At 63.2% G+C, this 55,184-nt stretch carries 50 protein-coding genes, 1 pseudogene and 1 riboswitch; of the genes and pseudogenes, 30 read left to right on the forward strand and 21 right to left on the reverse strand.

The window, feature by feature from the left end:
- Nucleotides 1–216 precede the first annotated feature (216 nt).
- The 5 genes from FJ222_01925 (at nt 217) to FJ222_01945 (ending at nt 5,126) form a co-directional block, all read left to right on the forward strand.
- Nucleotides 217–1,509 carry a V-type ATP synthase subunit B gene (locus FJ222_01925; GenBank protein ID MBM4163191.1) on the forward strand — a complete coding sequence of 431 codons (1,293 nt, stop codon included), beginning with the start codon at nt 217–219 and terminating at the stop codon, nt 1,507–1,509.
- 1 nt (nt 1,510) lies between these two features.
- A complete protein-coding gene (locus FJ222_01930; protein ID MBM4163192.1) occupies nt 1,511–2,146 on the forward strand; it encodes a V-type ATP synthase subunit D in 636 nt (211 codons plus the stop codon).
- Nucleotides 2,147–2,154: 8 nt separating this feature from the next.
- A complete protein-coding gene (locus FJ222_01935; protein MBM4163193.1) occupies nt 2,155–3,933 on the forward strand; it encodes a hypothetical protein in 1,779 nt (592 codons plus the stop codon).
- A 45-nt stretch (nt 3,934–3,978) separates the two neighbouring features.
- Nucleotides 3,979–4,434 (forward strand): V-type ATP synthase subunit K, encoded by a 456-nt coding sequence (locus tag FJ222_01940; GenBank protein ID MBM4163194.1) that lies wholly within the window; start codon nt 3,979–3,981, stop codon nt 4,432–4,434.
- Between the two features lie 89 nt (nt 4,435–4,523).
- The gene (locus FJ222_01945; protein ID MBM4163195.1) at nt 4,524–5,126 is read left to right on the forward strand and encodes a hypothetical protein; all 603 of its coding nucleotides are present in this window, start codon (nt 4,524–4,526) and stop codon (nt 5,124–5,126) included.
- A gap of 154 nt (nt 5,127–5,280) precedes the next feature.
- On the opposite strand, the gene FJ222_01950 is transcribed toward FJ222_01945, so the two are convergent.
- Genes FJ222_01950 through FJ222_01965 form a run of 4 tightly spaced genes read right to left on the reverse strand, consistent with a single transcriptional unit; the run spans nt 5,281 to nt 11,181 of the window.
- On the reverse strand, nt 5,281–6,753 hold the full coding sequence (locus FJ222_01950) for a hypothetical protein (protein MBM4163196.1): 1,473 nt from the start codon (nt 6,751–6,753) through the stop codon (nt 5,281–5,283).
- Nucleotides 6,738–8,192, reverse strand: a complete 1,455-nt coding sequence (locus FJ222_01955; protein ID MBM4163197.1) for a DUF4976 domain-containing protein — start codon at nt 8,190–8,192, stop codon at nt 6,738–6,740. Before FJ222_01955 ends, FJ222_01950 begins: the two co-directional genes overlap by 16 nt.
- A 33-nt stretch (nt 8,193–8,225) precedes the next feature.
- On the reverse strand, nt 8,226–9,656 hold the full coding sequence (locus tag FJ222_01960) for a hypothetical protein (GenBank protein ID MBM4163198.1): 1,431 nt from the start codon (nt 9,654–9,656) through the stop codon (nt 8,226–8,228).
- 13 nt (nt 9,657–9,669) lie between these two features.
- On the reverse strand, nt 9,670–11,181 hold the full coding sequence (locus FJ222_01965) for a DUF4976 domain-containing protein (protein MBM4163199.1): 1,512 nt from the start codon (nt 11,179–11,181) through the stop codon (nt 9,670–9,672).
- A 92-nt stretch (nt 11,182–11,273) separates the two neighbouring features.
- On the opposite strand from FJ222_01965, the gene FJ222_01970 reads away from it, so the two are divergent.
- Nucleotides 11,274–12,761 (forward strand): hypothetical protein, encoded by a 1,488-nt coding sequence (locus tag FJ222_01970; protein MBM4163200.1) that lies wholly within the window; start codon nt 11,274–11,276, stop codon nt 12,759–12,761.
- A 91-nt stretch (nt 12,762–12,852) separates the two neighbouring features.
- Here FJ222_01970 and FJ222_01975 read toward each other — a convergent pair whose 3' ends face one another.
- The 8 genes from FJ222_01975 to thiD all read right to left on the reverse strand — a co-directional run bounded on the left by FJ222_01975 (nt 12,853) and on the right by thiD (nt 23,193).
- Nucleotides 12,853–14,625, reverse strand: coding sequence for a 2Fe-2S iron-sulfur cluster binding domain-containing protein (locus FJ222_01975; GenBank protein ID MBM4163201.1), 1,773 nt, complete (start codon nt 14,623–14,625; stop codon nt 12,853–12,855).
- Nucleotides 14,622–17,765, reverse strand: a complete 3,144-nt coding sequence (gene nuoF, locus FJ222_01980; GenBank protein ID MBM4163202.1) for an NADH-quinone oxidoreductase subunit NuoF — start codon at nt 17,763–17,765, stop codon at nt 14,622–14,624. Before nuoF ends, FJ222_01975 begins: the two co-directional genes overlap by 4 nt.
- Nucleotides 17,762–18,310, reverse strand: coding sequence for an NAD(P)H-dependent oxidoreductase subunit E (locus FJ222_01985; protein MBM4163203.1), 549 nt, complete (start codon nt 18,308–18,310; stop codon nt 17,762–17,764). The genes nuoF and FJ222_01985 overlap by 4 nt, the downstream gene beginning before the upstream one ends.
- A 62-nt stretch (nt 18,311–18,372) precedes the next feature.
- Nucleotides 18,373–18,813 carry a CBS domain-containing protein gene (locus FJ222_01990; protein ID MBM4163204.1) on the reverse strand — a complete coding sequence of 147 codons (441 nt, stop codon included), beginning with the start codon at nt 18,811–18,813 and terminating at the stop codon, nt 18,373–18,375.
- 212 nt (nt 18,814–19,025) lie between these two features.
- A complete protein-coding gene (mnmA, locus tag FJ222_01995) occupies nt 19,026–20,150 on the reverse strand; it encodes a tRNA 2-thiouridine(34) synthase MnmA (protein MBM4163205.1) in 1,125 nt (374 codons plus the stop codon).
- A gap of 14 nt (nt 20,151–20,164) precedes the next feature.
- Entirely contained in the window at nt 20,165–21,043 is an 879-nt protein-coding gene (rfbA, locus tag FJ222_02000) for a glucose-1-phosphate thymidylyltransferase RfbA (GenBank protein ID MBM4163206.1), read from the reverse strand.
- 15 nt (nt 21,044–21,058) lie between these two features.
- Nucleotides 21,059–22,348, reverse strand: a complete 1,290-nt coding sequence (thiC, locus tag FJ222_02005) for a phosphomethylpyrimidine synthase ThiC (GenBank protein ID MBM4163207.1) — start codon at nt 22,346–22,348, stop codon at nt 21,059–21,061.
- Nucleotides 22,345–23,193 carry a bifunctional hydroxymethylpyrimidine kinase/phosphomethylpyrimidine kinase gene (gene thiD / locus FJ222_02010; GenBank protein MBM4163208.1) on the reverse strand — a complete coding sequence of 283 codons (849 nt, stop codon included), beginning with the start codon at nt 23,191–23,193 and terminating at the stop codon, nt 22,345–22,347. Before thiD ends, thiC begins: the two co-directional genes overlap by 4 nt.
- Nucleotides 23,194–23,265: 72 nt before the next feature.
- Nucleotides 23,266–23,372, reverse strand: a riboswitch (TPP riboswitch).
- 501 nt (nt 23,373–23,873) lie between these two features.
- On the opposite strand from thiD, the gene FJ222_02015 reads away from it, so the two are divergent.
- The 9 genes from FJ222_02015 (at nt 23,874) to FJ222_02055 (ending at nt 32,316) form a co-directional block, all read left to right on the forward strand.
- A complete protein-coding gene (locus tag FJ222_02015; GenBank protein ID MBM4163209.1) occupies nt 23,874–24,656 on the forward strand; it encodes a CatB-related O-acetyltransferase in 783 nt (260 codons plus the stop codon).
- A 16-nt stretch (nt 24,657–24,672) separates the two neighbouring features.
- Nucleotides 24,673–25,248 carry an electron transport complex subunit RsxA gene (gene rsxA, locus FJ222_02020; protein MBM4163210.1) on the forward strand — a complete coding sequence of 192 codons (576 nt, stop codon included), beginning with the start codon at nt 24,673–24,675 and terminating at the stop codon, nt 25,246–25,248.
- Nucleotides 25,249–25,276: 28 nt separating this feature from the next.
- Nucleotides 25,277–26,065 carry an RnfABCDGE type electron transport complex subunit B gene (locus tag FJ222_02025; GenBank protein ID MBM4163211.1) on the forward strand — a complete coding sequence of 263 codons (789 nt, stop codon included), beginning with the start codon at nt 25,277–25,279 and terminating at the stop codon, nt 26,063–26,065.
- Nucleotides 26,016–27,410, forward strand: a complete 1,395-nt coding sequence (gene rsxC, locus FJ222_02030) for an electron transport complex subunit RsxC (GenBank protein ID MBM4163212.1) — start codon at nt 26,016–26,018, stop codon at nt 27,408–27,410. Before FJ222_02025 ends, rsxC begins: the two co-directional genes overlap by 50 nt.
- Before the next feature lie 54 nt (nt 27,411–27,464).
- Nucleotides 27,465–28,463: an RnfABCDGE type electron transport complex subunit D gene (locus tag FJ222_02035; GenBank protein ID MBM4163213.1), complete on the forward strand. Its 999-nt coding sequence runs from the start codon at nt 27,465–27,467 to the stop codon at nt 28,461–28,463.
- Nucleotides 28,460–29,050 carry an RnfABCDGE type electron transport complex subunit G gene (locus tag FJ222_02040; GenBank protein ID MBM4163214.1) on the forward strand — a complete coding sequence of 197 codons (591 nt, stop codon included), beginning with the start codon at nt 28,460–28,462 and terminating at the stop codon, nt 29,048–29,050. Before FJ222_02035 ends, FJ222_02040 begins: the two co-directional genes overlap by 4 nt.
- Nucleotides 29,051–29,198: 148 nt before the next feature.
- Nucleotides 29,199–29,639, forward strand: a complete 441-nt coding sequence (locus tag FJ222_02045) for a hypothetical protein (protein MBM4163215.1) — start codon at nt 29,199–29,201, stop codon at nt 29,637–29,639.
- A 12-nt stretch (nt 29,640–29,651) separates the two neighbouring features.
- A complete protein-coding gene (locus FJ222_02050) occupies nt 29,652–31,523 on the forward strand; it encodes a hypothetical protein (GenBank protein ID MBM4163216.1) in 1,872 nt (623 codons plus the stop codon).
- 25 nt (nt 31,524–31,548) lie between these two features.
- Entirely contained in the window at nt 31,549–32,316 is a 768-nt protein-coding gene (locus FJ222_02055; protein MBM4163217.1) for a hypothetical protein, read from the forward strand.
- Nucleotides 32,317–32,353: 37 nt separating this feature from the next.
- Here the strand turns inward: FJ222_02055 and FJ222_02060 are convergent, their stop codons facing one another.
- Nucleotides 32,354–33,385 carry a methyltransferase domain-containing protein gene (locus FJ222_02060; GenBank protein MBM4163218.1) on the reverse strand — a complete coding sequence of 344 codons (1,032 nt, stop codon included), beginning with the start codon at nt 33,383–33,385 and terminating at the stop codon, nt 32,354–32,356.
- A 164-nt stretch (nt 33,386–33,549) separates the two neighbouring features.
- On the opposite strand from FJ222_02060, the gene FJ222_02065 reads away from it, so the two are divergent.
- The 5 genes from FJ222_02065 to FJ222_02085 all read left to right on the forward strand — a co-directional run bounded on the left by FJ222_02065 (nt 33,550) and on the right by FJ222_02085 (nt 38,947).
- Nucleotides 33,550–34,386 carry a glucose-1-phosphate cytidylyltransferase gene (locus tag FJ222_02065; GenBank protein MBM4163219.1) on the forward strand — a complete coding sequence of 279 codons (837 nt, stop codon included), beginning with the start codon at nt 33,550–33,552 and terminating at the stop codon, nt 34,384–34,386.
- A gap of 3 nt (nt 34,387–34,389) precedes the next feature.
- A complete protein-coding gene (rfbG, locus tag FJ222_02070) occupies nt 34,390–35,472 on the forward strand; it encodes a CDP-glucose 4,6-dehydratase (protein MBM4163220.1) in 1,083 nt (360 codons plus the stop codon).
- Nucleotides 35,469–36,791 carry a lipopolysaccharide biosynthesis protein RfbH gene (gene rfbH, locus FJ222_02075; GenBank protein ID MBM4163221.1) on the forward strand — a complete coding sequence of 441 codons (1,323 nt, stop codon included), beginning with the start codon at nt 35,469–35,471 and terminating at the stop codon, nt 36,789–36,791. The genes rfbG and rfbH overlap by 4 nt, the downstream gene beginning before the upstream one ends.
- 101 nt (nt 36,792–36,892) lie before the next feature.
- Nucleotides 36,893–37,600: an FAD-dependent oxidoreductase gene (locus FJ222_02080; GenBank protein MBM4163222.1), complete on the forward strand. Its 708-nt coding sequence runs from the start codon at nt 36,893–36,895 to the stop codon at nt 37,598–37,600.
- A 72-nt stretch (nt 37,601–37,672) separates the two neighbouring features.
- Nucleotides 37,673–38,947 (forward strand): IMP cyclohydrolase, encoded by a 1,275-nt coding sequence (locus tag FJ222_02085; protein ID MBM4163223.1) that lies wholly within the window; start codon nt 37,673–37,675, stop codon nt 38,945–38,947.
- Nucleotides 38,948–38,960: 13 nt separating this feature from the next.
- On the opposite strand, the gene FJ222_02090 is transcribed toward FJ222_02085, so the two are convergent.
- Together FJ222_02090 and FJ222_02095 are read right to left on the reverse strand one after the other, a co-directional pair.
- Nucleotides 38,961–39,692, reverse strand: a complete 732-nt coding sequence (locus tag FJ222_02090) for a hypothetical protein (protein MBM4163224.1) — start codon at nt 39,690–39,692, stop codon at nt 38,961–38,963.
- A complete protein-coding gene (locus FJ222_02095; GenBank protein MBM4163225.1) occupies nt 39,248–40,765 on the reverse strand; it encodes a DUF1846 domain-containing protein in 1,518 nt (505 codons plus the stop codon). The genes FJ222_02090 and FJ222_02095 overlap by 445 nt, the downstream gene beginning before the upstream one ends.
- Before the next feature lie 322 nt (nt 40,766–41,087).
- On the opposite strand from FJ222_02095, the gene FJ222_02100 reads away from it, so the two are divergent.
- The 3 genes from FJ222_02100 (at nt 41,088) to FJ222_02110 (ending at nt 45,169) form a co-directional block, all read left to right on the forward strand.
- The gene (locus FJ222_02100) at nt 41,088–42,251 is read left to right on the forward strand and encodes a hypothetical protein (GenBank protein MBM4163226.1); all 1,164 of its coding nucleotides are present in this window, start codon (nt 41,088–41,090) and stop codon (nt 42,249–42,251) included.
- 380 nt (nt 42,252–42,631) lie between these two features.
- Nucleotides 42,632–44,329 (forward strand): flotillin family protein, encoded by a 1,698-nt coding sequence (locus tag FJ222_02105; protein MBM4163227.1) that lies wholly within the window; start codon nt 42,632–42,634, stop codon nt 44,327–44,329.
- A gap of 18 nt (nt 44,330–44,347) precedes the next feature.
- A complete protein-coding gene (locus tag FJ222_02110; protein MBM4163228.1) occupies nt 44,348–45,169 on the forward strand; it encodes a uracil-DNA glycosylase in 822 nt (273 codons plus the stop codon).
- A gap of 13 nt (nt 45,170–45,182) precedes the next feature.
- On the opposite strand, the pseudogene FJ222_02115 reads toward FJ222_02110, so the two are convergent.
- A pseudogene (locus FJ222_02115) lies at nt 45,183–45,287 on the reverse strand (MarR family transcriptional regulator).
- A 101-nt stretch (nt 45,288–45,388) separates the two neighbouring features.
- On the opposite strand from FJ222_02115, the gene FJ222_02120 reads away from it, so the two are divergent.
- From FJ222_02120 to FJ222_02150, 7 genes are all read left to right on the forward strand, one after another.
- Nucleotides 45,389–45,898, forward strand: a complete 510-nt coding sequence (locus FJ222_02120) for a hypothetical protein (protein MBM4163229.1) — start codon at nt 45,389–45,391, stop codon at nt 45,896–45,898.
- 41 nt (nt 45,899–45,939) lie between these two features.
- On the forward strand, nt 45,940–46,743 hold the full coding sequence (gene proC / locus FJ222_02125; GenBank protein ID MBM4163230.1) for a pyrroline-5-carboxylate reductase: 804 nt from the start codon (nt 45,940–45,942) through the stop codon (nt 46,741–46,743).
- A 146-nt stretch (nt 46,744–46,889) separates the two neighbouring features.
- The gene (locus FJ222_02130; GenBank protein ID MBM4163231.1) at nt 46,890–47,135 is read left to right on the forward strand and encodes a CopG family transcriptional regulator; all 246 of its coding nucleotides are present in this window, start codon (nt 46,890–46,892) and stop codon (nt 47,133–47,135) included.
- Nucleotides 47,132–48,076 (forward strand): hypothetical protein, encoded by a 945-nt coding sequence (locus FJ222_02135; GenBank protein MBM4163232.1) that lies wholly within the window; start codon nt 47,132–47,134, stop codon nt 48,074–48,076. The genes FJ222_02130 and FJ222_02135 overlap by 4 nt, the downstream gene beginning before the upstream one ends.
- The gene (locus tag FJ222_02140; GenBank protein ID MBM4163233.1) at nt 47,971–48,918 is read left to right on the forward strand and encodes an ABC transporter ATP-binding protein; all 948 of its coding nucleotides are present in this window, start codon (nt 47,971–47,973) and stop codon (nt 48,916–48,918) included. Before FJ222_02135 ends, FJ222_02140 begins: the two co-directional genes overlap by 106 nt.
- Nucleotides 48,894–49,766: a metal ABC transporter permease gene (locus FJ222_02145; GenBank protein ID MBM4163234.1), complete on the forward strand. Its 873-nt coding sequence runs from the start codon at nt 48,894–48,896 to the stop codon at nt 49,764–49,766. The genes FJ222_02140 and FJ222_02145 overlap by 25 nt, the downstream gene beginning before the upstream one ends.
- Nucleotides 49,763–50,725, forward strand: a complete 963-nt coding sequence (locus FJ222_02150; protein ID MBM4163235.1) for an ABC transporter ATP-binding protein — start codon at nt 49,763–49,765, stop codon at nt 50,723–50,725. The genes FJ222_02145 and FJ222_02150 overlap by 4 nt, the downstream gene beginning before the upstream one ends.
- A 113-nt stretch (nt 50,726–50,838) precedes the next feature.
- Here FJ222_02150 and sppA read toward each other — a convergent pair whose 3' ends face one another.
- The 5 genes from sppA to FJ222_02175 form a co-directional block, all read right to left on the reverse strand.
- Nucleotides 50,839–51,930, reverse strand: coding sequence for a signal peptide peptidase SppA (gene sppA, locus FJ222_02155; protein MBM4163236.1), 1,092 nt, complete (start codon nt 51,928–51,930; stop codon nt 50,839–50,841).
- Nucleotides 51,875–52,219 carry a hypothetical protein gene (locus FJ222_02160; GenBank protein ID MBM4163237.1) on the reverse strand — a complete coding sequence of 115 codons (345 nt, stop codon included), beginning with the start codon at nt 52,217–52,219 and terminating at the stop codon, nt 51,875–51,877. The genes sppA and FJ222_02160 overlap by 56 nt, the downstream gene beginning before the upstream one ends.
- 5 nt (nt 52,220–52,224) lie before the next feature.
- Nucleotides 52,225–53,118, reverse strand: coding sequence for a hypothetical protein (locus FJ222_02165; GenBank protein ID MBM4163238.1), 894 nt, complete (start codon nt 53,116–53,118; stop codon nt 52,225–52,227).
- Nucleotides 53,119–53,134: 16 nt separating this feature from the next.
- The gene (gene speB, locus FJ222_02170; protein ID MBM4163239.1) at nt 53,135–54,031 is read right to left on the reverse strand and encodes an agmatinase; all 897 of its coding nucleotides are present in this window, start codon (nt 54,029–54,031) and stop codon (nt 53,135–53,137) included.
- A 33-nt stretch (nt 54,032–54,064) separates the two neighbouring features.
- On the reverse strand, nt 54,065–55,184 hold a 1,120-nt coding region (locus tag FJ222_02175), incomplete at its 5' end, for an ABC-F family ATP-binding cassette domain-containing protein (GenBank protein MBM4163240.1).

The following is a 55,184-nucleotide window of genomic DNA, read 5'->3' on the forward strand; positions in this document are numbered from 1 at the left end:
CGCGGCCACGCCGAAGGAGCGTCAGCAGGCCATTTTCCATATGCTCGAACGCGTGGTCGGTGTTCCGTTCGCGTTTGACGACAAAAACGAGGCCCGCCACTGCTTCAACCGCCTGACCCAATCCTTTATCGATTGGCATACCACCCACATGGAGTCTCCGGACTTCGTGACGGCACGCGACGCTATCGAATCACTCGCCACGGAGGCCCCCCGCCAATGAACACGGTTTACCACCAGATTGACCAGATTTCGGGATCGGTGATCACCTTGCGCGCCTCGGGCGTCAGGTATCGCGAACTCGCCGAGGTGACCTCCCGGACAGGCACCTCCCTCGCCCAGGTGATCAAGCTCGACGGCGACACCGTCTCGCTTCAGGTCTTCTCCGGCGCCCGCGGCGTCGCGACCGACGCGCAGGTCCGCTTCCTCTCCACCACGATGCGCGTCCCTTTTTCCGACGCGCTCCTCGGCCGCGCCTTCACCGGTTCGGCCAAGCCCCGCGACAAGGGGCCTGAACTGACGGATAACCTCATCGACATCGGCACGCCATCGGTCAACCCCGCCAAGCGGATCATTCCGCGCAACATGGTCCGTACCGGCATCCCCATGATCGATGTTTTCAACACCCTGGTCGAATCGCAGAAGTTGCCGATCTTCGCCCGAGCGGGCGAGCCTTACAATCCCCTGCTCGCCCGTATCGCCCTTCAGGCCGAGGTCGACGTGATCATCCTCGGCGGAATGGGCTTGAAATATGACGACTACCTGTTCTTCCGGGACACGCTCGACGAGTCGGGAGCCCTTTCGCGCACCGTCATGTTTGTGCATACCGCAGCCGACCCCGTCGTCGAATGCCTGCTGGTTCCCGATGTCTCCCTCGCCGTGGCCGAGCAGTTCGCACTGCAGGGAAAGAAGGTCCTCGTCCTCCTGACCGATATGACCGCCTTTGCCGACGCCTTGAAGGAAATCGCCATCACCATGGAGCAGATCCCCGCCAATCGCGGCTATCCAGGCGACCTCTACTCACAGCTCGCCGCCCGCTACGAGAAGGCCGTCGACTTCGAGGGCGCCGGATCCATCACCATTCTCGCCGCCACCACCATGCCCGGCGATGACGTCACCCATCCCGTCCCCGACAACACCGGGTACATCACCGAGGGGCAGTTTTATCTGCGCCAGGGCCGCATCGAGCCTTTCGGCTCGCTCTCGCGCCTGAAACAACTGGTCAACAAGAATACCCGCGCCGATCACCGCACCATCATGGAAACGATGATCAAACTCTACGCCTCCTACCGCGAAACCCTCGAAAAACAGGCGATGGGCTTCCGCATGACCGACTGGGATGGCAAGCTCCTGAAGTACGGCGCGCGCTTCGAAGCGGAGATGATGGATCTGAACAACGACACGCCCCTCGAACAAGCCCTCGACCGTGGTTGGACCATCCTCGCCAATTGCTTTGACGCGGATGAAGTCGGCATTCCTTCGAAAATGACCGCTCAGTTCTGGCCGAAGTGACATGGCAACGATCAAACATACCAAGACCGAGTTGAAGGCGCAAAAGGACGCGCTCAGGCGCTTTCAGCGGTTTTTGCCCATGCTGCAGCTCAAGAAGCAGCAGCTTCAGATGGAGATTGCCGCGATCACCCTTCGGCGCGACTCGGTGAGTGATCGCGAAACGCAGGCCCGCGCCGCCGTCGATGCGTGGTCGCGCCTTTTTGCGGACTCCTCAGCAACCCCCGATCTGGGCGAACTCGCCGTCTTACAAAGCGTCACGACCGCACCGGGCAACATCGCCGGCGTCCCGATTCCGATCTATTCAGGGGTGATTATCACCCGTAAGCCGCTCGACCTTTTCGACTCCCCGCCCTGGCTTGACGACGCCCAAGACGCCGTCGAGCAGATTCTGGCCCTCCGCGCCGAGGCGACCGTCCTCGAATGCCAGCGCCAACGGATCGCCACCGAACTGCTCACCACCTCGCAGCGTGTCAACCTCTTTGAAAAGGTCAAAATCCCCGAGTGCCAGGACAACATCCGCGTGATCCGGATATTCCTTGGCGATGAGCAGACCGCCTCCGTCTCCCGCGGCAAGATCGCCAAGCGCCGTTCGACCAATCCCAACACCGCGCAATCGCATGAGGAGGACGCCGCGTGATCGTCCCCATGAAACATCTGACCGTGCTCACTCGCACCGCCGATCGCTCGGATGCGGTTGCCCGGCTCCGCGACTTGGGCGTGCTGCATCTGGCCGACGCCGCGCCCGACACCCCTGCCGTGCGCGAAGCGCTGACACGTCTTCACGAGGCCGAGCGGGCTGAAGCCCTCGTCGCCCAGGCAGCGAAGGTGAAACACGCCGCCCGCGCCACGGGCACGGTGGCTGGCGGGCACCGCAACACCCCGGCCGCTGATCCCGCCGCCATCCTCGCCATCGCCCGCGAGCAGGAAGCCGCCGAGGCCGAAATGCAAGCCCTCAACCGCGAGTGTGCGCGCTACAGCCCCTTCGGTGATTTCGACCCCGCCAGCGCCGTCTCGCTGGCAGACTCACGCATTCCGGTCGTTCTCTTCAAAACCGCTCCCGGCACCGCCGATAGTGGTGACAGCTCCGCATTCCGGACGATTCTCAGCCACACCCGGGACGCCTGTTACGGCGTGCAGATTGGCGCCACCGCGCTCCCTGATGGATTCGAAGCCGTCGAGCTGCCGACTCGGCGGCTGTCCGACACGGTCAAAGCCCATGCCGCTGCCGCCGCGCGTTTCTCACAAGCCGGCGAGCATCTCGCCGCTTTCGCTCCGGTTCTCGCCGCATTGCGGCGGCACCGCGATGACCAGGCCGATGCCTCCGATTTCGCCGCCGCCTGCGAAGGGATGTCGGCCAGCGGCGGCGTGGCCTGGCTGACGGGCTTCGCTCCCGCCGAAAGTGTCCCCGCTGTCCTGGATGCCGCTGCTTCACACGGATGGGGCGTTCTCGCGCGCGATCCCGAGTCGGATGACAAGGTCCCCACCCTGCTTCGTCCGCCGCGTGTGTTCCGCCCGATCCTCAGCCTCTTCGGCTTTCTCGGCATCAGCCCCGCCTATACCGAGGCCGACATCAGCAGCGCCTTCTTCATTTTCTTCACGATCTTCTTCGCCATGCTGATAGGCGACGCCGGTTACGGCGCGCTGATGCTCGCGGGCACCCTCTGGGCACGCCGCAAGGCCACCGCCATGCCGAGCGAGATCTTCTCCCTGCTCACCGTCTTCTCCGTGGCAACGATCGCGTGGGGCATTCTCTCCGGTTGCTACTTCGGCATCGCGCCCGGCGCGCTCCCCGCAGCCCTCAACCATCCTGTGGCGCGCTGGCTCACCGAGCAGAACAATATCATGCTGGTATGCTTCGGGCTCGGCGCGGCGCACATGTCGCTGGGGCACGCCTGGAACGCGATGGCCCTGTTCCCCGACAGCCGTTTCCTGGCCCAGGCCGGCTGGTGCGGAGTCGTCTGGACGATGTTCTGCGCCTCCTGCGCCGTGGTCGGCATCTTCGCCTTTCCCCAGTTCATGTATCCGGTCGCCATCGTGTCCGTGGTGCTCATCGCTGGCTTCATGCTCAAACGGAGTGAACTGAAGACCAACGGCGTCGACCTCGGCATGCTGCCGTTGAACATCATCAGCACCTTGGGCGATGTGATTTCCTACGTCCGTCTCTTCGCTGTGGCGACCGCCTCGGTCAAGCTGGCGGAGACCTTTAACGGCATGGCCGTGGGACTGGATCTCCCTCTGGTCGCCAAGATCCCGGCGATGCTTCTCATCCTCGTGATCGGACACGGTCTGAATGTGATCATGGGCGCGCTCAGCATCCTCGTCCACGCCGTCCGCCTCAACACCCTTGAATTTTCCAACCACAAGGGCATCACCTGGGCCGGCTTCGCCTACAAGCCGCTCCGCCGGAGGCTGCCCGCGTCTTAACACCAACCCCGCATCACGACTCAACACAACTAAGGAGACTCACACATGACAGCAGACACCGCACTTGGTATTTCCGGAGCCGTCGCCGCACTCGCTTTCAGCGGCGTGGGCTCGGCACTCGGCACCGGCATCGCCGCCTCAGCCGCCGTCGGCGCGTGGAAAAAGTGCTACGCGCAGAAGAAGCAGGCACCCTTTCTCCTCCTCGCCCTGGTCGGCGCGCCCATCACCCAGACCCTCTACGGCATGATCCTCATGTTCATCATGATCGGCAAGGCGAAAGCGGGCGCGCCCGGCCTCGGGCTCCTCCTCCTCGGCATCTTCGCCGGCCTCGCCATCGGCACCTCGGCCTGGTTCCAAGGCCGCGCGGGCGCCGCCGCCGCTGACGCCCAGGCTGAGACCGGGCAGGGCTTCACCAACTACCTCGCCGCCCTCGGCATCATCGAGACCGTCGCCATCTTCGTGATGGTCTTCGGCCTCATCGCCGTCACCGGGATCTCCTAAAAATTACTAATACTGGAGGCGCGTGCAAAGCCTTTTTCGTCGGTTCTGCACGCGCAGGTTTCAGGGCTCAGGGTTAAAGGAGACCTTTCATGCGAATCAACTACGTGCTGATCGACTTCGAGAACGTCCAACCCGAGAGCCTCACCGGCCTTCAGCAGGATCACTTCAAGGTCATGGTCTTCGTCGGGGCAAGCCAGACCAAAGTCCCTTTTGAAGTTGCCCAGGCGATGCAAGCCATGGGCAACAAGGCCGAATACGTCAAGATAGCGGGGAACGGGTCGAACGCGCTAGATTTCCACATCGCCTTCACCATTGGCCAGTTGGCATCCGCCGATCCCACGGCCTTCTTCCACATCATCTCTAAGGACACAGGCTTCGATCCTCTTATCGCCTACTTGAAAGCGAAGAAGATCTTCGCAGCGCGGGAAACCTCCATCCGAGATATCCCGCTCATCAAGACGTCGACATCCAAAACGCCAGAAGATCGGCTCCAGATCATCGTCAATAAACTGAGGCTGTCCAAGGCCAATAAACCAGGGACCGTCAAGACTCTTTCCAGCCATATCAACAGTCATTTTCAGAAGCAACTCTCCGAGACCGAAATCGCTGCTCTCATCTCCGCCTTGTTTACGGCCGGTTACATCTCCATCGCCAACAATAAAATCACGTATAACGTACCGCCGTTGCCGTAGCGGACCATGGCCATTAGATCTGAAAAATTTTGTTGCTCTTTGCCTGTCCCCTGCGGCCCGAATACGACTCCCTTGTCCCCCGTGTTCCTTCACATTTCTCTCTCCCTGTTGCTCCCCCGCCCTCCTCGCCCTCCGTTGCCCCCTGATGGCAGGCCTATTCGTAATTGCGGCAAGATCCGAATTGCGGCAGAGGCATCCGGCCGTCGCCCGCGTCAGGATACAACTTGTTCTTGTGGTCCACACCCTGCACACCCCAGCCGGTGCGGATGCGCGTGGTCCGGATCAGCCACTCGAGCAGCATGCGGCGACATTGTTCAACCGTCTCGCGGCACTCGGGCGCGTGGTAGAGATTCCGCGTCTCATCCAGATCGGCTTCGCCATCGTACAACTCGCCGACATCTTCGCCGAACGTCTCGGGTTGATAGTGAACGAACCGCCACTTGCCCCAGCGGATGGCCTTGGAATGGGGACACTCAGTCACCGCGAGTTCGCGCACGGACTGATTCCCTCCGGCCAGCAAGCTCGTGACATCAATGCCGTCCGCCCATGGCATGGCGGGCAGGCCGCAGAGAGCGGCGAAGGTAGGCGCCATATCCACGTTCTCCGTCAACTGTCCGCACACCTGTCCGGCTGGCGTCAGCCCGGGCACACGCCAGAGCGAAGGCACGCGGCACACGGCTTCGCTGCAAATGCCGGGCGCTTTTTCATAGATGCCATACTGGCTCATGTACGCACCATGGTCGGCGTTGTAGATGACGATCGTGTTTTCTGCCAGACCGCTCTTATCCAGATGATCGAGCAGCCGTCCAACGGCATGATCCGTGTGAGTGATGCTGGCCAGATAGCCTTTCCAGCGCCGCTTGGCGGCAGCCACATAATCGGCGCCGGTCTCTTTCCGCCAGGCATCGTGCATCTCGCGGAAATGGGGCGGACGATGATCGCACGGGTAGGTGAAGGTCTTCGGTAATTCGATGTCATCCGGGTACATATCCCAGAATTCGCGGGAGGGGGCGCACGGATCGTGCGGACGCTCGAGCGATACCTGCATACAGAATGGGGCGTCGCCGCAGCCGTCCATGAACCGGATGGCCTCTCGCACAGACCACCCCTCCTGCGACATGTCGAAGGGGATTTCCGACGCGCGTTGCTTGGGTTCGCCCCAAAGATTAGACTGGTAGAATTCATGCTTGTCCTGTAAACCTTTGGCTTTAATTTCCATGCACCAAGGGGCGGTATCCTGGTTGCCATCCATGCCGAAATAGGAGTCGGCGCACGTGTCGAACTGCGTCTCAAGCCAGATTCGCGGTGTGGTCGGTAGGTGCAGTTTGCCGATCCCGGCCGTACGGTAGCCGTGCTGCTTGAAGTGCGAGAACGAGCCCGGCAGCCAGTCCGGGCGCGGTCCGCCCAGTCCGTAGAATCCGTGGTTGTGACAGTACTGACCGGAAATCAGGCTCACGCGACTCGGGGTGCAGATGGTGTTCTGCGTGTAGCAACGCGTAAAGCGCAGGCCGGAAGCCGCCAGCCTGTCCAGGTTCGGCGAGATGACCTGCGGGTGCCCCTCGTGCCCCATGCAGCCCGCATGGTGTTGATCCGCGATAATGTGCAGTACATTCATACGCTTGGACATGTCATGCTCCTTTGTTTCGCTGTCCGTTTTCCGGCCTTTTCGGTGGACGAGAGCGGTGGACGATTGGGACAATCGCCACTCGTTATCTGTTCTCGTCGCCCGCTATCGTCAACCGCCCCCTCCCGTGTTGTCGGAAGTTGGGTGTCAAATGGATCACCGTTGTCGTCCATCCAATGCGTCAGGATGGATGCCAGTTCCTGTTTGACGTGGTTGCAGTCGGGATCGTGTGCACGGTTTTGCAGCTCCAAGGGGTCTGTTGCCAGGTCGTAGAGTTCTTCACCGTGCTTCTGGTAGCGATTGTACTTGTAGTGCGCTGTTCTGACCATCCGAATCGGGTTCACCCACTTCTGTTTTGAGTAGTATTGGCCAATAACGAACTGTCGTGCACAGAATGGCGCTTGATGCTCGATAAACGGCTTCAATGATACGCCGTCCGTATCGGGAAGCTCGATTCCGGCGAACTCTGCCAAAGTGGGGACAAGGTCAACATTGACCGTGTGAAAGTCAACGGTCAGAGCACGCTTCCGTCGGCTTGCGGCAGGCGGACGAATAATGAGCGGCACGCGCATCATGTGTTCGTACATGAATGGCCCCTTGTAGATAAGGCGATGCTGTCCATCCATGTCGCCATGGTCCGACGTTGCGATGACAAGGGTGGAATCGTCTAGGTCGCGATCCTTAAGAGCTGCCAACACACGTCCGAGTTCTTCGTCGTATAGCTTCACCTTCTCCCGGTAAAGTTCGCGATAGCGTTCCCATGCAGGATACCCTGTGCCGGTCATGATACGACCTTGATCCTCTGTCATGAACTGCTGCTGTACGAATGGCACCGTTGCAAGGTCCTTGTCATGCCAAGTCGGTGGCAGGGCAACGGCGCGTTTTGGCGTGGGATCGGACTCGCCGTCGAAATGGTAGATGTCATGAGGGTTGTTATAAGAGAGAAAGAGGGCAAAGGGTCGGTCGGTCTTGCCGGTGGCCTGCAGAAAACGGATGGCCCGGCGCGTCACTTCGCGGTCATCGGTTGTCTCCGGACCTGTCACCCCGAAATCCTCGTCCCACCCATCCGTGCCGACGGGGTCTTTGCCCAGGTGCCATTTGCCGAAGTATGCCGTACGGTAACCGGATTCCCGCAGCCTGGCACCGATTGTTCGCATCTGGAGCGGATTGCCTCCCGCAGACCCGATATTACCCCATACGCCGGTCCTGGATGGATAGAGCCCGGTCATAATCGATGATCGACTGGGGGAGCATTGGGGTGTTGTACAGAAAGCATTTCGGAACACGATTCCCTCGGAGGCTAGTCGCGTTTGATTCGGCGTTTCAAAAGACGCATCGGCAAACCCGACAGCTTCCCAATGCTGCTGATCGGAGAAGACGAACAGGATGCTGGGCGGTTGGTTCCCGTTCGCGCTTCCCAACCGTATTCTACGCTTACACATACATACGCCTCATTTTTTTTGTTTCGCTGCGCATCACGTTCCACTCCACGGGCGAGGTGTCCGCGGTGGCGGCACTTCGTCTGCGATGCCGCGCCGGTCGCGCTCCACGTCTTCAAACCAATTGTCCAACTCACGACCGAGCCGGGCAACGCGATCCGGATCGGCTGAGGCCATGTCGTTTCGTTCGTAAGGATCGTTCCGGATGTTGAACAAGAGCGGAGGTTGGGTTGGGCCAAGCTGGACCGTCGGGTAGGGCGGCTGAAAAATGCCGTTATGGATGAAGTGTTCCGGACCGAACATGGAGATGTGGTTCCACTGGTTGTCCGGCACGTCGCCACACCTGTCGCGCCAAGGGCGGACGAGCTTCCAGTCGCCGTCGCGGATGGCCGCATTGCAGTCGCACACCGGCGCGTAACGGTTCCACTGCCAGCACCGTTTTGTGATGGTCTGGCCGGATTCGCCACGCAATACCGGCAGCACATTGATTCCGTCCAGCGGCAGGTTGTCGGCCGGGAGCGGAACGCCAGCCATGGCCAGGATCGTGGGCACCCAGTCGGCTCCGTGCACCATCTCATGCACTTCACGCTTGCCGGGCAATCCGGCTGGCCAGCGGATCAGCATGGGCACGCGGATGCCACCCTCGTAGGTGTTGCCCTTGCTGCCGTTCCAGTTGCAGTTGAAGCGCGTGGTACAGTTGTCGCCCTGACCGCCGAATTGCGGGCCGTTGTCGCTGCAGAAGAGCACGATGGTGTTCTCCTCCAGGCCGAGGCGCTTGAGCGTGTCCAGCACACGCGCCACGCCGCTGTCCATGCGGTGGATCATGCCATAGAGGGTGGCCACGCCCGAGGTGGGAACGCCCGCTTTCCCGAGGAACGGTTTGACCTCATCCTCCGGCACTTGCAGCGGGGTGTGCGGCGCGTTGAAGTTCATTTGCAGGTAGAACGGTTCGCGTTGATGCCGCTCGATGAAGCCGACCGATTCCTCAACCCAGACGTCGGTCAGATAGCGCCCGTCGCCGCGCCGCGCCGTTTTGCCCCACTCGACCCGCCACTGCCAGTAGTCCTGCATCGCGGCGCAGAAGCAAACGGACTCGTCGAATCCCCGCTGCATCGGATGGTAGCGCGGGTCGAACGAGCCGAGATGCCACTTGCCGATGAGACCGGTGGCATAACCGCCGGCCTTGAGCATGTCCGCCAGCGTCCGCTCACGGAGCGCCAGACGGTCGAGCCCCCACCACTCGAGCGTGTCAATCGAGCCGGTGCGATGCGGATAGCGGCCGGTCAGCAGGCAGGCGCGCGACGGGTTGCACACCGGTGACGCCGAGTAGTGCTGCGTCAGACAGGTTCCCTCACGGATCAGTCCGTCCAGGGTCGGCGTGTTGGACAGTCCGTTGTTGAACGCGCTGAAATCGCCATAACCAAGATCATCAGCCAGGAGGAAAACAATGTTGGGTCGTCGGGTCATGTTCGTGTTCCTTTCACTTATTTGATCGGTGAAACCAGGAGTAATGGTGCCTGGGTCCAGCGGGCTTCATCACTTCCGGTGCAGGCGTCGGCACCTCGGGCCATGCGTCACCGGAGCGCCGGCACCAGTCATGCAGCGCTTCCGCCAGCTTGGCCTGCTGCCCAGCGTACTGCGGATCCTCCGCCAGGTTGTGCGTTTCCAGAGGATCTGCGGCCAGATGATACAGCTCGTGATCACCCTCACGCGATTCGACGTACTTCCAGTCACGCGTCATCCACATGCGCAGCGGACTCATTAAATCGGTCCAACTCGTGGAATGGAATTCCGCCTGAACCGCGTCGCGTACGCTGTCGGTCGCGCCCGTCATCAACGGACTCAGATCAACGCCCTGGACTTCCTGTGCGGGCGGCAGCCCGCAGATCGCAAGAATCGTCGGCACAAGATCAATCTGGGAGACCAGTCCAGCGGAGCGCGGGACGATCCCCTGCGCTCGCATTCCCGCCGGCGGACGGATGATCAGGGGGACGCGGATCAGCTCCTCGTACAGGCTCGCGCCCTTGAGGATCAGACTGTGACTCCCCATCAAGTCGCCGTGGTCGGAAGTAAAAATGAACAGTGTGTTGTCCAGTTGCCCGGTGTCGTTCAGGACGCCCAACATCCGGCCCATAAGATGGTCAATGTAGCTGACCGAGCCCAGATACCGCGCCCACATGGTTTTCAGTTCGGTCTCGGAGAACTGGAGCACCGACTGCAACTGCCGGTCGGCGCGCTGCAGCCAGCGCTGACCGCTTTCATCGCGGTAGTTCTCCGGTAGAACCATGTCGGCAGGGTCATACATCGAGAAGAACGGTTCTGGACAGACGAACGGCGCGTGCGGCTGGATGCAGGACCAGGTAAGGAGAAAGGGCGACTCGGCGCCGACGCGGCTTCGGATGTAGGTCTCGGCCTCGCTGCAGAGGTAGGTGGAGACGAAATGCGCCAGCGGCACTTGCGATGGCCCGCAGATGGTCCAGGTGTCATAGAGTTCGCGGTCCGGATGGCAGCCGTTCCGTTTGCCGGCTACATCGATTCCTTGCTTCTCCGCGTAGCGGGCGTAGTCGTTGTCCTCGGGTCGGCTGGTATCGCCCTCGCTCTCGCTGTAGCGGATGACGTGGTCCCGGAAGCCGCGGCGGTCGCTGCCGGTGCCCAAGTGCCACTTGCCGATATAGGCGGTATGGTAACCGGCGGGCCCGAGGTAGTCCGCCAGCACCTTCACGTCTTCGGAAAGCTGGAAGCGGTTGGCGCCTGGGCCCGCGTTCTGGTTGGTCACCATGCCGTGCGACGAAGGGAGGCGTCCCGACAGAATGGACGCCCGCGCCGGCGAGCACATGGGGCTGGTGCAGTAGGCATGTGTGAAGCGTGTGCCGCCCTCTGCCAGCCAGTCCAGGTGCGGCGTATGCACCGTTGTCCCGCCGGCGGCCCGGATCGTGTCGAACCGTTGCTGGTCGGTGATGACCAGGACTACGTTGGGCTTGCGTGTCGTCATCTTATCCTCGGTTATTCTCAGGGTTATTTCTCATCCTGAGTTTGAGCGGTTGCATCCTGGAGTGGCCGGGGGTATTCCAGAACTCGCGGGGCATGGCCCGCTCCTTCATGGGATCGCACGGGAATGGGACGACCTGGGCACCGAACGATTGGCCGTGGTCACCCTTTGGCGATCATGTCGCCGTGGGCATGTGGCATGGGGCGAACAATGTGGGCATTTGGGTGGATCCATTCGAACTCGACCGGGTCAACGCGGTCTGGGAAGTGATCGACGCGGGACGGACCGGACGTTTCGGCGCGCGGGCCGTGCGCACGGCGCCCAGCCGGGAAGACCTGACCTCGCCCCTGTGGGTTGACCGTCTGCCCAAACTGTTCGGCTACGACGTGGCCTTCTTTTATCTCACAGGCCATTTCAAGAACACCGGGAATCGCACCCTGAAAGTCGAGCTGGTCACCCCGTTTCCCGACACGTGCTTTCCCGATGGCGCGGCGTCGCGCGTCTTCACGGCGCCACCCCTGGCCGTCACGCCGTTCCGGATTGCGATGATGCTGACCAGCCGAAATGCCGCAGACGCCGTCTGCGAAAAAGGCGGGATGCTGAACCTCCGCATTCAGGATCCCGAGGGCAAGGTGCAGGTCGAACGAACGGTCCGGATGCTCATAAACGACCCGCGGGACGTCACGTCGCCGGTGATCGGATCGCTGGATGGCGGTAACCTGACGCTGCGCCTCACCAATACGACCGACCGGTCTTTCTCCATGGGGCTGATGATGCTTCCATCCGTGGATGTGAAGCTGTCCGAGCATGAACGCTCTATCGAACTCAATCCCGGCGCCGGGGCACAGGCGGTGTTTCACATTCCCCGCCAAGGGTTCGCCCGGCAGGAGGTCCGCATGCTACCCTACCGACTCACCGTGACCGGTGCCGGCGCGCTCGACGGGGAGGTTGCAGCCGCTCTGCGCATGCAGTCGGACTGGTGGGTGTCCTGCCATACCAATGCGCGGCCCGAGATCGCGGAAGGCAGCGTCTATGCCGGCGACCTGAATGGCGGTCCGACTGCGAGGTTCGACGTAACGTCCATCACCGAATCCCCCTTGCCCTTGGGTGTTCCAAACGGTCTTTTTCGGATGACCACGCCGCCGAATGGGTGGTTTCCGGTGATCGGCGGCACGAACGTCCCGCTCCATGCAGCGGGGGAGTTGCCGACACACGGGTCGAGCGCATTGGCGGCGACGCGATTTGAGTCGCCCGACGACGCCTCGGTTTCGCTCAACGTGAAATACCCGGGTCCACTCGAAGGCAGCAAGAAACTCCCCTTTGTCCTGCAGATCTGGCTCAATGAGCAACCGGTGTTCCAGTCACCCTCCGATACTCAGGATTACGAACAGCTCTCACGCCTCAACCCCCGCGCCCTCGTTACATCGAAAACCGTGCGGCTCCGCTCGGGGATCAACACGCTAATGGTGTCCTGCAAATCCAACCTGGATTCACCCGTCGTCCCCAGAAGGGTCTTCATCCGGATTCTTGACGCCCAGACCTCCGCTTTGCGCCACGATCTGATTCTAGATATGAGTCATTAGCAGGGCCGGGCGTTTAACCGGTGACCCGTGGATTTGGCGTCCAGTCTGCAGTTTATTGAACATGGGGCTTGCCAACACGCCGATCGCCCCGTTACTCCTTCTCACGCGGCGCGTAGTGGGTGTGCAGCAGCGTATGCGACGGGTGGCCGAGGGGCGCACCGAGGAAGGTCGCATACAGGTCCGCCACCTGCTTGTTCTCATGCGACTTGCGTAATGTCTTGCCCTCATCTTCGGCATAGATCGCCCCGATCCGTTTGAGCCGCACCGCGTCGTCGGTGAAGCGGGGTTGCCCGCCGCCGCCGATGCAGCCGCCGGGGCAGGTCATCACCTCGACGAAGTGGTAGGTCGCCTCCTTGTTTCTGATCCGTTCGAGGAGGCGCCGGGTGTTGCCCAAGCCGTGGCACACCGCGACGCGCAGCTCGACACCCTCCAGAAACGACCACTCCGGCTTGGTGCCGGTGATGGTCAGCGCCGCCTCTTTGATCCCTTGCAACCCCTCGATCGGTTCGACGTGCAGATTGCCGGTCGGTAACTCGCGTCCGGTGACGATCTCGTAAGCCGTGCGCAGGGCCGCCTCCATCACGCCGCCGGTGTTGGCGAAGATATCGGCCGCGCCCGACGAGAGACCCAAGGGCGCGTCCATCTCGCCGTCGGGCAGGGCCGCAAAATCGATCCCCGCTTCGTGGATCATCCGCGCCAGCTCGCGCGTGGTGAGCACGTGGTCGACGTCACGGACCCCGCTGGCGTTCATCTCCGGCCGCTGCGCCTCGAACTTCTTCGCCGTGCAGGGCATCACCGAAACCACCACCAACTCGTCGGCCTTCTTCCCGATCTTCTGCGCGTAATAAGTCTTGGCCAGCGCGCCGAACATCTGCTGCGGCGACTTGCAGGTCGAGAGGTTGGGCAGAAACTGCGGATAGTAGTACTCGGCGAACTTGATCCATCCGGGCGAACAGCTCGTGAACATCGGCAGCGCCACCGGCTTCTTCTCCACCAGCGCCCCCTTGAGCCGGGTGAGCAGCTCGGTCCCCTCCTCCATGATCGTCAGATCGGCGGCGAAGTTCGTGTCGAACACCGCGTGGAAACCCAACTGCCGCAACGCCGAGACCATCTTGCCGGTGACCCGCGTGCCCGGCGGGTAACCGAACGCCTCGCCCAGTGCGGCACGGATCGCGGGGGCGGTCTGCACGACCACCGTTTTGGTCGGGTCATCCAGCGCCCGCCAGACGGCCTCAATCGCGCTGTGCTCGGTGATCGCGCCCACCGGGCAGACGGCCGCACATTGGCCGCATTGCACGCACGCCACGCCGTCCAGTTGCTGCGTAAAGGCCGGTCCGATGACCGTGGCGAAGCCACGGCCTTGCGGGAAGAGCGCGCCGACCCCCTGCACCGTGTTGCAGACCGTGACGCAGCGGCGGCACTTGATGCACTTGGAATTATCGCGCACCAGCCCCGGCGTCGACGCGTCGCGCATCGGCACGGCGCGGGCGCCGGTGTAGGTGAGTTCGCGCACGCCAAGGTCGGCGGCAAGTTGGCGCAGTTCGCAATCCTCGCTGCGGTCACAGAGCTGGCAGTTACCGTCGTGCTCGGAGAGCAGCAGATCGACCACCTGTTTGCGCGCGGTGCGCACCCGGCGGGTGTTCGTATGCACCACCATCCTCTCCGCGCAGGGGGTGGCGCAAGCCGCCATCAGCGTTTTGGCCCCCTCCACCTCGACCATGCAGACGCGGCACGCCCCGAGCGGGTCGTGCTTCTCCAGAAAGCAGAGCGTCGGGATCGAGATCCCCGCCTGCCGCGCCGCCTGCAGCACCGTGGTTTCAGGCTCGACCGAAAGCACCTGCCCGTTTATTGTCACCTGGATCATACATGCACCTCTCTGACTTTTCCGGTTTTGCCGTAATCGCAGCGGAGGCAGCGGCACGCCTGCCGCCGCGCTGCGGACTCGTTCCATGGCTGCTCCACTTCGTCGAAGTTGTTCCGCCGCCGGGCCACCGGCATCATGTTTACCTCTTCACGCGGGTACGGAACCGGATCGGCATCCGGGTCATAGGTGACAGCGAGATCGGGGTAGGTGCGCCAGAAGGCGTGCGCCTCGCCGGTGAGCAGAGCGTCGATCCCGACAGCGGCCCGCTCGCCTGCGGCAATCGCTTCAACGACCGACGAGGGGCCGCTTACGGCGTCACCCCCCGCAAACAGCCACGGCAGCGATGTGGCGCCGGTGACCGGATCGGCGCCGATCCAGCCGCCCTCCGTCAGCGCAACCTCCGGCAGCCCCAACGCAGCTTTCGCGTCGAGCCCCTGCCCAATCGCCAGGATCACGTGGTCGCACGGCAGCGTTTCAGTGTTCTCGTCCGAAACGGCCTCTGCACGCCGACGGCCGCTCCGGTCGTAATCGCCCAGCGTCATGCCACGGCAAACCACGCCCGTGACCTGGCCGTTCGCCACGACAAAGGCCTCGGGTGAACAGAGCGTGCGGAGGGTGACGCCCTCCTGCTGTGACTGCTCAATCTCCTCGGCGTAAGCGGGCATCTGCTCGCGCGTGCGGCGGTAGACCACGGTGACGCTCGAAGCGCCGAGGCGCAGCGCCGTTCGCGCGGCGTCGATCGCCGCGTTGCCGCCGCCGATCACCACCACGTTCTGGCCCACGGGTACCGAGCCGCGGATGTTGTACTGGCGGAGGAAGTCCATCGCCTCGGTCACCCCTTTGGCGTCAGCGCCCGGCACGTCGAGCGACACGCCGTCGGGCGCGCCCAAAGCGACAAAGACCGCCTCATACCCCTCGTCGCGCAGCCCCTGCAGCGTGAAGTCGCGGCCCAGCGCCTGTCCGGTCCGGATCTCGACGCCCAGCGACTCGATCATCCGAATTTCGCGCGCCAGCGTCTCGCGCGGCAGCCGATAGGCGGGGATCGCCTGCATCAGCATCCCCCCCGGCCGCAGCTCGCGCTCCAACACCACCGGCCGGTAGCCCAGCCGCGCCAGAAAATAGGCGCAGGTCAGGCCGGCCGGCCCGGCCCCCACCACCGCGACGCGCCGCGCCGCATTGGCAGCGTTCTCGCGCACCTCGGGGCGCTGGATGACCACCTCCTGGTCGACCATGAACCGCTTCACCCCGCGGATCGAGACCGGTGCGTCGAGTGCGCTGCGCCGACAGTGGTCCTCACACGTGTGGAAGCAAACCCGCGCACAGATTGCCGCGAAGGGGTTGCGCTCGCGGTGCAGCTTGAGCGCTTCGGCGTAGCGGCCCTCGCCGACGAGCGCGACAAAGCCCGGCACATAGACGCCCGCCGGACAGGCGCTCAGGCACGGCGCCAGCACCAGCGACGGGCAGACGCCCGCCACACAGTGGCGGTCGCGAATGTGCTGCACGTATTCTTCCCGGAAGTGGCGGATGGTCGACAGCACCGGGTTCGGCGCAGTCTGGCCGAGGCCACAGAGCGACGACTCCTTGATGAAGTGACCCAAGTCAATCAGCCGCTGGATGTCTTCGAGTTCGCCTGCGCCGCCGCAGATCCGCTCAAGGATCTCCAGCATCCGCTTGGTGCCGACGCGGCAGGGCGCGCACTTGCCGCACGATTCCTCCTGCACGAACTCAATGAAGAAACGCGCCACATCGACCATGCAGGCGTCCTCGTCCATCACGATCAGCCCGCCCGAACCCATGATGGCACCCAGCTCCTGCAGCTTTTCGTAGTCGAGCGGCACATTGAGATTCTGCCGGGGGATGCACCCGCCCGACGGCCCGCCGAGCTGCGCCGCTTTAAACGCCTTGTTGCCGCGAATGCCGCCGCCAATGTCGTAGACCACCTCGCCGAGCGAGGTGCCCATCGGCACCTCCACCAGTCCTGTATTTTTCACCGCGCCGGCCAAAGCGAACACTTTGGTCCCCTTGCTCTTGGCCGTGCCGTAGGCCGCGAACCACTCCGCCCCGTTCAGGATGATCGCCGGAACGCAGGCGTAGGTTTCGACGTTGTTCAGCAGCGTCGGCTTGCCCCACAGCCCCTTCTGCGCCGGGAACGGCGGCCGGGGGCGGGGTTCGCCGCGTTTCCCTTCAATGGAGGTGATCAGCGCGGTCTCCTCGCCGCAGACAAAGGCGCCTGATCCCATCCGGATGTCGAGGTCAAAACTGAACGCGCTGCCGAGAATCTGCGCCCCCAGCAGGCCGTGCTGCCGCGCCTGGTCGATCGCCGTTTGCAGCCGCTTGACCGCCAGCGGGTATTCGGCCCGCACATAGACATAGCCCTGGTCAGCGCCGATGGTGAAAGCCGCGATCACCATCCCCTCGATCACGCTGTGTGGGTCGCCCTCCAACACGCTGCGATCCATGTAGGCGCCGGGGTCGCCCTCGTCCGCATTGCACAAGACGTATTTCTGGCCGGCAGACGCCTGGCGCGTGAGGCTCCACTTGAGATAGGTCGGGAAGCCCGCGCCGCCGCGGCCTCGGAGTCCCGATGTCTGGAGCTGGCCAATCACCTCGTCGCCGCTCATGCTCTCCAGCACCTTGGCCAACGCGCCATAGGCGCCGGCCGCGACCGCGTCCTCAATCCGCTCAGGATCGATGGTGCCGCAGGTCCGCAGCACCACCTTGGTCTGCTTGGCGAAAAAGGGGATCTCACCGCAGGCGCGCTGCACGGCACCGGTTTGCTCATCGCGAACCAACAGACGCTCCACGGGCTTTCCGCCCAGCAGGTGTTCGCGAACGATCTCCGCCGCGTCCTCCGGCTTGACGCCTTGGTAGAAGGTCTGATCCGACGCGACCAGCAGCACCGGCCCGCGGGCGCACGGCCCCATGCAGCCCGTCTCGCGGACCGTCACTTTCTTGGCCAACCCCTGTGCCGCCAACGCGGTCTGCAAGGCGGCCTCGACGTCGCGCGCACCGGAGGCCAGGCAGCTCCCCCCGACGCACACACGGATCTCTTCACGCGTGCCGGCGGCGCGCTGCAACCGGGCCTTCCACCCCTTCAGTGCGGCGGGTGACGCAATCGTTTTGGGTGTGGCTGCGCTCATGTCGGCACCGCCTCTCGCGTCGCCTCTGCGGCGGCCCTGGCGCGATACGTCTCCAGAAGCTCCCCGACCTTGGTCTCTTTGACCCGCTGGTGAAGGTCGTCATTCACCATCAGCACGGGCGCCATGCCGCATGCGCCAAAACACCGGCCCACGCCCAACGAAAACAGGCGGTCGGGCGTGGTCTCCCCCACATCGATGCCCAGCTTGTGTTTGAGCGCCTGAAGCAAGGCGTTGCCGCCGCGCACATAGCAGGCCGTTCCCAGGCAGACGCGGATCAGATACGTTCCGCGCGGGACGGTCGAGAAGAAGGAGTAGAACGTGACAACTCCAGAGACCTCGCTGAATGGCTTGTCGAAGACATGGGCAATCCGCTTGAGTGCCGCCTGCGGCAGATAGCCGAAGCGCGTTTGCGCCACCTGAAGCGCCGGGATGAGTCCCCCGGGCTTGGTCGCGTACTCCTGTAGCACGGTCTCCAACTCATTCAGAATGTGCGCTTCTGAAAGCGCGCCTGATCCACAGGTACAACCCACAGGTGCTTCTGACATGCTCACTCCTTCCTTCGGACACGACCACTGTGTCCGAACCGGCAACACGGATCACGGTCACATCAGAGCGACCCGGTTATGTACTTCTCAAGGTTCTCAATATCCTGCTCGCGCTCGGAGCACAGGAATTTGACCACATCGCCGATCGAGATCAGCCCGGCCAGCGTGCCGTGATCCATGACCGGCAGATGGCGCAGCCGTTTCTCGGTCATGATCTTCATGCAGGAATCGACAATCTCGGTCGCAGGAACGGTCACCACCGGCGACGACATCACCTCGTCTACAATCACCGTGCGCAGATTGAGCTCCTTCAAAAGCACTTTGCGCATGCAGTCCCGTTCCGTCAGGATGCCGACGATCCTGCCGGCGCTGTCGACCACGGGGAGGCTCCCGATGTGCCCCTCTTCCATGATTTTGACGGCGTCAAAGACGGTCGTCTTCGTCGGCGTCGTGATGACGGTGCCCCCTTTGAGCTTCAGCAATGCTCCAACGGATGTCTGCATGACGTGCTCCTTGTCCTGACTTCACGGGCCGTCCGGTCTGGCAACCGCCTGTTTGTGCTGAGTTGTACAACCGCGCCGAACGGGATGTCACAAAACGTGCCATGTTGTTAGTCTGAAGGTTGGCGCAAGCGATCGTCAAGCGAAATCAGAAAATTTGTGAAGGCGCGTTCAAAACGTGCATCACCTTCTGCGTCGCTGCTGTACGCCCACGCCTATCGCGATGGACGACGGACACTCTGGATGATTCCGCTGCCGGTCACGCGGTCGCCATCGTAGAACACAGCGGTCTGGCCTGGAGTGACAGACATCTGCGGCTCGTCGAACTGGACCTCGGCCACCGGCGTGCCATCACGCATTCCGGCGCGCAGGGTCGCCGCCGCCTCCCGGTGCTGCTGGCGGATCTTGACCGTCACGCGAAGGGGCGAGGCTGGCGGTCCGGATAGGCTGATCCAGTTCAGATCCGCCGCCGTGAGCCGCGTTGAGAACAGATCCTGGTGCCCGCCGACAACCAGCGTATTCGCACACGCCTCGATCCGCACGACGTAGAGCGGTTCAGCCGTGCCGCTGAGCCCCAGTCCCTTGCGCTGCCCCACCGTATAGCCGACGATCCCCTGATGCCGGCCGAGAACCCGGCCGGCCGTGTCCACAATCGGACCCGGCACGGCGTCGCGGGTGTCGAACAGCACGCTGTAGTTCCGGCTCTCTATGAAATTCTGGCTTTCCTTCTTGTCGGCCACATCGACCCATCCCGCATCCCGCGCCAGCGCCTTCACACGCTCCTTGGTGAGCGATCCAAGAGGGAACAGAACCCGTGCGAGCTGTTCCTGCGACAGGCGCGAGAGAAAGTAGGTCTGATCCTTAGACGCATCCGCAGCCCGGAGCAGCAACCAACGCCCGGTATCCGGATGCCGTTCCACGCGGGCATAATGGCCGGTGGCAAAACGGTCAAACGCAATCCCCATCGCGCGCGCCCGCTCCAGCAGCAGCGCAAATTTCATGGCCCGGTTGCAGCGCACGCACGGATTGGGCGTCCGTCCGGCGCGGTATTCGGCGCGAAAGTTGTCCAGCACCTCGGCGGCGTATTCCGGCGCGAGCGGGATGACGTGGTGCGGAATGCCCAACCGGGCGGCCACCGACCGGGCGGCTTCGATGTCCCGCGCCTCGCCGGGGCCGTAGCAGCCCGAGAGCCCCTCGTCGGGAAGCGGCGTGGTCCCGTCCCAGATGGACATGGTGAGCCCGACCACGGCATGCCCCTGGTTCTTGAGCAGCCAGGCGACGACCGACGAATCCACGCCGCCGCTCATGCCTACCGCTACCGCCTGTTTTTCGCTGCTCATGGTACATGCCGGGTTCAAACAGAATCGGCGCGCAGGATATGCGCCAGATATTCGCCATAGGTTGACTTCTTCAGCGTGTCGACGAGACCGGCGAACTGTGCGCGGCTGACAAACCCTTTACGCCAGGCGATCTCCTCGATGCAGGCGATCTTCAAGCCCTGACGGTCCTGGATGGCCTTGACGAACGCCGTGGCGTCGGCCAGCGAATCGTGCGTGCCGGTGTCGAGCCAGGCGAAACCGCGACCGAGCAGTTGTACGTTGAGTCGGCCCTGTTCGAGGTAGACCTTGTTCAGGTCGGTGATCTCGTATTCGCCGCGCGCGGATGGCCTGAGCGCTGCGGCGATCTTGACCACGTCGTTGTCGTAGAAATAGAGTCCAACCACCGCATAGTTGGATTTGGGCGCGAGGGGCTTCTCCTCGATTGAAACCGCTTTCCCTGCCTTGTCAAAAGCCACCACGCCATAGCGTTCGGGATCATTGACGTAATAGCCGAAGACCGTGGCGCCGGGCCGTTCGTTGGTCTGCGCCATCAGCCGCGAAAGCCCGTCGCCGTAGAAGATGTTATCCCCTAAAATCAGACAGACGGAATCGCTGCCAATGAAATCGCGGCCCAGCACAAAGGCCTGCGCCAGCCCGTTGGGCACCTCCTGAACCTGATAGGCAATGCGCATCCCCAGCCGGCTGCCGTCGCCCAGCAGCCGTTCGAAGACCGGTGTCGCCTCGGGCGTCGAGATGATGAGCACCTCACGAATGCCCGCCAGCATCAGCGTGGAGAGCGGATAGTAGATCATCGGCTTGTCATACACCGGAAGCAATTGCTTGCACATCACCTGCGTCACCGGAAACAGCCGCGTCCCCGCGCCCCCCGCCAGAATAATCCCCTTGCGCGCCATAGGTCCCCTCCCCTTTTACCGTGCCAAAATTCGCTTGCTGGTGCGGACGGCGCAGAACGCCGTGCCGCACATTGAACAGTGGTCGTCCGCGCAGGCGTCGTCGGCGCCGGGATCGCGCGTCCGGCGCCAACGCGCCTCGGCGGTCTGTGGATCGAGCGCCAGGGCAAACTGCCGCTTCCAGTCAAAGGTCATCCTCGCATCCGCCATAGCGTCGTCGGATCGCCGCGCGCCCGGCAGACCGCGGGCGATATCGCCCGCGTGCGCGGCGATGCGATGGGCGACCAGCCCCTGGCGCACCTCGTCCGCATCGGGCAGCCCGAGGTGTTCCGATGGGGTCACGTAGCACAGCAGGGAGGCGCCATAGACCGTCGCAGCCGTGGCGCCGATGCTGGAGGTGATGTGGTCGTAACCCGGCGCGACGTCGCAGACGACCGGACCGAGCACGTAAAACGGCGCGCCGTCGCAGACCTGCTGCTGCCGCTCCATGTTCATCTGGATCTGGTCGAACGGCACGTGCCCCGGTCCCTCGACCATGACCTGCACGCCACGGTCCCGGCAGCGCCGCACGAGATCGCCCAGCACGTCCAGTTCGCCGAACTGGGCGGCATCGCTGGCATCAGCCAGGCAGCCCGGCCGCAACCCGTCGCCGAGCGACACGGTCACGTCGTGGCTGACCAGGATGTCCAGCACCTCGTCCCACCGTTCGAAGAGCGGATTTTCCCGATCATGGACGTGCATCCATTCGGCCATGATCGCGCCGCCGCGACTGACGATGCCCATCTTGCGCTTCAGGGCCAGGGGAACATGGCGGCGCAAGAGCCCCGCATGGAGGGTCATAAAGTCCACACCCTGCCGCGCCTGCTGTTCGATGACGGCCAGCAGCAGTTCCGGCTTCATGTCGGGGATCGCCCCCTCCAGCCGCGAGACCGTCTCATAGACCGGCACGGTCCCCAGCGGCACGGGGGAGTCGTCGAGCATCGCCTGCCGAACGGCCGCCAGCTCCGGGCCGACGCTCAAATCCATCACGAAATCCGCTCCGGCATCGAGCGCCACGCGCAGCTTCACCCGTTCGGCGCCGATGTCCGAGCGGTCGGGCGAACGGCCGAGATTGGCATTGACCTTGGTGCGGAAGAGCCGCCCCACGCCGACCGGCTTGCAGCCGGTATGCGCCGGATTGAGCGGTATCACCGCCCGCCCCATCGCAACCGTGGCCCGCACCTCCTCGCCGGTGACCCCCTCATCGCAGGCCACCGCCGTCATCGCCCCGGTCACAACCCCCTGTCTCGCGGCATCTAATTGCGTCATTCTAACGCTCCCATGGTTATCCCTTCGATCGGTATCCGCGCGGGCGTGCCGAGCACGGCCGCCCCCGAGCCGACCCGCACACCCGTGCGGATCGCTTCATACACATACGCCTTCCCGGCGATCACCGCATCGCGCAGGCTGCCGCCACGGGCCAGTGCGGCTGTGATCGCCGCGCTGAGCGAGCATCCCGTGCCGTGCGTCGAGAGTGGCTGATCCACCGCCGGCGACTCGATCACCACGGTCCCCTCACCATCGCACAGCACATCGCGTGCTCGATGGGCCGCGTCGTGGCCGCCCTTGATCAGCACCGCGCCGCCGAAGCGCCCGCGCAGTTCACGCGCCGCCCCGGCTGCGGCGGCCAAGCCCCGGATCGACCGGCCCAGCAGCGCCTCGGCCTCGGGCAGGTTGGGCGTGATGAGCGTCGCCAGCGGCAGCAGCCGCATGCACAGCGCCGCCACCGCTTCCGCCTCCAAAAGCCGCGCGCCACTGCTGGCGACCATCACGGGGTCCACCACCTTCAGAATATCGGGATAGCGCGCAAAACGGTCGGCGACCGCCGCGATCAGACCCGCCGTGGCCAACATCCCCGTTTTGGCCGCGCCGATCGCATAGTGCGGCAGCACGGCGTCCAACTGCAGTCCCAGAAAATCGGGAGAGACCGGCAGCACGGCGTCCACGCCCCAGGGGTTCTGGGCCGTCAGCGCGGCGACAGCCGTGCAGCCATGCACGCCGAACACGTGGAACGCGCGCAGATCTGCCTGTATCCCCGCATTGCCGCCGCTGTCGCTGCCGGCCACGGTCAGCGCCGCCGGCCAGCGGATAGTGTTGTTGTGCGCGCCGTCCATTCGCCTCGTTCCCCGCACTGCGACCTGACCACCTCGCGCAAATCAAGACGGGCGCCGCACAGGCGCCCGCATCCTTGGCCATGCAGCCAATCCCTTGCGCCGGCATGATCCGGATCAGGTTCGACGGGTCTGCTCTCAGTCACCGCACGCCGCGCGCGGCAACACCCCGTGGTGCGTTAAAGATGCATTATGCGCCTAATTGCCGCAAAAAGCAAGAATGGCGTGGACTCCTACCTTCCCGCTTGCCAACGCCAGCCTTTGCTTGCTACTATGACGCCAATTCATCCCTGTGCTGGATTCTGCGTGGTTTAATCGGCCCCTGAATCGTCACGGGTTACGGCCGATTCGCAATCGTGTAACCGGTTGCGAGGAGATTTGTTATGCCAAGTTATCAAGAAATTGAAGATGCCATTTCATTTTCTGATGTGTCATTTGGCCAGGGGAGCGCCCACTATGATCCCGCGCGCAACGCCATTTATCTGCGGGGGTCCGAACTGGAGGAGGATCAGGCCCTGATCCCCACGGATGTGAACTGGGAAACCTGCATCCTCATTCCCGGCGAAAAGCAGCTGGATCTCGGTCGCACACTCGTCGAACGCTTTGTGCGAGAATACCGGCCCGATGATTCTGAGCTGATCAGAAGCTTTTTCATTCGGCGCGGGGCGTACCGTCGATTTCGGATGTGGACGGTCGCCGCAGGATTGCTCGACCATTGGCATGCCTACCGCGCCCGTGCGGAACGGGAAGCCATTCTCGCGTGGTGCGAGGATAAGCATATTCCGCTGACCGATATTCCCGCCCCTCCGGATATCCCCGATCTCCCGGCACCGACCGGACCCTCCCCGAATCAGATTCATCCTCTGCCCACCGGCGACAAACGTTTCACCTACATCGCCAACACCATCAAGAGCCCGAATATCATCGTCGGTGACTACACCTATTCGGATGACTGCGAAGGGCACGAACCCTTTGAACGGCGGGTGCTGCACCACTATCCCGGGAACGGCTGCAAGCTGATCATCGGCCGTTTTACCGCCATTGCGAGCGGCGTCCGTTTCATCATGAACAGCCCCGCTCACACGACCGACGGTTTCTCCGCCTATCCGTTCAGCCTGTTTGGCCAGGGCTGGGAGGCGTCGTCCACCGACGCCGGAGTTCCCGCACCGACGAGCGACACCGTCATCGGCAATGACGTGTGGATCGGCTATCAGGCTTTAATCATGCCGGGGGTGCGTATCGGCGACGGGGCCATCATCTCCGCTCGGGCGGTCGTCATGCATGACGTGCCGCCGTATGCCGTGGTCGGCGGCGTGCCAGCGACCCTGATCCGCACCCGCTTCACCGAAGATGTCATCTCTGCGCTTCTGGAGATCGCCTGGTGGAACTGGGATGCGGCCAAGATCACGCGCAATCGCGCAGCCATCACCTCAGCCGATCTGGGCGCGCTCCAAGCAGCGAAATAAAATACAGGGACTCGCTATGGACTATATCTTAATGATTGTCGGCGCCGTACTGGTCAACAATTTTGTACTCAATCGGTTCCTCGGGATCTGCCCCTTTCTCGGCGTGTCGAAACGGATTCCAACCGCGATGGGAATGTCTGGCGCCGTGATTTTCGTGATGGGCATGGCGGCCGCCGTCACGTGGTGCGTGCAGGCCTGGGTCCTCGCACCGTTCGGGCTGGAGTACCTGCAGACGATCGTATTCATCCTCCTGATCGCGGCATTTGTGCAACTCGTGGACATGGTCATGAAGCGCTATCTTCCTGGGTTGCACCGCGCCTTGGGAATATTTCTGCCACTGATCACCACCAACTGCGCCGTGCTCGGCGTCGCGGTTATGAACGTCAAGGCGGCCTCGGGGTTCACCCGATCGGTGGTCTTCTCGCTCGCGGCGGCCGTGGGTTTCGCCTTCGCGTTGCTGCTGTTCACGGGGCTTCGCGAGAAGATCGAGCGCGCCGATCCGCCGCGCGCATTTCGCGGTGTCGCGCTGGCCTTGGTCACCGCCGGGCTGTTGAGCCTGGCGTTCATGGGGTTTACCGGGCTGGTCAAATGACATCAGACCGCATGAGAGGGTTCGGACAATGAATCAGTGGATGTTCTCCATTCTTTGGATCGGCGGCATCGGTGCCGTCTGCGGGACGGCCCTCGCCTTTGCAGCCCGCTATCTCAGCGTCGAGGAGGATCCGCGCATCGAGCAGGTGACCAACGAACTCCCCGGCGCCAACTGCGGCGGCTGCGGCTTCGCGGGTTGCGCTGACTACGCCCGAGCGCTGGTCACCACGAGCGCTGCCACCTCTCTCTGCCCCATTTGCAACAGCGCCGTGATCGCCAGGATCGCCGCCATCTTCGGCCGAACCGCCGAAGCGGTTGAGCGCAAAGTTGCGCGGATTCAATGCGGCGGCAGCGACGCCGAAGCGCTCCGTCGCTTTGCGTACAATGGCATTGCCGATTGCGCCGCCGCCGCCGCGACCGGCGGCGGTGACAAGGCGTGCGCGTACGGCTGCCTGGGCTATGGGTCCTGTGCGCGGGTCTGCCCGGTCGGTGCCATCGCCATTTCAAGCGGGCTGGCATCCGTGAATCCAGCAACCTGCATCGGTTGTGGCAAATGCGTGCCTGTCTGCCCGCGCGGTCTCATCATGCTCGTCCCGGCTGCCGCCAGAATCCATGTGCTGTGCAGTTCCAAGGACAAGGGCCCCGTTGTGAAGAAGGTCTGCGGTGTTGGATGCATCGGCTGCACGCTCTGCGTGAAGCTTTCCGACGGTGCCATCGCCATGGACGGTTTTCTCGCCAAAGTCGACTACTCTAAACCGCTGACCAACGATGCGCTTGTCGACAAGTGCCCGGGGCACTGCATCCAAACGATTGGCTAATTCCATGAAACCCATTAGAGCTCCCTATTGCTTCAGCGGCGGTATCCATCCGGTTTACAGCAAGGATCTGACCCGCAGCGCGCCGATCCAGACGCTCCCCTGTCCACCGCAACTGGTGATCGCGCTCTCGCAGCACCTCGGTGCCCCGGCCGTCGCCATCGTCAAAGCGGGAGACAGCGTCTCGGGCGGACAGCGGCTTGCCGATCCGGCCGGTGTGATTTCCGCGCCGATCCACGCGCCGACCTCGGGCAAGATCCTGCGCATCGAGCCCGCTCCGACCCCGCTCGGACGCCCCGTCCCAGCGATCATTCTTGAGCCTGACGGACACGATACGTGGGATTCGCCGCTGACTCCCATGCCCGATTGGAGCCGCTTGGATCGGAAGTCGCTTGCCGGGCAAGTCGGCGCGGCAGGCGTCGTCGGCATGGGCGGAGCCGGGTTCCCGACACAGGTCAAACTCTCCCCGCCCGCCGACAAGCCCATCGACACGCTGATCATCAACGGCGCCGAATGCGAGCCCTACCTCACGGGCGACCACCGCCTCATGCTCGAACGCGCAGAAGCCCTCTGGCAGGGCGCCGCGATCATCCGCTACATCCTCGGCGCCAAGACCGTGCACATCGCCATTGAGGACAACAAACCAGACGCCATCCAAGCCTTGGAATCGGCGCGGACTCTGGAAGACGCAGCCGTCTGCATTCTCAAAACCAGCTATCCCCAGGGAAGTGAAAAACAGCAGATCTATTCGGTGACAGGCCGAGTCGTGCGCACCGGCGGACTGCCAATGGATGTCGGCTGCGTGGTGGAGAACGTCGGCACCACCCTGGCTGTCTGGGACGCCGTGGTCAACGGCCGCCCGCTTGTCAGCCGGACCATCACCGTCAGCGGCGACGCAGTCGCCGCGCCCGCCAACTTCCTCGCGCTGATCGGAACCCCATTCGCGGCGCTGGTCGATGCGTGTGGCGGCGCACGGGGGCGCATCGCCAAGATCATTTCGGGCGGTCCGATGATGGGGTTCGCCCAGGCTTCGCTGGATGTCGCGATGAGCAAGACCTCCTCGGGGCTGCTGCTCCTCTCCGCCAGCCGCGTTCCCGGTTTCACCTCCCAGCCGTGCATCGCCTGCGGACGCTGCCTCGATGCGTGCCCCATGGGCCTGATGCCCGCCGAACTCAGCCAATGCATCGAGGCCGACGATATCGATGCGGCCGAGCATCTCTTCGTGATGGATTGTTTTGAATGCGGCTCCTGCGCCTTCGTCTGTCCCGCCCATCGCCCGCTCGTCCAACACATGCGACGCGCCAAGGCGATCATCCTCGCCCGGCGCCGCGCCGCCATAAAAAAGTAAGGGCTCGTCCTGTTTGACTGTGTACCCGCACCCGACACCCCACCGACACACCTTATGAAACCTCAATCCTCCGCCGACCTCCACATCGTCAGTTCCTCGCCCCACGCCCACTCGGGCGCGTCGGTCAGCCGGATCATGGCCGATGTCTTGATTGCGCTTGTGCCCGCCTTTGCGGCCGCCTGCTGGTTCTTCGGCTGGGACGCGATCCGGCTCACGGCGGCCTGTGTTACGGCTTGCCTCGCGAGCGAATGGCTCTGCCGTAAAGCCATGCGACGCGACAACACGCTCTCCGACCTCAGCGCTGTGGTCACCGGTGTGCTGCTGGCCTTCAACCTGCCGCCCGCGCTGCCGACCTGGATGGCCGTCGCCGGTTCAGTCGTCGCCATTGCCATCGCCAAGCAGACCTTCGGCGGACTCGGCTACAACCCCTTCAATCCCGCGCTCATCGGCCGCGCGTTCCTCCTGATTTCCTGCACCGGTCCCATGACCACATGGAGCGCCTCGGCTTGGCGCGGAGCCGATGCCCTAACCACCGCCACGCCGCTTGGACTCGTGAAAGAAGCGCTCAAGGCTGGCCAGCCCCTGCCATTCACGCTGACTCAGGACATGACGTGGAACTTTTTCATCGGCAACATGAATGGCTGCATCGGCGAGGTGTCCGCTGCCGCGATTCTTCTGGGCGTGGCCTATCTGCTTTTCCGCCGCGTCATCACGTGGCACGTCCCGGTCGCCTATCTCGGCACGGCCGTTCTTTATGCCGTGATCCTCCGCTTCACATCGGCCAACGCCATGCCCGTGTCCTTTCACCTCTTTACCGGCGGTCTGATGCTCGGCGCCTGCTTCATGGCCACCGACATGGTCACCACGCCCATCACTCGTTCTGGGTTGCTGCTTTTTGGTGTCGGTTGCGGTCTCCTGACGATGGTCTTCCGCACCGTCGTCAACGGCGCCTATCCTGAAGGCGTCAGTTTTGCCATACTCATCATGAATGCATTCACACCGCTCATCAACCGGGCGACAAAACGTCAGCCGTTTGGAGCCAAATCACCATGAAAGATATCCTCAAACTCACGGGCATACTGACCCTGATCTGCACGGTCTGCACGGTCATTCTTGCCGCCGTCAACGCGGTGACTCAAGCGCCAATCGCCCTCGCCAAAGAGAAGAATATTCTTGAAGCGGCAAAGAAAGTCCTCCCGCCCGGTGCGGAACCGGTTTTTGTCGAAGCGCTGACCGCGCGGGAAGACCAAAAGGTTCGGACAAATGTGGTCTTTGTCGCCAAGGACGCCGCAGGCACGGTGCAAGCTGTTGCCGTTCAGGGTGTTTCGAAGAACGGCTATGGCGGGCCGGTCATGCTCATGGTCGGCATTGCCGCTGATGGCACGCTGATCAATTTCGAAGTCATTGAGCAGACCGAGACACCGGGTCTGGGGACGAAGATCACGGAGGAACCGTTCCGCAAACGCCTGATTCGGCGCCCCGACGGAACTCCGCGTCCCATCGTCGGCACCCAATGGAAGGTCACACGCGACGGTGGCGAAATCGACGCCGTCACCGCAGCAACCATCTCATCCAGGGCCGCGATCGAAGCCGTGCGTGATGCCATCGCTACGTATGAGGCCGTGAAAAGTCGTCTGTAGGGTAGCCTATCGATAGAACGGGCGCTGACTGAGTTATTGCATAGATTCATCCTGGCGGGAAACCCTTATGAGCCTCTTGCGCATCCCGAGCCTCCGCTCCGCGTTGTTTGCCTCTCTTCTGTTTGTCCTGACCGGATGCACCACCTGGATGAACAGCGACACGCCGTTTCAGGTCTCAGCCTCTTCGTTGAATTGGACGGAAATACTCTACTCCACATCAGACGGATCGCAGGTCGTTCGCATCTCGCTCATCGGCAACGGCCAGATTGTCATGCGCCGGGGAAAAAGCAGTCGGGTGCTGGACGAGTTTGCCACGGACGTGGAGAGCGAAACATGGACGGATATCGAGCGTGACGAGATCAATCTCTCCCGCAAGGAGGTTCAGCAGATACACCAAATATTGGTCAATCGCGGCGCCTTGAAACGTGTCAAGAAACTCCCCCCCGGCGCGTCCACTGTGGTGCAAATGCACGGTAAGATTGATGATAAGGTGTTTGCCCGCGTTTCTGTGGACCCGCCGCTGATAGAAGCCGTCGAATCGATCATCGCATTTTTTCCGCCACCCAAGGCAAAGCCCCAACAGAAGTGACTGTGGAGGCGCATGCAACTGACACCTATATCGCACGCGCGCAGAAGGAGGCTTCCCGTCTCCGGCTGCATCCGGGCCTTGGAGTCTGCCTGTCTGTTGAAAATCGCCACCCTGCAGGTTTGCCTGGCTGCCGCGTTTTTGCTAATCCCCGCAACTGTTCAGGCTCAAATTCGTCAACCGTTGCCTTCGGTGGAATATATCCCAGTCGGACGGCTGGAGACCCGCAACTACCAGCACCTCGCCTATGGTCTCGCCGCATTCAGCAGCCAGGCCGGTCTTGGCCACTCGTTGGACTCCATCAAGCGGCAGGCCGCCGCCTTGCTCTGCGTTCCCAACCTCGATGGCATCACCCTGAATGCGCCATTGACTATTCACTACTTGATTCCCAAGGCGGGCGCCGCGGCAAATGATTCCGCTGTCGCGATACAGCGTGTCGCCATCGTCACGCTTGAAGATAACGGGGCGCTGCTTTTTGATATGTTGCGCACCATCTACGCCGAATTCACACAATACCCGTGGGGCGTCACGTTTACGCATCTGAACAGCGGCTATGACTGGCCCTATCCTCAGGTCACCGTCAGTTTACGGAACAACCGAGCCTTTCTTTCTATCACGCCTCAAGCGGTTGAATGGCTCGCGACCGCTGGCAATGTCCTGCAACTGGGGCAATCCACCAGCGACCCGCTCTCCAGCAGCTTCATTCCTGAAACGCTGACCGCCCTCCTGCGCACGGTGTTGCCGCAGGAAGACGCAGCCCGCTCCACTCCGGTCATGCATCTCTTTGCCCGCTTGATTGCGGCCTCGCTTCCCGATCTTCACGCCGTTGACTTTGCGGCCAAGGCGGATGGTATCTCGCTGACGCTCACCGGCGCACTCCGCCCTGCGCCGTCCGTCCAATCCACCGCAACCGCATCCTCCACTAAACTAACCGCGATCGAATTGGCCTGCGCGGCAGCCATCCCGGTCAATGCCGTTTACGCTTCGGCCGAGGCGGATCCCTCGACTCACGGCGACTGGCTGTCCAACGTATTCGGCGGCGTTTCCGCGGGACTCCCCACCCTCAAGCGCCTTGTCGATGCCCCCGCCACCGCCCAGGTTACCTACATTGAGCCCTCAACAAAAGGCCAGTCTTTGATATACGTCTGCATCCTCGAAACCGATGACCCCGCATCGCAGTTGCCTGACATCGTCCAAAAATTGTCCCACGCTCATCTGGGAGCCGGATTGGGCTATCGCCCGCAACCCGACCGCCAGTCCGGAAAAAACCGTATCCGGGTTTTTCACATGGAACGCGCACCCGCCGCTCGGGATCAACCCCCATCGGCCGCGCCATCCGCAACGATCTCAGCCGAGACGCTCCCCTTGCTCTTGGCCCTGGCTGCGGGAGGTCTGACCTGCGAGCTGACCGCCACCGATCGTTACCTTGTGCTGGCGCTCGGCTCTGCGGGCGTGATTGATGACGTTCTGCCCGCGCTTGCCGTCGCACGTCCAGCCCCAGCGCTCGTGCGCGCACGCTGGCAGCCTGCCGGCATACGCATTCCCGACAATGCCCAATCGGTGACCGTTCTCTATCCGGTCCGGCTCTTCCGCCAGCTCGTCAACATCCTGCCCGGTTCGCGCAGCGACCTGGTCCGCCGCATCCCAACCTTGGGCGACGGCATGCTCGCCTTCAGAACCCCGATCGGCGAGGACGGCAACTTCCAGTCGGTGCTGCGCATTGCCGCCAACGAATTGAATAGTTTGCAGCTCGCTTTCGAGCATGGACAGCCCATCATCCAAGAGCTCCTCCTCAATCGCGCCATCCAGTCTATGATCAATAAACCGCTCGCCCCGAACACCGATAACGTTCTCAACCCGGGAAGAGATCCATCACTCCCCGAATAATCCCGCACACCTGGAGACTTTTCGAATGCAACCGGCCATTCTATTTGCCACCGTTCTGATGGAGCGCAACCGATGGACTGCGGATAAACGGCCAACGGTGGCCGTCAGCACCTGGCTTGCCGATCTGGCCCACGCCGGTTTTGACGGCATTGAGCTCTGGCAGAACCACGCCATCGAGTCGAGCGAACAGGAGCGAGAAGCCCTGAGCACCTCGCCCCTGCCGATCACGATCTTCAATTCGTATGTTGGCTTCACCGACGCCGACGCCGATGGCCGTGCACGTGTCGCGGAGCTCGTGCGACGTTTCTCCTGCAGCGCCGTCAAATTTAATCTTTCCAATCGACTGGACACGCGCGCGCAGGAAATCGCCGAAGCGCGGCGGTGGTTTTCCTCGATGCCCGGTGTGACCCCGCTGTGCGAATGCCACCCCGGGACCAGCGTCGAGCACGCTGCCGAAGCCGCCGCCGCATTTGCCGACTGGCCGGAGCTGCGCATCATCGTCCATCCCTTCTTTTTTTCGGCCGAGACGCTCCAAGGCTGGTTCGACGCCTTCGGTTCCCGGATCAGCCATTGCCATGTGCAGATCCGCCAACCCGGCCCAAACGGAATTTTCACGCGTCTTGACGAGCAGATCGAACCGGTCTCCGGTCAGACCCGGCTGGCGTTGCGCAACGGCTTTGCCGGGTCGTGGGCGATCGAATTCACCAAGGGCGTCTGCACACCCGATGAATCGCCCGCCCCGCTCGTCGCGGCCGCGATCCAAGATCTGCGCACGCTCCGCTCACTCCTGTGAGCCCTGGCGGGTTAAGAACGTTACGTCTCGCCTGCCCTCACCGGGCGATCCCGCTCACCAGCCAGTGCGGCATCGGCGGCGGTGCCGACCGGGTCTCATCCGCAACAAAGCCAGCCTCCGCGAGCCATCCTTTCAGCTCCACATCCGAGAACACCCAGCCATGACGAGTGGTCAACGCCATGTTGACGGCGAACAAGGCCGAAAAGGTCGGATGGGCATGCGTGGCGTCGGTCATCATATCTAGGATAAAGATGCGTCCGCCCGGCTTCAGCGCCGCACGCGCCCGCTTCAGAATCGAGACGATCTGATCCGGAGACTCCTGATGCAAGGCGCCAAAGAGGGTTACCGCATCAAAGGACCCCGCCTCATATTCATCCGTGTGATAGTCCCCGGCCTGGCACAGCACGCGTTCTGAGAGACCCGCCTCGCGCACGAGCTCTGCAGCGACCGCCGAGACGGCTGGCAGATCCACCGTAACGCAAGTCAGCGACGGATGCGCTTGCGCCAGCATCACGGCGTACGTTCCGGGCCCGCCGGCTAGATCCAGCAACCTCGCGCATCCGCTCAAGTCCAACATCGGCACGACCGATCGGCCGATCCCCAACGCACGACCGTGCATGGCCAGCACGAACCGGCGCGTGCGCCCCGGATCCTCACCGAGATGGATCTCGGGCGCTTCGACGGGGTGTCCGGTCTTCACCAGTTCCGCCAACCGGCCCCATGCGGAATAGACATCGCGATTGTAGCGGATGGCGCGCGTCAAATCATGCGGCGCGCCCGCAACCAACGCGACTTGGCCCGCCGCCGTATTGGCATAGTGATCGCCCTGCTTGCTCAACAGGCCGACGGCCACGCAGGCATCGAGCAGTAGGCGCAAACCGCGCACCGCCACACCCGCCTGATCCGCTAATGCCGTGGCATCGGCGCTTCCCCCCGCGCGATGAATCGCCGTGAACAGATCCACGTCCAAAGCGGCGAACAGCGTCGCCGAACCGTAATACGCACTCGCCAACGCGACGATTCCCTCAATGGGCAGTGTGTTATCGTTCATGTGTGCCTCTCTTTTCATCCTTGTGTCGGACAATATTAGCAATTTTTGATTGTGGTTACGATTACGAATCAACGACCCAAACGAAAGGGCGCTCACCTGATACCCCGTTTTTTACTTTTTACCGGCAGGCCTTTTTCTGCTACCCTATCTCCGTGAACTTAAATCCTCTTTCCAAATCTGACATGCCTCCCCTCATGATTCTCTGTGGCGGCAAAGGAACGCGTCTGCGCGACGTGACAGAGCTGCTTCCCAAGCCCATGGTGCCCATCGGTGAGCAACCGATCCTCTGGCACATCATGCGTTCCTACGCCACTTTTGGCGTGCGGAGGTTCATCCTCTGTCTCGGCTACAAGCGCGACTGTTTCGTCGATTACTTCCTGAATTTTCACGCTTACGCCGCTGACGTCACCGTCCGCCTGGGGCAACACGGCGCGATTACCTACCACAACCAAGCCGCAGAGGCCGATTGGGAGGTCACCCTCGCCAACACCGGCATCGAAACGATGACGGGCGGACGTGTGGCCATCGCCGCAAAGCATCTACAGCCTGCGGACACCACCTTTTTTCTGACCTACGGCGACGCGGTTTCAGACGTGGATATCGCGGCTTCGCTCGTCTTCCATCGCCAACGCCAGAAACTGATCACGGTGACAGCCGTCCATCCCGAGGGCCGTTTCGGCGAAATGCATCTGGAAAACGGGAGTGTTCACGGCTTCGAGGAGAAGCCCGCGCGTCTGGATGGCTACATCAACGGCGGCTTCATGGTGCTTGAACAGGAGTTTGTTTCACGCTACCTGTCCGCGGACAAGGATCTTTTTTTCGAACAGCAACCCATGCGTCAGGCCATGGCCGACGGCCAGATGACCGCGTTCGCCCATGAGGGCTTCTGGCAGTGCATGGATACACCGCGTGAGTACCAACTGCTGAACGACCTGTGGAAGAGCGGCGATGCGCCTTGGGCCGCCCGGTGGCATGCTGATTCACCAGTCAGGCGCGAAGGCAATCAGTCTTTGTGGTAAACCATGAAAGCTTCCGTATTCAAAAACAAGCGCATTTTCCTTACCGGCCACACCGGTTTCAAAGGTTCGTGGCTGGCGCTCTGGCTGCACCGCCTCGGGGCTAGGGTTTACGGCTATTCACTCCCACCGCCGACCGCGCCGTCTAATTACGCGCTGTCGGGCATTCGTTCTCTTCTGTTCGGCGAAACCCTCGCCGATATCCGGGACCGCGACGGGCTGAGTCGGACACTGATCGGATTCAAGCCGGATATTGTTTTTCACCTCGCCGCCCAGCCTCTGGTGCGTGATAGCTACGCGGCCCCTTACGAGACCTTCGATGTGAACGTGATGGGCACCGCCAGTCTGCTCGATGCGGTGCGTAAACTCAAGCAGCCCTGCGCCGTCATTTGCGTCACGACCGACAAGTGTTACGAAAACCGCGAACAAGTCTGGGGCTACCGCGAATGCGACCCCATGGGCGGCCACGATCCCTACAGCGCCAGCAAAGGGGCCGCCGAACTCCTGATCGCCTCTTACCGGCGCTCGTTCTTTGCTTCGTCTGACTTGGACGCGCACGGTGTGCAACTCGCCTCCGCCCGCGCCGGAAACGTGATCGGCGGCGGCGACTGGGCCCGCGACCGCATTGTGACTGATATGATCACTGCGCTCATGGCGGGTCGCCCCGTTCCCGTGCGCAACCCGCATGCCATCCGTCCGTGGCAGCATGTTCTGGAACCGCTCTCGGGATACCTGACGCTCGCCTCGGCCATGCAGGCAAAACCCAGCCCCCACTGGTGCGAAAGCTGGAACTTTGGACCGGTTCCAGGAACGGAGCTGCCGGTCGGAAAGCTGGCAGACGCTTTCGTGAAGGCGTGGGGAAAAGGCGAATGGGCGGACCAGAGTTCACCCGACCAGCCACATGAGGCCTCCATTCTCAGGCTGAGCATAGAGAAAGCCGGATGGGAACTCGGCTGGCATCCGCGTTGGCGTTGCGACGAGACCGTGCAACGCACGGCACACTGGTACCGAACCGTTCTGTGCGAAGGAGCCGATGCCCGTAAGGCCTGCGAAGCAGATATCAAAACGTATGGAGACTGTTTAGCATGACGTCACAGGAGCAGTTGAAAACGGAGATTCTGGACAAGGTGGCCGCGTATTACCGGCAGGCGCACGCGCCAACTCAGAACGCCTGTTTCGTTCCGGGAAAAACCCGCATCAATTACGCAGGCCGCGTCTTCGATCACGAAGAAATGGTGAACCTCGTCGACGCGTCGCTTGATTTCTGGCTGACCGCCGGGCACCATGCCGAAGCGTTCACTGGAAAACTGGAGGATTTCTATGGCGTGTCCGACGTGATCCTGACCAATTCCGGGTCATCCTCCAATCTCTTGGCTGTCTCCGCGCTGACCGCCGATTCGCTCGGCGACCGCCAACTGGTTCCAGGCGATGAAGTGATCACGGTGGCGGCGGGATTTCCTTCAACGGTTGCCCCGATTGTTCAAAACCGGCTGGTGCCCGTGTTTGTCGATGTGGAGATCGGCACCTACAACATCGACGTGTCAAAACTGGAAGCAGCCTGCTCGTCCCGGACCAAGGCGATCTTCATCGCCCACACGCTCGGCAATCCGTTCAACCTGGATGCTGTCTGCGCCTTTACCAGGAAACATGGACTCTGGCTCCTTGAAGACAACTGCGACGCGCTGGGCAGCCGCTACCGCAGCAAGCTGACCGGCACCTTTGGTCACATTGCAACCGGCTCTTTTTATCCCGCGCACCACATCACGACCGGTGAAGGCGGCTGCGTCATGACCAGCGACCCGGCGCTTGCTCGTATCATCAAGAGTTTCCGCGACTGGGGCCGCGATTGTTATTGCGAAGGCGGCGAAAGCAACACCTGCGGTTGCCGATTCACAAAACAATACGGGACACTGCCCAAGGGTTATGACCACAAATACGTCTACTCGCATGTCGGCTACAACATGAAGATGACGGATATGCAGGCCGCCATCGGCGCCGCGCAAATGGACAAACTGTCGACTTTTACAGCGCGGCGCAAAGAAAACTTCCGGCTGATTACGGATGGATTGCGGGACCTGGATGAGTTCTTCATCCTGCCGCAGGCCACCGAACACAGCGATCCGTCGTGGTTCGCCTATATTCTGACGGTGCGTGAAAATGCCCCCTTCAGCCGGGTGGAACTGGCGCAGCATCTCGACGAGCACCTGATCGAGACGCGCGGGCTGTTCGCCGGCAACCTGCTGCGCCAGCCGGGCTACAGTAATATTGAGCACCGGGTTGTGGGCGGTCTCGAAAACACCGACTTCATCATGAACAACACCCTGTTCATGGGCGTCTACCCGGGCCTCACTCCAGAGAAGATCAACTACGTCACGGAAACGATCCGCCATTATGTAAAGAGGCAGTAACGACTCACCACGAAAGTCACGCAGAATACCATGGAGCGGAAAACGGTTCGTATCCAATTTGGTATTATCTTCGTGATTTTCGTGGTGGCATAGGATTCTGTATGGCCAGTCCCGTTAAAATCAAAGTGACTGTTGATGAGGTCGTCAAACCGACGAACGCGCTGGTAAGCTATCGCTTCCTGCCGCAGGGGCGCGTGCCACGATTTCAGGCCGGACAGTTTCTGCATCTGGCGTTGGACGACTATCATCCCGACAGCCAGTGGCCCGAGTCGCGCGTCTTCTCGATTGCCAGTTCGCCCTCCGAACGGACGACGGAACTGTCCGTGTCGATTTCGGTGAAAGGGCGCTTCACGGAACGGATATTCAACACGCTGGAGAAGGGTTCGACGTGCTGGTTGAAGCTCCCCTATGGTGAATTTCTCTTTCCACCGGACCGGCCTCTCGTTCTCATTGCCGGTGGAGTCGGCATCACCCCCTACCTGTCGCTGCTCAAGCAGATGCTTGAGGAAAAGTCCACTCAGCCGGTATCGCTTTTCTACGGAATCCGTTCGGATGCGCACGACCTGTTTGGAGACCTGCTCGGACGCTGCGCGTCCGAGCTTCCAAACTTCGATAAGACGATTTATTGCGAAGACGGCTCCGTGCCCGGCAATACGGGAATCTTGGACATTGGAGCGATTCATGCCGCCGCGCGCGAGGGTTCGCTTTTCTATTTGTCCGGACCACCTGCCATGATCGCAGCTTTTAAGAGCCGTTTGCGCGACCTCGGCGTGGCGAGTGAGCACATTCGCATAGACGACTGGGAGTGAACATGTTGAACGCTCTCCCGTGTAGGCCGTTTGTCAGCAATAATCATACCTTCTGAACAGAGGAGTTTCGACATGGCTGCGACCAACCTGAAAGCCGCTTACAAAACCATCCTGGACGACCACTTCACCCCCAAGATGGAGATCAGTTTTATTGACGGCGCCACGCGCCAGACGCTGTGCTACGAAAAAGTCACCTGGGTGATCGACGGCGAGATGAAGGGGCTGCGTTATGGCGAGAATCCGGGCCAGGAAGCCGCCCTGTACAAGCTGGTCAACGGAAACCTGACCCTCGGCGAGGTCACCGCCATCCAGCCCGGACGCATGCTCGCATCCGAGCCTGAGCTGCTCCAGTCGGGCAAGCATCCCGGCAAGACCAATCTCACCGACGCCGACAACGCGCTCAACATCCTCCGCTATCTCGACGCCATCCCCTGCGCCGTGATTGTGAAGCATAACAATCCCTGCGGCGTGGCCAAGGGCTCATCGCTCGCCGAGGCCTACTTTCGCGCGAACAAGGCCGACCGCCTCGCCGCCTTCGGCGGCTGCATCGCGTTGAACCGGGAGGTGGATCTCGAAACCGCCAAACTGGTGGCTGAGAACTATGCCGAGGTGGTGGTCGCGCCCGAGTTCGGGCCGGGAGTGCTCGATCTCTTTTCAACTAAAAAGAATTTGCGTGTGATGCGCATCGGTAACATGGCCCGCCTCACCGGCTTCGTGGCGCAGCGCGTGGTTGATTTCAAGTCGCTCATCGACGGCGGCATCGTGGCCCAGTGGTCGTTCGTCCCCGAAGCCCGCACGGCCAAGCAACTCATGCCTGCCGAATGCGTAATGAAGGATGGCACGGTGCATCGCATCCAGCGCCTGCCCACGCCGCAGGAGTCTGACGACTTGATCTTCGGCTGGCTGGTTGAGGCGGGCGTCACCAGCAACTCCGTCCTGTACGTTAAGGACGGCGCGACGGTGGGCGTCGGTACCGGCGAGCAGGACCGCGTGGGCGTTGCCGAGATCGCCCGCGACAAGGCTTATCGCAAGCTGGCCGACTGGCTGGCCTGGGAGAAGTACGCGACGGCCTACAACGAGCTGGCGCTGAAGTTCGGCGACGCGGGACAGAGGCGCATGGCCGAAATTGACGAGGAGGTCAAGGCCCGCCGCGGCGGATTGCCCGGCTGCAGCATGGTCTCCGACGCCTTCTTCCCCTTCCGCGACGGCGCCGAGGTGGGCATTCGTGAAGGGATCACCGCCATTGTCCAGCCCGGCGGCGCCATGCGCGACTGGGATGTGATTGATTGTTGCAACGACGCCCGCGTCGCGATGGTCTTCACCGGGCAGAGAAGCTTCCGGCACTAGGCAAATGACTCCCTCACGCGAGGCCGCGGGCGTCGAGCGCGTCTTCATCGAGGCCCAGGAGATGCCCGAGTTCGTGCAGGTAGGTCACGCGGACCTCGTCGCAAAAGACGCCGGGATCGTCGTCGGACGCATCGCGGAGGTTGCGGATGAAGAGGCGGATGGCGGGTGGGCGCGGCTCGGTATCGGTCGATGCATCGGCATAGGCAGGCGCGTCAAAGAGACCCAGCAAACCAACGAACGACCAGTCACACCACAATGGTTTGTTGAAGATCGATCCAAGTTCGCGATTGATTCCGATGATTAGTGCTCGCTGTAGAGATCGGCCGTCGCAAAGTGGGCGTCGCAGGTGTGCCGCAACCCGAGGCGCCGGAGGCCGACCTCGTCGCCTGCGCTGACAATGTGCGTCAGATGCACTTCGCAGTCCCGCAGTTCGGGCAGATGGTCGAGCGCAGCCTGGGCCGCCGGATTGGAGGCCGAGCTGATGGCCAGGGCAATCAGGGTCTCGTCCAGATTGAGGCTCGCGTGCTTTCCGATCAGCACGTCGCGCTTCATCCGCACGATCGCCTTGACGACGTCGGGCGACAGCAAATGAATCGCGTCGGGAATGCCGGCCATCAGCTTGACCGCATTCAGGACCATGGCGGATGCGGCATGCATAAGCGTCGAGTTCTTCCCAACCACGATACGGCCATCGGCCAGCTCGAGCGCCGCGCCGCAGCAGATGCCATGATCCCCCTTGCCGCATCCCGCGCATGCCTCCGCAGCAGTCCGCGAAGGCTTCACCACCAACCGGTCGGTCGGCGCGATCCTCAATTCCTGCATGAGCATTTCGATGCGCGAGACGGTCTCGCGCTCCGTCATGCCCAGGGCGTATTCACACGCATGGCGGAAGTACCGGCGGATGACCTCCTGAAGCGCCGCATCGCGCACCGTCAGGTCGTCGACGATGCCGAAGGCGACTCGGTTGACCCCCATGTCCGTAGGTGACTTATAGGGACACGGGGCCTGTGTGATCCGCTCCCAGATCGCACGCACAAGCGGAAACGCGGCGATGTCACGATTGTAATTGACCGCCGTCTGGCCATGTGCTTCGAGATGAAAGGGATCGATCATGTTGACGTCCTGCAGGTCCGCCGTGGCCGCCTCATAGGCGACGTTCGCCGGATGCTTGAGCGGCATGTTCCAGACCGGGAATGTCTCAAATTTGGCGTAGCCCGCGAGACGGCCGTTGTGGCGATCATGGTAGAGATTGGTCAGACAGGTTGCCAGTTTGCCGCTGCCCGGACCGGGACCGGTCACCACGACGATCGGCCGCTCGGTCGCGATGTAGGGATTGGCGCCGTACCCCTCTTCGCTGACAATCGTCTCCATGTCGGTCGGGTAACCTCGCGTCGCCCGGTGGCAGTAGACTTCGACGCCGCGCCGCTCCAGCTTGGTTTTGAACTGCTTGGCTGCCGGCTGGCCATCGTAACGGGTGATCACAACGGCTCGGATAAACAGGCCCGCGTCACGCAAGTCGTCAATCGTCTTCAGCGCATCGGCATCGTAGGAGATTCCGAAATCAGCCCGAATTTTCTTGCGCTCGATGTCACCCGCAAAAATGCAGAGCACAATTTCGGCCTTGTCCCGAAGCTTCTGCAACAGGCGTATTTTGACATTCGGATCATAGCCCGGAAGGACCCGCGCCGCATGATAGTCGAACATCAGTTTGCCTCCAAACTCCAGATAGAGTTTGTTTCCGAACAGCTCGGTGCGGCGAAGGATTTCTTCCGATTGCTGTTGAAGGTATTTCTCGTTGTCAAATCCGGTTTTAATCATGTCATTCCTGTTTTCTTTCGGCTCTGGACGCCCATGTCATCAACCGGGGCGCAAGTATACTCAAAAATCGGCGGAAGTAAAGGAGTGGCATCCATTTGATCTTTTGACCTTTGAGGCTCTTGCAAAACCCTGAACAGGCTGACAGTGGTGCAGGCGTCTCGCCTGCAATTCCAAGGCTTTTTCGTAATTCTGGCAGGCGAGACGCCTGCACCACAAGGGTTTTGCAAGAGCCTCCTTTTGATCTTTTGATTTGCCCTCAGCGCCTATCAGTGATAACCTTAGGACATTCGTATGAATGCCTTGCACCAGCGGTCAACCTGCCATGCAACCGAACCCCACCATTCTCCATCTTGCCAACGTGCTGATGATCGCTGAAGCCGACGGTGTCTTGACAGAACCAGAGGCCTTCGCGTTGCGCGAAATCATGCACCGCATCGGCGCAGACGCAGATGATTTGGCCAAAGCCCGCGACTGGATGGCGCACCATTCGCCTTATCACCTGCAGGAAGTCCAAAACTCGGCCGACGCGATGAAAATGATCGAGGATATGGTTTTGATGTCGCTTGCTGATGGCCAGGTCTCGCGCGATGAATCGCAGCCGCTGGAGGCGTTTTTGTCCGGCCTGGGGTTCGTGCAGGCCGACATGGACATGATTGTGCAGCGGGTCCGCAGCCGCCTGCGCGCGATTCCAGCCACGCCTCATCCGTCCATGCCGATACGTCGTGATGCCGTGGCGGAAGTCCCTGCACAGGCTGCCCGCCACGTCACGCCCCCCCCTGTTTTCGCGCGTATTTCGCCTCCTGCGCTTCAATCACCCTCCACACACCAGCGACCGATTGCGCATCCGACACCCGCGCACCGACATGCGACTCCGGCACCCGTTCTCGTCGCAGAACCCCCGCCACACACTGCACCGCCCGTGTCCGCAATCCCCCCACCCGTCGTGCCGAAAGAAACCCCGCTTGAGCGGTGCCAGCGGCACCGCGCGAGCGCTCCCCAGGGCGTCTGCTATTGTTTTGGCGCGCCCGAGGGGCCGCTCAATCCGTGGGGCTGCCGCCTCATGCGCATGGCCTGGACGTCAGACGCCGATTGGCTGCGCCTCGGCCGCTTTCGCGACAGCGACACGTTCGTTCTGGATCACGAGGCTATCTCCGCCCGGCTGAGCGAACGCCTCACGAGCGTTGCCGGCTGCCCCTTCCTTCTGACCGGCTTCGCCCAACAGGCCTTGAACGCGCTGCCATCGCAAGCCACAACGATGGGGCGCTGGCGTCATCATCTCGTCTCGCAGACGGCCCCTTCCGCCACGGCGGTCACCGTTCGCTCGTACAGCCATGGGTGCGCCCGGGAAGTCGCGGCGTGGGCAGACGGCCTGGCGCCGACGGATGATCGAGACGCGCGGCAAATGATCAGGCGCGCGGCGCGTCTGACCGGGGTGGCCGTCGATCTCACGCTGTTGAATCACACGAAGGAGGCAGACCATGCTTGACTGGTGGAGCCAGCTCTCACAACTCAATCAGACCCTGTACGGCATCGCTGCGTGCATCAGCGTTCCGTTCATCTGGCAATTGATCGCCTCGGTGATCGGTCTGTCGGGTGATGTCGATTCGGATGGCATGGACACGGATGGCACCGATGCGGTGGAAACCGTGCTGGCCTTCAAGCTGCTCAGCATGCGCGCGTTGCTCACCTTCTTCACCCTCTTTTTCTGGGCGGCCGCGCTCTATGTCGAACGCGATGGGACAACCTCGCGCGTCTTCGGCATCGCCGCGCTCTGGGGGCTGGCTGGCATGAGCGCGGTTGCCGGGCTGTTGCACGTCCTGCCCAGGCTGGCCCATTCCGGCACGCGCGACCTCGAATCGGCCCTGAATGCCGAGGCATTGGTCTACCTGGACATCCCTGCAAACGGCATCGGCGAAATCCGCGTGGTCGTCAGCGGCAGCGTCTGCCACGTCAAAGCGCGTTCCATCGGTGGCGAACCCCTCCCGGCCGGCACGCCGGTCACAGTCTGCAGCCGATATGGCCAAACGATCCTCGTTGTCAAACCGATTTCCAAATCCTGAAACACACGGAGAACCTCCCATGAACACACTGATTCTGACGCTGGCTCAAGCCTCTACACGCCCGGACTCCTTCCCCCGAGAGCTCGGCCTCGGACTATTGCTCGGACTCGCGCTGCTGCTGACCACCATCACCTTTCTCTCGCGCTATCGCCGCTGCCCCTCGAACCGCATCCTGGTCATCTACGGTAAAACCAGCCACGGGGCGGCCAAGTGCATCCACGGCGGCGCAGCGTTCGTCTGGCCGCTTTTCCAAGCGTATGAGTACCTGGATCTTGAGCCTTTTGTTGTACCGAGTGATCTCAAGAGCGCGCTCTCCGCAGAGAATATCCGCGTCAGCGTGCCGACCACCGTCACGGCCGCAATCTCGATCGAGCCGGGCATCATGGAAAACGCCGCCGTGCGTCTGCTCGGCCAGAGCGCCCAGGACATCCAAAACCAGGCGCAGGACATCATCCTCGGCCAGATGCGCGCCGTCATCGCCACGATGCGCATCGAGGAGATCAACCGCGACCGCCAGGCCTTCCTCGCAAAGGTCAATGAGGCCGTTTCCGGTGAACTCGAGAAAATCGGCCTGTCGCTGATCAACGTGAACATCCGTGACATTGAAGACGACTCGGGCTATATCGTCGCCCTCGGCCGCCGCGCCGCGGCCGAAGCGATCAACCAAGCCAACGTTGACGTTGCCGAACAGGAGCGGACAGGGCAGACGGGCGTCGCAGAGCGTCAGCGCGACACCCGCGTGGCCGTCGCCGCCGCAAACGCCACCGCCGAAATCGGCGAGGCGAAGGCCACCCGTGACCGGCGCATCCAGTCGGCCGGCCTGGACGCCGAGGCCGTGCATGCCGAGACCGATGCCGACGCCCGGAAGGCCAGTTCGCGCGCCAACCAGCACGTCGCCGAGCAGCAGGCGCGCAATCGGGCCGAGTCCGCATCCAAGGAGGCCGACGGCGCCATTCGCGTGGCGCAGGAATTGGCGCAAAAGAAGGCGGAGGAAGCCCGTGCCGAACGCGAGCGGGCGCGTCTCACGGCCGAAGTCATCGTTCCCGCCAACGCCGATCGGGAGCGTGTGCTGATCGCCGCCGATGCCGAAAAGCAGAAGGCGGTGCGCATCGCCGAGGGACAGGCCGAGGCGACGCTGGTGCAGATGAACGCCGAGGCGCGGGGCGTGCAGGCGATTCTCGACGGCAAGGCTCAGGGCTACGCCAATCTGGTCAAGGCGTGCGCATCGGCGGAACAGGCCGCCTCGCTGCTGCTCGTGGAGAAGTTGATCGATGTGGCGCGCATTCAGGCTCAGGCCATTCAGGATCTGCCGATCGAGAAGATCATGATCTGGGACGGCGGTGGACAGCAGGGCGGCTTGGGCTCCCTCGGCCAGAAACTGATGGGCGCGCTGCCGCCCATGCACGAACTCGCCAAGCAGGTCGGCATCGATCTCCCCGCCTACCTCGGCAAGGCGGTCGGCCCGGCGCCCGCCGCGCCTGAATCCCCCGCAACAGGCGCGTAAACAGGAGACGGGCACGCGATGTCTGACTGGACCGACACCATTGACGCGCTGATTGACTATCTCCGTTTCCAGCAGGAAAACGGCACGCGCGATGCGCCCTTCTCCTCCGATCTTTTAAAGAAACTGGGCGTGGCGGCCCCACCACCCGTTGCCACCGTTCCGCCTCCTGCGGGCCTTCCGCCTGCGGCGGCGGAACGTCGGCCAGCGACCGCCGATCACCAACCGCCTCCCCCGCTGCCGCCGCTTCCCGCTCAATCACCCGCTCATCGGTGCGCGGCGCTGGATCGGATCGCGGAGCAGGCCGCCGCCTGCAGCCGCTGTCCGCTGGCTCAGAGCCGCACTCGGGTGGTTCCGGGGCAGGGAAACCCGAACTCACCCGAGATTCTGTTTATCGGCGAGGCGCCGGGACAGGATGAAGACGCCCAAGGGCTCGCCTTTGTCGGTCGCGCAGGCCAGCTTCTGACCAAGATGATCGAGGCGATGGGCTATTCGCGGGACGAAGTCTTCATCGCCAACATCTGCAAATGCAGGCCGCCCGACAATCGCCCCCCCTCGCCCGAAGAGATGCAGGCGTGCATCCCCTTCCTGCAAGCCCAGATCGCGGTGATCAAGCCGAAGGTGATCGTCACGCTCGGCGCCACCGCCGCCAAAGGCTTGCTCAACGCGCAAACCGCCATCTCCAAGCTGCGCGGGCACTGGACCCTCTACAACGACATTCCGCTGATGCCGACGTTCCACCCCGCGTACCTGCTGCGCTTCCCGCCCGCGAAACACGACGCTTGGAGCGACCTCAAGAGCGTGCTGAAGCGGCTGGGCAAACCGGTTCCGAAGCACGGGTAGTGCCGTGCGTGCGCACCTCGGCGGTGTCGCTCAGTCCGTCGCCGTCGGTGTCGGCCAAATCCACCCGCGTGCCCAGCCGCTGCTCCTCGCCGTCGAGGAGCCCGTCGCCGTCCGAATCAAGGCTGGTCATTACCTGTACTCCAAATTTAGAATTGCTGCCCCGAGGGGCGTCGGGTATACTCACTCCATCGCAGCTTGTGGTGAAGCAGGAGGTTTGGCATGGCAGATTTGACAGAGGCGCAACGGAACGCGGTGCGGCAATGGGTGGAAGGGGGCGCATCGCTTTCGGATGTCCAGCGTCGCCTGAAGGATGAGTGGGGTGTTTCGCTGACGTATATGGATGTGCGGCTGCTGACGCTCGATGTCGGCGCGCAGGTCAAGGACAAGCCGGAGGCTAAGAAGACGCCTGCGCCGCCGCCCGACGCCGCCGCCGGGGATGAACTGGCCGACGATGCGCCTGAAGGCGTGACGCCCGCCGACGCGTCGCACGAACCGCCTGCAGGCGGCGGCCCGGTCTCGGTTTCGGTCTCGCTGGACCGTCTGATTCGCCCCGGCTCAATGGTCAGCGGCGATGTCACGTTCTCGGACGGCAAGAAGGCGCGCTGGATGCTCGATCAGATGGGCCGCCTGGGCCTCGACGGCGTGCCTGCGGGCTACCGGCCGGCTGCTGAGGATGTCCGCGAATTCCAAGTTCAGTTGCAAAAACTGCTGGCGTCCAAAGGATATTAGAGCGGCCCGCCGTTGGCCGAACACCGAACACGGGGCACACCATGACGATTGGATTTCTGGGGTCGGGCAAGATGGCCGAGGCGATTCTGGCCGCGCTGCTCTGCGGAGGCGGCGCGAAGGCGGGCGACCTGATGGCGTGCGATGTGGCGCCGGACCGGTTGCGGATGCTTCGCCAACGGTATCGCGTGCCGGTCACCGAGTCGCCGGAGGAGTTGCTGCGGCGCTGCGATGTCGTGGTGCTGGCCGTCAAGCCGCAGGACCTCGACGCGCTGTTGCGGCGGATTGCACCGGCGGTCCTCAAACGCCATCTGCTGATCTCCATTGCGGCAGGCAAGACGCTGGCGGGAATGCAGGGCCTTGTGGGCGCTGGAACGCGCCTGGTCCGGGTGATGCCCAATCTGGGACTGATGGTCGGGGCCGGAATGAGCGCGTATTGTCTGGGAACGGCGGCCCGCGCGGCCGACGGCAGGACCGTGCGCAAGATTCTGGGCGCGGCTGGCCGGGTCGTCGAGCTGGCCGAGGCGCACTTTGACGCCGTGACCGCGCTGAGCGGGTCGGGGCCAGCGTTCTTTGCCTACGCGATGCAGGCGCTGGCCGACGGCGCCGCCGCACAGGGATTGCCCGCCGCGACGGCGCGCGAACTGGCGGCGCAGACGATGTTCGGCGCGGCCAAGGTTCTGATCGAGACCGCGCAAGCCCCCGAGACGTTCATCCGGGCGGTGGCGTCACCGAAGGGAACGACGGCGGAAGGACTGGCCGTTCTGGAGAAATCGGCGTTGCGCGGCATCCTGGCCCGAACGATACGGGCGGCGGCCAGGCGGAGCGCGGAACTCAGCCGGATCTGATGGCAGGAGAGAAGTCAGAAGTCAGAATAATAGAACACGTTGTCAATGAGAGCATTACAATTCTGAATACTGAATTCTGGCTTCTGAATACTGCGCTGGCAGAACCGACGAAGGAGGTTTTGCCAGCGCCTCGGGGGGGGGCGGCCATGGAACGACGGATCGGGTTTGTCGGCATCATCGTCGAGAAACGGGAGACGGCCGGACCGCTGGTCAATCGCGTGCTGGCCGACCATGCCGACATCATCCTGGCGCGCGTCGGCCTCCCCTGCCGTGAGCGCAAGGTTTCGGTGATCACGTTGGTGGTCGACGCGACCACCGATGAAATGGGCCGACTCACGGGTCGGCTGGGTCAAATCGCCGATGTGTCGGTCAAGTCGGGCCTCTCCAAATGATCCTGATACGAAAAAAGACAGGTTTGTCTATGATCACGTCGTTAATGGGATTCGGCAGGGCGCGTTCCCGAATGCGCGCGTTGATTGTGATTGCATCGATGCTGGGGTGCGTCGGCGCGTCGGCGGCGGAACGGCCCCGGATCGTGGTCGGAATCGCGCCGTTGAAATGGGTGGTCGAGTCCATCGCCAGTAATGCCGTGGAGGTTTCGGTGTTCCTGAAACCGGGACAGAACCCACACACGTTCGAGCCTTCCGGGCGCCAGGTTTCCGAAATGGCTCGCGCCTCGGCGTTTCTTTATGTCGGGATGGAAGTCGAATCGCTGCTGGCGAACCGGGTGTCGGCGCAAAATCCGAAACTGCTCTGCTGGATGGTGGGCGGATTGCCCGAGATGCCGCAGGGGCATCATAGCCACGGCCCGGACGGTGCGTGCCTGCAGATGGAGCGCGACCCGCATGTGTGGCTATCGCCGACGCAGTTAACGGACATTGCCGAACGGTGTGCGTCAGTGCTTCGCGCACTCCTGCCCGGCCAGGAGGCGGCGCTGGACGCGGGGCTGGCGAGCACCCAGAAGCGGATTCGCGAGGTCGACGCCGAAATCCGCGAGATTCTGAAGCCCGTCACGGGCCGGACGCTGCTGGTCTATCATCCCTCGTGGGGCGTGTTCGCCCGGGACTACGGCCTTGTCCAACTGATGATCGAGGAGGAGGGACGAACGCCATCAGCCAAGCACCTGGCCGGTGTCGTAGCGCGCGCCAAACAGAATGGCGTGCAGGTGCTCTTCAGCAACCCCGAGGCTCCCGAGGCGGTTGTCACGCGCGCGGCGGCCGCGCTGGGATGCCGGGTGGAGGTAGCCGACCCACTCGCGGCCGCATGGGACACCAACCTGCTGGACGTGGCGCGGCGAATCGCTGCCGCGCTGGCGTCGGAAAGGGCTCGATGAGCCGGGAGATCGGAGACGGGCAGGCGACAGGCGGCCCGGTGCTTTCGTTTGCAGGCGTCTGTTTCGCCTATCGAACGAGCGAGGCGCTGCACAACGTCACCTTCGCTGTGCCGGAACGGTCGCTGGTGGCGGTGGTGGGCCCCAACGGCGGCGGCAAGACGACGCTGCTCCGGCTGATCCTCGGATTGGAGCGTCCCCTGTACGGCACGGTGCGGGTGTTCGGCCTGGCGCCGGAGTCGGCGCGGCGGCGGGTGGGCTATGTGCCGCAGGTGCTCGCCTACGACACGCGATTTCCGGTCAGTGTCAACGACGTGGTGCTCATGGGAACCCTGGAGGGCGGCCTGGCCGGGGCGTATGGCCGGCGTGAACGGCTGGCGGCCGCTGCGGCGCTGGATCGGGTCGGGCTGGCGGCTCTGGAGCATCGCCCGTTTTCCGAGCTTTCGGGAGGCGAGCGGCAGCGCACCCTGATTGCGCAGGCGCTGGCCGGCGGACCGCAGTTGCTGCTGCTGGACGAGCCGACGGCCAGCGTGGATCCGCCGACGGCAGACCGTCTTCATGATCTGTTTGGCCAGCTTGCCGAGACGCTGACCGTCCTGTTCGTATCGCACAATCTCAGCGTGGTCACGGCGCACGCGACCCATGTGCTGTGCGTCAACCGCACGGCCGATCTGCATCCGGCGTCCGATGTCGTGTCGGAAACCTTCCGCGCCGCCTACGGCGGCGGCCGGATGGTCGTGCTTCAGCACGGCGCCTCATGCCAGGTGGTTGACGCATCGGCGGCACTGACCTCGCCGCACCATCAGTGCTCGAGCGAGGGATGCCCACAGGAGACCGAACCATGAGTCTTCTGGCCGATCTCCAGCAACATGCCTTTCTGCAATACGCCGTGGCGGCCTGTGCGCTGGCGGCGGTGGCGGCCGGCGTGGTCGGCAGCCTGGTGGTGGTGCGCCGAACCACCTACACGGCGGCGGCGGTCTCGCACTGCGTGCTCGCCGGACTGGGTCTGGCGCGGCTGCTGCAGCGGCGGTTCGACGTGGCGTGGTTCACGCCGATGCTGGGCGCGCTGCTCACCGCCTTGGCGGTGGCGGTGATGCTGGCGCGGCTGAGCGAGCGCCACGGTCAGCGGCGCGACGCGGTGTTGAGCGTCTTGTGGTCGGTCGGCATGGCACTGGGAATCACGTTCCTGGCGCTGACGCCAGGCTATCAGGAGGACTTGAATGGCTACCTGTTCGGCTCGATCCTGCTGGTCGGGCGCGGCGACCTGATCGCGATGGCGCTGCTCAATGCCGTGACCGTGGGGGTGGTGCTGCTGTTTTACAACCGGCTCGTTTGTGTGGCGTTCAACGATGAGCTGGCCCGGCTGCGCGGCCTGCGCGTCGGCTTTTATGAAGGGGTGCTGCAGGTTATCACGGCGTTGACGGTGGTGATGCTGGTGCGCGTAGCGGGGATCGTGCTGGCGGTGGCGCTGCTGACGCTGCCAGCGGCGACGGCGGGTCTGCTGACGCGGCGGCTGGGGCGGATGATGGCGGTGGCGACGCTGCTGGCGCTGGCGGTGTCGCTGGGCGGGCTGGCGCTGAGCTACGGACCGGAGCTGCCGCCCGGGGCGACGATCGTCGAGCTGGCGGCGGTGGTCTATGTGGCCGTGCTGGTCATCACACGCAACAGATCGCGCGGAGGGAGTGGACGATGACCCGACCGTTGCTGCTGGTTGAAAATCTGCACGTCCGCTTTAGGCGCGACGGGACCCTGATCCATCCGGTGCGGGGCGTGTCGCTGCGGGTCTGCACGGGCGAGTGCGTCGCCGTGGTGGGAGAGAGCGGCTGCGGCAAGAGTCTCACGGCCCTGTCCATCGCTCGCCTGCCGCCCACCGACCGGGCGGCCGTGACAGGACGGGTGGTGCTGGACGGTATCGACATTTCGGCGGGCCGTGCGGCCGAGTTGGCGAGCGTGCGCGGGCGGTGGGTGGCGTATGTGTTCCAGGATCCGGCGGGCAGCCTGAACCCGGTGATGCGGGTGGGCGACCAGATCGCCGAATGCCTGCGCGAGCTGTCTGCAGCGGCTCGGCGGGCGCGGATTGCGGACCTGCTGGCAAAGGTCGGTCTTGCCGACCCCGAATGGTGCGCACGCGCCTATCCCTGCATGCTCAGCGGCGGGATGCAGCAGCGGGTCATGCTGGCGATGGCGCTGGCTCAGCGGCCCAGACTGCTGATCGCCGACGAGCCGACGACGGCGCTCGATGTGGTGACGCAACAGGGCGTGCTCGATCTGATCGGGGCACTGGCGGCGTCAGAAGGGCTGGCGGTGCTGCTCATCACCCACAACCTCGCGCTGGTCGCGGGACGCGCCGACCGGGTGTATGTGATGTACGGCGGTCAGGTGATCGAGTCGGGGGCTGCGGGGGCGCTGCTAACGGCACCGCAGCATCCCTACACGTGCGGGTTGCTGGCTGCGGCGCCGCGCCTCGACGACCCGCCCGGCCGGCGCCTGCTCGACATACCGGGGGTCGTGCCCGGTGCCGACGCCTGGCCTGAAGGGTGCGCCTTCGCGCCACGCCATCCGCGCGCCGACGCGCGCTGCCACCGCGAACCGCCGCCCGAAACCTCGTCAGCAGACGGTCGCACCTGCCGGTGCTGGCAGAATGCGGGCTGAGGAATCGGCAGTCCGGTTGCTGCCGAGGCGTTCACCCTTGGGCACACTCAACGCGCTGGGCGTTCAACTGTTGTAGCGGCACATCGCCCGCCACACCAGATACAAGCGACTCGTTATCGATACATGAGTCGCGCCTCGCCGCCATCGATCAGGTTCTGCAGATTGAATCCCATCCCGGGCTTGCGGAGGAACAGGTCCATCAGCCCCCTGGGCTCTTCGTAGCGAATCACTCGAATGGTGTTTGTCTCCAGCAGCGAGGCGGCCAGCACGTCCACATTCTCGGCATACCCGACCTGATCGATCAAGCCCTGCTTGAGCGCCTCAGTCGCCAGAAACACGCGGCCGTCGGCGATGGCGCGCACCACCGACTCGTCCAAATTCCGCCGTTCCGCCGTCAGGGACACAAACCGGTCATGCAGGGCATCCACCACCCCTTGCAGCATGGTCCGCTGCTCATTCGTCAGCTCGCCGAACGGATTGAGGAGATCCTTGTTCGCGCCCGATTTAATGGTCACGTCGGTAATACCCAGCTTCGCGGCAAGATCGCGGATGTTGTAGCTTTGCATAATCACGCCGATGGAGCCCGTCAATGTCGTTGGATGCGCCACGATCCGGTCGGCCGCCAGCGCGATATAATAGGCGCCTGAAGCAGCGACATCGCCGAACTGAGCCACCACCACACGCCCCTGCCCCTTGCGCTTGAAGTCGAGCAGCGCCTGATACAGGATGTCGCTGGCCGTGATGCCGCCGCCGCCGCTGTCGACGTCGAGAATGATCCCGCGCACATCGGGGTCGACCGTGGCGCGCTTGATCGCGCGGAGCGCGGCGGAGGCCGTGCCGCCCTCGGAGAAAAGGCCGGGCGTGTCGAGCAGGATCAGTCCGCGCACCAGAATCCGCGCGACCTTCACCTCGCCCGAACCGCTCGACCACACCTCGACCAGGTTGGGGCGCTCGTCCGCGCCCCACTCCGTTCGTGGCGTCCGCCAGCCGGTCACGCCCGCCAGACCGTCATCGTTCCTGTTCAGGGCGAAGATCAGCGCGACGACAACCGTCAGACCGAGCCCTCCCATGATCGCGAGCATCCACAGACATCCTGTGCGGCACCCGCTGCGTTTCTGTCCCTGTTGATTCATTGTGTAGTTCCCTTTTCTATCTGCCCAGCAGCAGCAGGCGGCCGAGGAGGGTGACGGCGGCGGCCATGCCATCCAGAACCGCCAAGCCCAACGCGGAGTCGTCGATCAGCCGTCGGGTCTGGGTCACCGCCTCTACGGACGCCGCAATCAGGCTTGCGTATTGGCGATGATTGCGCCTGAGCGTCGCCCGCTGCAACGCGAAAACGGCGTTGCCGAGCGCGTTGAACTCATCCTCCAATGCGGCGACCGCCTCGGCGCCGCCCGAGGCCTCGGCCTCTTGCAGCAGTCTCACCCGATTCGAATTGTAGGCGCGGATCGCGGCCTGCGTGCTTTGCAGCAGGGTTGCTTTCGTACTCCTCATCTGCGTCACTCCTCCTGGCTTGTGCCGGTCACGGGCGCCTGTGGGAGAGAAATCCGCTCGAACGCCTCGGATGCCTGCCGCAATTTCAGTCTGATCGTGTCGGCCGATCGGACGGCCTCGTGAAATTTCTGCAGTTTGAACAGCCCCGCCTTAACCCCTGGATGGTAGGGGTCGGCGACCTTCCTCGACAGTTCATTCTCGTCAAAGTTGGACAGACGCAGTGCGAGCAGTCCCGATGCGTATTGCGTGATGTACGCCCCCTTCACGTAGTCCTCCCACGTCGGTCGCTCCCGCTTCCACAGGGTGCCGAGTTCAGCGGCGGCCCTTCCGAGAGCGGTGTGCAACCGCGCGATACGCCGGGCCTGCCAAAGCAGGGTCAGGTCGTTGGGGAGGGCGGCCGCGAGCTTCTTGAATTCAACGCTCGATGTCGTGTCAGCGGAGATCCCCTGAAGCGCCTCAACCGCCGCCGCGAAGGACTGCACGGCCTCGGCCCGGGCCGATGCCTCGCACGCGAGGCGAAGCTGCGCGGCGGACTCCTTCACCAGCCTGCAGGTGCGGACGCGGGTGTCGAGAAGATCGTTCATGGAGGCATCCGGAACGCGCGTGAAGTCCACCGAATCGGGTTGTGGGCTGACCACCACGCGCAGATAGCCCTGATTGTAGGCGCTGTCGGCCGCGACTGCGCGGAGCGCCTCGTAGGCGGTGATCGCCGAATCGGCCGCCGCCTGCACCTCCAGCGCGGTCCGGCCGGCGGCGACGCGCGTCGCTCCCGTCGCGCACCCCGACACCACCAGCGCGGCAAGCAGCGTCCAGACCACGCCACTCAAACTGAGCCGGTCACGGGGCATATCCAAATCCCGCGCCACGCGGGAAGCAGGGTTCTGTGTCAAACAATTCATGGCTTCAGTGTACCGCTCACGCACAACCGGCGCAAGCATTCCGTCGCGCCGTTCGGCGTGTCCCCTCCCCCATCAACCCCATCAGCCGGTGGGCCAGCAGAGCGGCCGTGAAGTCGGCGTGGTGCAGGCCGCGTATCGGCGCCAGTTCAACCACATCGGCGCCAACCACGCGACGTCCCGCGGCGATCCGGTCAAGCAGGAGCATCGCCTCCTGCCAGAACAACCCGCCGGGAACCGGCGTGCCGGTGGCGGGCATCACCGCCGGATCAAGCCCATCCACGTCAAAGGTGATATACACCAGCTTGGGAAATCCAGCCGGAAGCAACCGCGCCGGAAGCGGCCGCCGCGCCAGCCGTTCGGCATCGTAGGCAATCACGCCTGCCTGTCGGCGATAATCGGCCTCTTCGGCGCACAGGGCTCGCACGCCGAACTGGATGATCGGGAACCGCAGTTCGCTCACGCGGCGCATCACGCTGGCATGGCTGAACGCCGACCCTTCATAGGTGTCACGCAGATCGGCATGCGCATCGAACTGGACAAAGCCCACCGACATCCCGGCAGCCTTGAAGGCGCGGGCTGCCCCCAGCGTGACGGTGTGTTCGCCGCCAAGAATCAGCGGGGTGGCGCCTGCGGCAAGGGCGCGGGAGACGCGGGTCTCGACACGGGCGATCACCTGTTCCGGCGCACCAACGCAGGCTACCGGCTGCTGCGTGTGAATGCCCGCCCGGCCCGGCGCGAATCGGCCGTCTGAGGCCTCCAATTGCTGCGACGCGGCGAGAATGGCATTCGGTCCCGCGGCCGTGCCGCCGCCGTAGGAGACCGAGGTCTCCATCGGAACCGGGATCACATGACAGGCGGCGAGGCGGGCCGGCGCCGGCGCATATTCCGAGGCGAGGAAACCAGATGTTTTCATTGTTGCTGCTCCAACGCGTGGCCCGTCGCGGGCTCAGGTGATCGCATCCTGCGCCTCGGCCTGCTCCTTTTCCAAAGCATCCAGCCGCGTGGCGGGCTCCTCCCAATCGAGGGCCGCGAGGTGAAGGCTGTGCTGCACGCCGCGCAGCCGCCTGCTGATGTCGGCAAAGTCCGTGCCAGGCGCGGCGGCCGCAAGCAGGTCGGTCAGCGTCTTCTGCTCAATCTCCAGTGCGGCGATTTTGGCCTCCGCCTGCTCGACGCGGCGGCGCAGCTCGCGGATCTGCGGCGCCCGCTTCGCCCGCTCCTGCGCGCGCACGCGGCGGAGGTCTTTTGAGGATAGCCCTCCACTGGCAGCGCTATCCGCCGCCGTCTCATTCGCCGTCTGCCGCATCTCTCCCGCCGTCTTCTCGCGATAATAGTCGTACCCGCCTGGAAAACGCCGCACGCCGGCCGGGGAGATCTCGATGACCGATGTGGCCACGGCGCGGACAAACGCCACATCGTGGCTGACCAGACAGACCGTGCCGTCATAGGCGCCGAGCGCCTGTTCGAGCGTGCGGCGGCCGTCGAGGTCGAGGTGCGTCGTCGGCTCGTCCAGCAGCAGAAAGTTTGGCGGGTTAAGGAACAGGCGCAGAAACGCCAACCGGATTTTCTCGCCGCCGCTGAGGACGCCGCACGGCTTACCGACATCGTCCGCCGAGAACCCGAAACTGCCGAGTCGCGAGCGCAAATCCCGCTCCGTGGCTGCGGGCGCGGCGCGCTTGGCCACCTCCAGCACCGAGACTTCAGGCGGAATCGTCTCGGCGAACTCCTGGGACTGATAGCCGGGCAGAACCTTGTGGCCGACGATCACCTTGCCCGTATCGGGCTGGCGGACTCCCGCGATCAGGCGCAGCAGCGTCGTCTTGCCCATGCCATTGTAGCCGATGATTGCGACCTTGTCGCCCCGGCTGATCGCGAGGTCGACCCCGTCAAGCACCCGGTGTACGCCATCATACGAGAAGGAAACCCCCTCCAGCCGCACCACCTCGGCGCCGCAGTGGGGTGCCGGCGCAATCCGCAGGTAACCGGCGGACTGGCTCCGCTTGGGCAGGCGGATCTCCTCGATCTTCTCCAACTGCTTCACCCGGCTCTGCGCCTGGGACGCCTTGGAA

The organism is Lentisphaerota bacterium (assembly GCA_016873675.1).
GTDB lineage: Bacteria > Verrucomicrobiota > Kiritimatiellia > RFP12 > JAAYNR01 > VGWG01.

Excerpts from the sequence above, each read along its gene's own strand:
- FJ222_01955 (MBM4163197.1), bottom strand. The coding sequence starts at position 8,192 with ATGTGTAAGCGTAGAATACGGTTGGGAAGCGCGAACGGGAACCAACCG.
- rsxC (MBM4163212.1), top strand. The coding sequence starts at position 26,016 with ATGCGCTTGTCGACAAGTGCCCGGGGCACTGCATCCAAACGATTGGCT.
- FJ222_01930 (MBM4163192.1), top strand. The coding sequence starts at position 1,511 with ATGGCAACGATCAAACATACCAAGACCGAGTTGAAGGCGCAAAAGGAC.
- FJ222_01975 (MBM4163201.1), bottom strand. The coding sequence starts at position 14,625 with ATGATCCAGGTGACAATAAACGGGCAGGTGCTTTCGGTCGAGCCTGAA.
- FJ222_01960 (MBM4163198.1), bottom strand. The coding sequence starts at position 9,656 with ATGACCCGACGACCCAACATTGTTTTCCTCCTGGCTGATGATCTTGGT.
- FJ222_02145 (MBM4163234.1), top strand. The coding sequence starts at position 48,894 with ATGCCCACAGGAGACCGAACCATGAGTCTTCTGGCCGATCTCCAGCAA.
- FJ222_01985 (MBM4163203.1), bottom strand. The coding sequence starts at position 18,310 with ATGTCAGAAGCACCTGTGGGTTGTACCTGTGGATCAGGCGCGCTTTCA.
- FJ222_02055 (MBM4163217.1), top strand. The coding sequence starts at position 31,549 with ATGCAACCGGCCATTCTATTTGCCACCGTTCTGATGGAGCGCAACCGA.
- rfbG (MBM4163220.1), top strand. The coding sequence starts at position 34,390 with ATGAAAGCTTCCGTATTCAAAAACAAGCGCATTTTCCTTACCGGCCAC.
- FJ222_02150 (MBM4163235.1), top strand. The coding sequence starts at position 49,763 with ATGACCCGACCGTTGCTGCTGGTTGAAAATCTGCACGTCCGCTTTAGG.
- FJ222_02140 (MBM4163233.1), top strand. The coding sequence starts at position 47,971 with ATGCCGGGTGGAGGTAGCCGACCCACTCGCGGCCGCATGGGACACCAA.
- speB (MBM4163239.1), bottom strand. The coding sequence starts at position 54,031 with ATGAAAACATCTGGTTTCCTCGCCTCGGAATATGCGCCGGCGCCGGCC.
- FJ222_02120 (MBM4163229.1), top strand. The coding sequence starts at position 45,389 with ATGGCAGATTTGACAGAGGCGCAACGGAACGCGGTGCGGCAATGGGTG.
- proC (MBM4163230.1), top strand. The coding sequence starts at position 45,940 with ATGACGATTGGATTTCTGGGGTCGGGCAAGATGGCCGAGGCGATTCTG.
- FJ222_02135 (MBM4163232.1), top strand. The coding sequence starts at position 47,132 with ATGATCCTGATACGAAAAAAGACAGGTTTGTCTATGATCACGTCGTTA.
- FJ222_02015 (MBM4163209.1), top strand. The coding sequence starts at position 23,874 with ATGTGGACGGTCGCCGCAGGATTGCTCGACCATTGGCATGCCTACCGC.
- nuoF (MBM4163202.1), bottom strand. The coding sequence starts at position 17,765 with ATGAGCGCAGCCACACCCAAAACGATTGCGTCACCCGCCGCACTGAAG.
- FJ222_02165 (MBM4163238.1), bottom strand. The coding sequence starts at position 53,118 with ATGAATTGTTTGACACAGAACCCTGCTTCCCGCGTGGCGCGGGATTTG.
- rfbA (MBM4163206.1), bottom strand. The coding sequence starts at position 21,043 with ATGGCGCGCAAGGGGATTATTCTGGCGGGGGGCGCGGGGACGCGGCTG.
- rsxA (MBM4163210.1), top strand. The coding sequence starts at position 24,673 with ATGGACTATATCTTAATGATTGTCGGCGCCGTACTGGTCAACAATTTT.
- thiD (MBM4163208.1), bottom strand. The coding sequence starts at position 23,193 with ATGGACGGCGCGCACAACAACACTATCCGCTGGCCGGCGGCGCTGACC.
- FJ222_01935 (MBM4163193.1), top strand. The coding sequence starts at position 2,155 with ATGAAACATCTGACCGTGCTCACTCGCACCGCCGATCGCTCGGATGCG.
- FJ222_02130 (MBM4163231.1), top strand. The coding sequence starts at position 46,890 with ATGGAACGACGGATCGGGTTTGTCGGCATCATCGTCGAGAAACGGGAG.
- FJ222_01970 (MBM4163200.1), top strand. The coding sequence starts at position 11,274 with ATGGCCCGCTCCTTCATGGGATCGCACGGGAATGGGACGACCTGGGCA.
- FJ222_02095 (MBM4163225.1), bottom strand. The coding sequence starts at position 40,765 with ATGATTAAAACCGGATTTGACAACGAGAAATACCTTCAACAGCAATCG.
- FJ222_01945 (MBM4163195.1), top strand. The coding sequence starts at position 4,524 with ATGCGAATCAACTACGTGCTGATCGACTTCGAGAACGTCCAACCCGAG.
- mnmA (MBM4163205.1), bottom strand. The coding sequence starts at position 20,150 with ATGAGCAGCGAAAAACAGGCGGTAGCGGTAGGCATGAGCGGCGGCGTG.
- rfbH (MBM4163221.1), top strand. The coding sequence starts at position 35,469 with ATGACGTCACAGGAGCAGTTGAAAACGGAGATTCTGGACAAGGTGGCC.
- FJ222_02105 (MBM4163227.1), top strand. The coding sequence starts at position 42,632 with ATGCCGAGGCATTGGTCTACCTGGACATCCCTGCAAACGGCATCGGCG.
- FJ222_02110 (MBM4163228.1), top strand. The coding sequence starts at position 44,348 with ATGTCTGACTGGACCGACACCATTGACGCGCTGATTGACTATCTCCGT.
- FJ222_02045 (MBM4163215.1), top strand. The coding sequence starts at position 29,199 with ATGAACAGCGACACGCCGTTTCAGGTCTCAGCCTCTTCGTTGAATTGG.
- FJ222_02060 (MBM4163218.1), bottom strand. The coding sequence starts at position 33,385 with ATGAAAAGAGAGGCACACATGAACGATAACACACTGCCCATTGAGGGA.
- FJ222_01940 (MBM4163194.1), top strand. The coding sequence starts at position 3,979 with ATGACAGCAGACACCGCACTTGGTATTTCCGGAGCCGTCGCCGCACTC.
- sppA (MBM4163236.1), bottom strand. The coding sequence starts at position 51,930 with ATGGCATGGCCGCCGCCGTCACCCTCCTCGGCCGCCTGCTGCTGCTGG.
- FJ222_02100 (MBM4163226.1), top strand. The coding sequence starts at position 41,088 with ATGCAACCGAACCCCACCATTCTCCATCTTGCCAACGTGCTGATGATC.
- FJ222_02160 (MBM4163237.1), bottom strand. The coding sequence starts at position 52,219 with ATGAGGAGTACGAAAGCAACCCTGCTGCAAAGCACGCAGGCCGCGATC.
- FJ222_02065 (MBM4163219.1), top strand. The coding sequence starts at position 33,550 with ATGCCTCCCCTCATGATTCTCTGTGGCGGCAAAGGAACGCGTCTGCGC.
- FJ222_02040 (MBM4163214.1), top strand. The coding sequence starts at position 28,460 with ATGAAAGATATCCTCAAACTCACGGGCATACTGACCCTGATCTGCACG.
- FJ222_02035 (MBM4163213.1), top strand. The coding sequence starts at position 27,465 with ATGAAACCTCAATCCTCCGCCGACCTCCACATCGTCAGTTCCTCGCCC.
- FJ222_01950 (MBM4163196.1), bottom strand. The coding sequence starts at position 6,753 with ATGTCCAAGCGTATGAATGTACTGCACATTATCGCGGATCAACACCAT.
- FJ222_01925 (MBM4163191.1), top strand. The coding sequence starts at position 217 with ATGAACACGGTTTACCACCAGATTGACCAGATTTCGGGATCGGTGATC.
- FJ222_02025 (MBM4163211.1), top strand. The coding sequence starts at position 25,277 with ATGAATCAGTGGATGTTCTCCATTCTTTGGATCGGCGGCATCGGTGCC.
- FJ222_02050 (MBM4163216.1), top strand. The coding sequence starts at position 29,652 with ATGCAACTGACACCTATATCGCACGCGCGCAGAAGGAGGCTTCCCGTC.
- FJ222_02085 (MBM4163223.1), top strand. The coding sequence starts at position 37,673 with ATGGCTGCGACCAACCTGAAAGCCGCTTACAAAACCATCCTGGACGAC.
- FJ222_01990 (MBM4163204.1), bottom strand. The coding sequence starts at position 18,813 with ATGCAGACATCCGTTGGAGCATTGCTGAAGCTCAAAGGGGGCACCGTC.
- FJ222_01965 (MBM4163199.1), bottom strand. The coding sequence starts at position 11,181 with ATGACGACACGCAAGCCCAACGTAGTCCTGGTCATCACCGACCAGCAA.
- thiC (MBM4163207.1), bottom strand. The coding sequence starts at position 22,348 with ATGACGCAATTAGATGCCGCGAGACAGGGGGTTGTGACCGGGGCGATG.
- FJ222_02080 (MBM4163222.1), top strand. The coding sequence starts at position 36,893 with ATGGCCAGTCCCGTTAAAATCAAAGTGACTGTTGATGAGGTCGTCAAA.
- FJ222_02090 (MBM4163224.1), bottom strand. The coding sequence starts at position 39,692 with ATGCGGCAAGGGGGATCATGGCATCTGCTGCGGCGCGGCGCTCGAGCT.